Consider the following 57,671-nt stretch of genomic DNA (forward strand, 5'->3'; position numbering starts at 1 on the left):
GATGCGGGTCAAGCCGTGCTTCCACCAACCCTGCTTGTCGGGTTTCGGAAGCGACCGCCCTTTCGGCAGCCACACGAGCACGTGGTAATGCGGGCGACCGCGCTTCGTCAGCTCAAGCACCCAGGTGTAACGAGCGGTGAAGCCTTTGCGCGATGCGTACTGCCGAATGCACTTCAACAGCTCGGTGACCTGCTTAGCGACCCAGCGTTCGTCATCGCGGTACGTGAGCGTGAGCATCGCCCAGCGGCCGCGAAAGCCGCCGCGCTGGCCTTCTTCAACGAGCAAACGCGCAGAGGTGATCACGTTCTGTTTCATCTTCCGCAAGCGCTTCTCGCGCTGCTCCGCTGCGGTGATGATTTTTTTACGAGCGAACAAGCGCGTGGCACTTGTTCCAGTATTGACAAGCCCAGCGGCTGCGCCGCTTGCAAAGCCGCTGCCGTCAGCCACGGCGAGTGCCTTTGCCCATGTAGTACAGGCCAGCAAAGACGTTGGTTGTTCCCGCCACGGCCATGAGTGCGCGCTCACGCTCAGGCAGGTAGGCATGAAGAAGTGCAGCGGCGACGACGAAAGCGAAGCCTGCTGAAGCGAGGATCGCGCCGAATAGCGCGTCGCTAAGGTTATGCATTGGTGCTGCCCTCCTTGGCATCGACCACGAAGGCAGCGTTGCGCAAGGAGGTCTCGGAGAGCGCGACACGCTCGCACGCGAGATACGTTTCGAACCAGAACGCGCGGGCGTCCCGTTCTTCGATCACTTCGACTAAGTCGAGCTGCTGGCCGGTGATGTACCGCGCGGCGTGCGCGCTGGCCTGCTCGTATCGCTCCCACGCCTGATCGGCGAGTGCGCTGCTGATGTGGTCCATGCCCTACCCCCGTAGTTGGCGGGGGCGGCCGCCCTGGTCCTAGGGGGGTGGCCGGGGCACCGCCCCCGCCGGTCGCCCTGTAGCTCAAGCGTCTTGAGCTTCGGACGTGATTCAATACCCTTGATCTCCGAAAATCAAGAGGCTTGAGTCGTGAACGCTACGAATAAATTGCTTGACAAATGGATCGAGTGGCGCTCTCTCAAGCAGGGCGCGGATTTGCGGCAGTCAGCGATCGCGCGCGATCTCGGGATTCGGGCGACCTCGATCTCGAACTACAGGGCCGGAACGTCCCAGGCTGCGCCCCACGTCATCAGCAAGATGGCTCGTGACCTTGGCGAGAACGAAGCGGCTTGGCTTGCGCTAGTGGAATCAGAGCGCTCGAAGGACGCTGAAGATCGGAAGACGTGGGCGCGATTGGCGCGCCAACTCGGGGCGGCGGCGGCGGTCTTTTTGATGCTGTCGAACGTCGCCCTGCCGTCGTTTGCGAGTGTGCAAAACACGGGTGTGGAGCCTTCGAACGTAGGCATTATGCGAACTTCTGGTATATCTAAGGGTGTTGCGTAAAGAAGGCTTCCAGCCCTCAAGAACCACAACAGCAACATGATGAATGGTAAGAAGTCATGTTGCGCCCTAGGTGAGATATGGATGACTGTAGGTTGCCTCGCTACTGGGGCAACGTCTGGCTATTGATGTCGGGCGCTGAGCTCGCTTCATCGAGCCAGATCAAGAGGCTTCGTTACGTTGAGAGCCTCTATGCCCACGCAGACCGCTTGTTCGGCCGACGAATCACGCTGGAGAACCGGGTTCTCGTTTGTAAGTTCAATCATCACCTGGCTGTCCAAGACAACACTACCGACAGACCGACTCAAGAAAATTGAAGCTCGGTTGCATCGGCTTTCCAATCTCTATGGCCAACTGCACGTCCGAAGGCCTATGACAACGAGCCAGATTCGCTCGTTGCCGAGTGTTGTAGTTGAGGCACTGTATGAAGTTCTGGATCCATCGTCAGCGAACAATCCGTTTCCGCGGGTGCACGCCAGGTGGCTAGCCTTCATGGCTTTCCTGTTGATGCTCCACCAAGGACTTAGGCGAAGTGAAATGCTGCTGCTTACGGCTGATGTCGTGAAAAGTGGTTTCGATAAAAAACAGCAACGCTCGCGCAATTGGCTAAACGTGCAAAAAAGCAACTATTCGGATGAAGAAGATGACCCGAGGTGCTCGCGACCTAGCATCAAGACCGCAAGCTCCGTGCGCCAACTCCCTGTAAGTGATGTGATGGCCGGACTAATCCAAGCGTATGTCGAGAATTACCGAGGGAAACCAAACCACGCGTTTCTTCTGAACACTCAGCAGGATAGCCCATTGTCGACGGAGTCCCTGACGAAGATGTTCACCAAGATATCGCGAGCGCTCCCTCCTCTTGTTCTTAAGGAGCTAAAGGATCGCACCGGAAAAAGTTCAGTTACGCCGCATGACCTTCGCCACACATGCGCAGTCGTTCGTTTGAATCAGCTGCTTCAGCAAGGCGATCACATGGATGAGGCTCTGCAGAAGATCCGGGGATTCTTTGGATGGTCCAAAGATTCGCAGATGCCGACCCGATATGCCCGCGCGGTGTTTGACGACCGGCTTTCGTCGATCTGGAATAACGACCTGGATGAACGCGTCGCAATTCTAAGCGCGCTACCGTCATAACGGCCCGGAGCCTTCGATGCCTTTACTGCGCGAGCAAGATCAATTGCCAAGCGAAGCGATCCTTCGCGACTTCGCCTCTCAACTCCCGCCGTTGCCGCCCGCAATCCGGTACTACGACGACTACGAAGGCAAGCTCCGTACGATACGTTACCCGCAAAATTTGGAACGATTCGATATCCATGCTGATGGTCGAATCCTCCCGATTTCATTCGATCTGCGTTCTGATGCCCTTGTCGCCCTGCTCAAACATGTGTTTCTGCATCTGCTCGGCGCAGACCTGGCTGCGCGAACTGCTGCAAATTACGTGCTAGCTGGAAAGCGTCTGAGTGTGAGTGATGTTGCCAAGTTTTTCGAGACTGGACCAGCGAATGTTCAATCATGCTGGGCGGTACTGACTGCAAAACAGCTGCAGCGAGATGTGTATCTTTGCATGAAGACCTTGCTCAGGGTGATTTCTAGGTATCGAATTGGAGGTTGGGCGGAGTCCTACAACGATGTCATTTCTGCCCTACCCCTGCCCTACATGGACAAATATGCATCCGTTCGTTCAGGCGATGCTTTCCTGTCTGTCAATGGCGAAGCCGCGGTCGTCAGGTATTTGAACGATGCTGCATTGAAGTCAGGCGAATCCATGGGTGATGACGAGCTTCGAGAAGCCGCCATGCTGCTTTGCTGCTATCAATTTGGAATGCGCCCCATTCAAATCTCAATGCTGACGTTGCGAGACATGCGGGTACGTCATGAGCCACAAGAAGCATTTTCGACGGTGCATCTGACATTTCGCATGGTCAAGCAGCGGAACTCCACAGCCACGAAGCCGCTGCCACGGCGGGTGAAGCAAGAGTGGACTCCAATATTCGCAGAGATCGATCGACGATCGCGGGAAAGCGGCCAGGACTCAGCTGAAAAAATATTTGGGATGAAATCGACGCTGGAAGCGAGTCAGCGCATCATTGGCGATATTTTAAGAAACTTCATTGCGCCTCCCCCGATAGCTCGTCGTTCAGCTATTACAGTCCGAACTCCCGTTTGAAGCTCGACAGAACGTCATTGGTGTAGAAGTAATCCGGCTCGTGCTTTGCGGCGCGCACCATTACCTGGAACTCTGGATTCTCCGGATCATCCGCATTGAATTTGACTAAGCCAATACCGACAACACCCGCAAGTGCGTCGAGGCGCTTCAAATCATTCGGGTTGGAGTTTCGCGGCACGGCGATATATACGCGATGTGCGAAGAGCTTGTACGCGCAAGCCTGGCCAAAAGCGACGATAAGGCTCTGTGCATCGATCTTGATTTCGACGGCCACGACTTCGGTGGTGAACTTAATCGGATCGGAAGGTCTGGCTTCATAGAGGCCTATCACGTCTGGAGTCCCCCACTTTCCGCCTGCCCCGTTGCCGCCGATGGGCTCGGCACGCGTGGCCTCTTCAAGGTCGCCTACAAGGAAATCAGCAAAAGGCTGATAGAAATCTGCCTCCCGGTGCTTGGACGCGGCAGGCGTTGCCGTAGGCGCCGGTTCTTTGGTGACTCCGCCACCGATGGCGTAGACGCCTCGATCCGGACGCGAGACGCCCTCCGGCAAGTGGACGCGGAAATGATGGAGTGAGCCGTTGACCGTGTTCGGGTTCTCGTCAGGGAGCGCGGCACGCACGGCGCGGTGCAGATCCGCCCAGCGAATTCCGTCCGGGTTCGCCCTAATGACTCTGAGTGCGGCTTCAGCCACACGCTTGCGTGCCGTGGTCATTTCATTCCCCTTTTTATATACGTAAATGCAACGCGCGTCGGCTCGCGCGTCGGACCCATCAGGCGCTGAGAAGCTCCAACATTGCATCGATGTACTGATACTCGCCCTCGGGAAACCAGATAGCCGAGATGTGTGCATCGGCGAGGCGTTGTTCGAGACTAACTCTCTTGGCCGCGTCGCCAGGGCTGGCGAGGATGGCGTAATGGTGCGGGAGCGAGTCCGCACCCAAGTCCTGGGCTATCTTAGCGAAAGTCTGGATGGTGCGATCGTAGCTCAGACTGCAGCCAAGAAAGAGGAAACTGAAACTGGTGTAAAGGCGTTTCAGGAGCTTAGGTAGAGGAAAATCAAAGTGGATGTTGCCATCGTTGCCATAGGCGGAGTCGTATTCCCCACGATTTAGCACGCGCTCGGCGGCGTTATTGAGATTGCCGTGAAGTTTGAGCAGGTGCCGGTCACCGGCGGGGATGGCCCGATAGAAGGCGTTGATGGAGCCAGTCGGAGCGCGGCCAGTGGTCTTTTCCACAAAGCCTTTCCCGCACTTCTCGTAGGCCATCTCCAGCACGCGGTCGAAATTTGTGGTGATGACGCAGTTGTCGAAGAGGTCGGGTAGCCTTAGAACGGCGCAAGCGAGGTCACCCGGGGGCGTGAAATCTCGCTCGAAATCGAGATTGAACCGCGCCTCTCCCAGTTTCGTCACGAGGTCGTGCATGACGCCCTCGTAGTCTCCGTGGTCTTCCAGGCGCTGACGCATCGTCGCTTCATCGAATCCCGACTCGGGACAGAGATTGAGCAGGTATTCCTTCCACTCCGGGCATCCCGCGCTCTTAGACATACCCGCGCCAACGAAGGGAATAACGAAACCGCGCTGGCAGGCGCGCTTCAGTTCGTCGAAACGCTTTTCATTGCGAGGAAACAGGTCGGAGTTGAGTACCCGTTGCTTTTCTCCAAGGTCATAGCGGGAGGCCTCCTCCTTGTAGAGGATTCGGTCGCCGAAATAGAAGGCGCGAGCGGGATTGGCCAAAGGAATTTCGGTGCCGTCGGCTCGCTTGCAGACGACCTGGATGGCCTCGTCACCCTTGTCGTCCACCACGGCGTCGAAGGCAGCGTGGCGACCGATGCCGGCGATTTCCTCGACGGTAGCTTCTGGATCAAACTTCAACGTCGGCATCGGCTTCCTTCCCGTACGTGAGCTCGGCGACGGCGGCAGCGAGGAGGTTCGCGGCGGCGGCACGGGCGGTGGCAAGCTGAGCTTCGAGCGAGTCCACCAGAGTCATGAGTTCGTCCATCTTCGCCACGATCCGGCGTTGTTCGGCGACGGGGGGGATTGGAACTGGAATTCGCTCCCATTTCCCTTTGTTGATGATCGGAGTCGCAGAACCCGAAGCGCTTTCGCGAACTTGATCCTGAAAGTAATCCGCCGTAACCGCGATATAGATGAACTCTGGCACGTCGCGCTTCAGCCGCAGCGAATTAATCTGCTGATTGAATCCAATTGATTCTCGGCAGATTGCCGCCTTACCAATAGAGCCACCAATACACACCATGAGAATGTCGCAGGAACTTGCCTCCGTGCTGTTCGCCAACCCCTTGGCTGTAATGCTCTTTTCGGCCGCAGTGAAACGGCCGCTCACAGTGATCTGCCCGGGACCTATGAAAGGGAATCCTTCACCATAATTCTCAGGGTCGCTTGTTGGCGGAGTCTTTCCGGTTCTGCAAAGTCCCAAGGTTCCGAGCGGTTGCCATCGCCAGCTTGGCGGAAGGTCAAACAGTGAATCGCATTCTGCAGAATCTTCCAACGGTTCATCGTCTGAGTCTTGGGCGACGAGTTTGCCTTGGACAGCGAGAGTAAGGATCAACTTACGTAAGTCTGACGGAGAAATGCTGAAAGAAGAATGGAAGAGCGAATTGAGGTTGGCCGGGGTGGGCGCTCCGGCGAAGCGGGCCAGCGATGCCCGCACCAGGGCATCGCGCCGCGCCGCCCTTTCCTGCTGCTGGTCCTCCAACAGATCACACAAAGCCATCAGCTCATCCACCTTTGCCACGATCCGCTTCTGCTCGGCGAGGGGCGCAAGGGGCACCGGAATCTGAGACACGATCTTCCCAGACACTTCGCGGAAGGTAGTTCCCGAAGCTTCACGGTCGATGCGAGCGGCCGCGCTTTTCAGGTAGTAATAAAGAAACTCGTTCGTTTCAGTGATGAACGGGACGCAGGACTTGAATCCTTGATTGGTTGCCAGGTTGGTTCCGGAAATCGCAACGTAGCCAATCGGCGCTCGGCTGGAGAAGAGAACAGAACCGATGGGTAGGAGTCGCGCTGAGCTCTCTTCAAGACCTTTCTTTGTTATGCAACGACGTCCGCGAAGAATTCTTTTCTCCTTGAAGCCGTTAAGGTCCGCTGGAGTAAGCCAAGGAATTCCGTCGTCGGCGAAGTAGTCTGAGTTGTCGGAACGAGGGGTGCCGCCTCCGACGATGTCTCCGATAGCTCGGAGTGGAACCCACCGCCACGAAGCCGGCACCTGATGCCAGCCCTCCACAGCAAATGAATCCTCCGATTCGATCTCTTTGCTCGCTTTGGCGTGACCATTCTTGCGAGCAACTGCAATCGCTTCGAGTAGAGCGCTGACATCGCCTTCGGCCGGCTTTTGCTCGACAAGCTTTCCTTGCATCGCGAGCTGAAGCACCAGTTCGCGCATCTTCGCCACCGCGTCGGGCGCCTCTGTGAACTGCTCAAACTTCTCGAAAAACGTCTCTAGCTTCATCCGACCGTTCCGGCGGTAGCTGCGAGGGCCTGACGCAGCTCCTGTTTCAGTTTCGCGCGGGTCTCGGCGATCTGGGCGAGGAGCTTTTCGTATTCCGGTAGCAGGTGGTCCACGTCGCCGGGGCTGGCGTCGGGGTTGTGCGGGTTCTTGAGGTCGAGGTTGAAGTTACCGGCCTTGATCTGGGCGAGTGAGACGCGCCAGGCGTATTCGCTTTCCACCCGGGCCGCAAAGCCATCGGCTTCATCGCCCCACCACGCTTTCTCGGGCTCGAACTCCTCGATGCGAATGGGCTTGCCCTTGTTGTAGCTCTTGGCACCGGGCGGATACGGATGCTCGTAGTACCAGACGTCACTCGTCGGCGCTCCCTTGGTGAAGAAGAGCAGGTTGGTGCGGATTCCGGTGTAGGGATTGAAGACCCCATTGGGCAGGCGGACGATGGTGTGGAGGTTGCACTCGGTAAGGAGAGCCTCCTTGATGCGCGTCTTCACGCCTTCGCCGAAGAGAGTGCCGTCGGGAAGCACGACCCCGGCGCGACCACCGGGCTTGAGGAGCTTCATGAGTAGCACGAGGAAGAGGTCCGCGGTCTCGCGGGTGCGGAACTCGGCGGGATAGTTGGCCTCGATACCGTCCTCCTCCATGCCGCCGAAGGGCGGATTGGTGACGATGACATCCACGCGCTCCTTCGGGCCCCAGTCACGCAGCGGACGGGCAAGCGTGTTGTCGTGCCGGACGTTGGCGGGCACGTCAATTCCATGTAGCAGGAGATTCGTCATGCATAGGACGTGCGGAAGGTGCTTCTTCTCGATGCCGGCGAAGCACTCCTGGATGATGCGCTCGTCAGCATCGGTCTTCGCTTGTTTGCGCAGATGCTCAATGGCGCAGACCAGAAAGCCGCCGGTACCGCAGGCGGGATCGAGTAGGGTCTCGCCGAGGCGCGGATTGACTTGTTCCACAATGAACTGAGTGACGGCGCGCGGGGTGTAGAACTCACCTGCGTTGCCTGCGGACTGAAGGTCCTTGAGCAGCTTTTCGTAGATGTCGCCGAACATGTGGCGGTCATCGGAAGCATTGAAGTCGATGCCATTGATCTTGTTGATGACCTGCCTCATCAACGTGCCGTTCTTCATGTAGTTGTTGGCGTCTTCGAACGCGGCGCGGATGAGGCCGGACACGCGGTCACCGCCGACCGTCAGGTTCTTCAGTTTTGGTAGGAGGGCATTGTTGACAAAGTCGAGGAGCTTGTCGCCAGTCATGCCCTCCTCGTCCAAAGCCCAGTCCGACCAGCCCAGGTGCTGCGGGAGAGGAGACTTGTAATCGTCGCGCAGGAGTTCGAGTTCCTTTTCGCGATCGTCGAAGATCTTGAGGAAAAACATCCAGCCCAGTTGTTCGAGGCGCTGCGCGTCGCCGTAGGTGCCGGCGTCTTTGCGCATGATGTCCTGGATGGTTTTGACGAGGTTCGAGACGTTGGGCATGGATCAGGCAGCTTCTTGGTAAAGGGCGGTTTCGAGTTCGCGGATCGCGGCGAGATAGGCTCGCTTCCCGCCAAAGAGATTGACGATTTCCGTAGGGGTGCCGAGGGACGGCAGCGGAGTGACTTTGAGAATGTCCATTGATTCCACGCTAGCTATGCCGCTGTCGGCATATTTCTGGAGCAAGGCATCAATGACAGCACGGGCTTTATCGCCATATTTGCCAAAAATGTCGCGCTTCTTCACCTTCTCGGCGCGCTCCTTGCGAGTCAGCGGTGGCGCATCGAATGCCACATGGCAGACGAGGTCAAAAGCGTCGTAATCGCGCCCGACCTGCTCGGCGAGTTCATCGAGGAAAACGCCCTTGGTGGCGAGCTCCTCAAGTACGGCCTGCTTCTTCTCGGCATCGTTCCAGACGGTCAAGAATGCATCGAGGGTAGCGTAGGTATTACGGACGGTCTTGCAGGTGTAATCGGTCAACGACTCAGTAATGAGGCGAGCGTCTTCGTCTAGATACTGAACGCGCTCCACGGCGACAGAAACAGGGACGTTATTGACTACATAGCGCCGGGGCGGCTCCGACCCATCGCCGCCGGGACCGAGGCCGGGATCGGGAGGAATGGGGGCATCAGGGGGTTCGCTGCTAGGCGATGGCTCCACGGGCGGTACGGGAGGATCGTCCGGGCCAGGCTCGTAGATCTGCACGGGGTCGCCGTCGAAGGTCGGATCGGCGAACAGTGCGGTTGCCCCGCGAAAATCCATGATGGTGAAGAAGAGCTTGCCATAGTCCTCGTTTATGCGCGTGCCACGCCCAATGATTTGCTTGAACTCCGTCATCGAAGCGATGCGTTTGTCGAGGACGATGAGCTGGCAGGTCTGAGCATCCACGCCGGTGCTCATAAGTCGCGAGGTGCAGGCTACGACGGGATAGGTGGCCTCCGGGTCGATGAAGTTGTCGAGCTGGGCCTTGCCCTCGTCGTCATCGCCGGTGATGCGCATGACGTATTTGCTGTTGGCTGCAGCGAGATCTGGATTGGCGTTTACCATAGCCTGCCGCATGCGATCAGCGTGGTCAGTGGTCTCGCAGAAAATGATGGTCTTTGCAAAACGGTTTGTGGCGCGAAGAAACTCTGTGACCTTCGCGGCGACTAGTTCTGTGCGCTTTTCGAGAATGAGATTCCGATCATAGTCGCTCAGGTTGTATTCGCGGTCCTCGATGAGATTGCCGTATTTGTCCACCTGCCCCTGCTCTGGTCGCCAGCCGAGAACGTCCTTGTCGAGGCCGATGCGTACGACCTTGTAGGGCGCTAGAAACCCGTCGGCGATGCCTTGGCGCAACGAATAGGTGTAGATCGGCTCGCCGAAGTATTCGATGTTGGAAACGTCCTTGGTCTCCTTGGGCGTGGCCGTCAGGCCAATCTGCGTGGCGGAGGAGAAGTATTCCAGCACCTGCCGCCAAGCTGCATCGTCGTCGGCGCTGCCGCGATGACACTCATCGACGACCACAAGATCGAAGAAATCGGGCGAGAACTGCTTATAGATGTTTTTGTCCTCCTCCGTGCCGGTAACGGCTTGGTAGAGGCATAGATAGATTTCAAACGCCTTGTCTACCGTGCGATTGACGATCTTTGTCATCGCAGTACCAAAGGGCTTGAAGTCGTTGGTCTTGGTCTGATCGGCTAGGATGTTGCGATCCACCAGAAATAGGATGCGTTTCTTGGATCCTGACTTCCAAAGCCGCCAGATGATCTGGAAGGCAGTGTAGGTCTTGCCCGTACCGGTGGCCATGACGAGTAGAATGCGATTTCCCCCGCGAGCGATGGCTTCGACGGTGCGGTTGATCGCGATGAGCTGGTAGTAGCGCGGTGATTTTCGGGATCCATCGTCGTAGTAATCTTGGGTGCTGACGGCAATCTGTGGCTGGGTCAATCCTTTGGCAGCGCAGAGACGTGTCCACAACTCCTCGGGCGATGGAAACTTATCCAGTGGAATCTCGCGGGTCACGGTCCCGTTGGTGGCCGTACGATCGTGCTCCAGGAATGCGTCGCCGTTGCAACTGTAGGCAAAGGGCACATCCAAGATCTCCGCGTATTCCAGCGCCTGCTGCATGCCGTCGCCGATGGTGTGATTGTTGTCCTTGGCCTCGATTACTGCGATCGGCAGGTTGGGTTTGTAGTAGAGAAGGTAGTCGGCCTTCTTGGCCGCGCCCCGATGAACGGTCTTCCCGCGCACGACGACTCGCCCCTTCGTGAAGTAAGCCTCCTCCTTGAGCTGGGTCATCAAATCCCACCCCGCGCCGTTTGGGCCGCAAAGCGCCGGCGTAATGAATTTCGAACGGATGTCCGTCTCTGAAAGGAGTTTCTTGTTCATTTGCTTGGCGTGTCCGGCTCGCAATAGCTACGTGGGGTTACTTTACTAGCTGCAACATGGGCTTCGCCCGCGGGGGCACGTCAAGCTCCGGGCTGGCGGGCAAAATCTGAGCGAGTAGCGCAGGATTTACGTCCAATTGCCTGGCCACCGCATCCCGACCGAGCTTGTGATGAACGCGAAGAACGTCCAGCGCCTTGGTTACGATCTCTGCCTCTTCCTTCTGGCAAAACGCGTCCTCAGCCTCCTGAATCGCCTCGCCTCGGTTCTTCAAGGTGATCACAGCACCACGGTATTGGTCATCGTCGAGCAACTCTAGGGACTTTGCTCGGTACAAAATCGCGGCCTTACTGACTTGGAATTCCAGCTTCAAAGCTCGGATGCCCGCCCAATCGATGCGGCTCCCACGTTTGGGGAAAACCTTCATGAAGGTCGAGCGAGGCATGAGGAACGCCGAAGCGAACCTATTAGCCTCCGTTTCGGTCTTGCGATCTCCGGTGACATGACCTTCGTGCAGGACCAGATGTCCGAGTTCGTGGGCAATGTCGAAACGCATGCGAAATGGGCTCGTTTTTGCATCGTTCCGGACAATCACGGGGCGGCGCGACGTGATCGACAGCGCATCGACCTCGGTTGAGGCATCCTTAAAAAATGCGACGACGGCACCGGCGCGCTCCACCACGCGAACCATGTGAGCAATCGGCCCTACGCCAAGTGACCAGTGGCGGCGAACACGCTCCGCCGCAAGCTCGATTTCCTCAGCGGTGTGAGCGCCGGAAACATCCGGGAAATCGACTTCTGGCAACTTCACCTTCGTGTCGATGAACTCAACAACCTGATCGAAAATCGTGCCCATCGCCAGTACCCGCTGCCGAGTACTAGTCTTCGTGGAGGCCAACTTTCGGAAATGCGCCTGATCTTCAGACAATAAAGTACTGGCAGACTTGTAAAAGAACGCCGGCATGACCTGGAGGGAATCCGCCAAAGCAAGGACTATCGGGTCGTCTGATCGAGGTTTGGCTTTGCCGGTCTCTAGCTGAGATATGTATTGACGGGTTTTGTCGATGTCGATCGACACGTCATTGAGTGTCTTTCCCCAAAAATGACGCGCGAGCCGAAGCTGCCCCCCGTTAAACGTCTCGGTCACCAATGGTGTTGTTGGAAGGGTTGGCTTCATAGGAATCACCAGATGTTGCTTCGTCGTCGTAGATAGGTGCCAGATCAATCGGCGGGAGTTCGGCTGCAGCCGGGATGTAGTCATCCACGGCGAAGAAGGTGCGAGCCGAATCGGTGTATTGCCACTGAGCAACAACCTCTTTCATCCGGTTGTACCCTACGAAAAAGACGCGATGTTCATCATCCTCGGTGAGCGCTCGTTCCACGATGAAGCGCCACAGATCCACCGACTTGTCGCCGCTTTCGGGCAGCAACTCCAACTGGTGCATTTCACTATCGGTCGGATTCAGCACGCGAATCTTGCGCGGATTAAGGTGGTCATCCAGAAAGAAGCGCACCGGATGCGGCCCGAGTCCGATCAACAGGTCGTTACCGGCGTGCTTGATGGTGAGCCATGGATAACGCCGTGAAGCGACGAGCTGCCTCAGCGCATTGCGGATGCGCCCCCAAGGGAGAGTGCCTTGGGTATAGGCGCAGTCGTGTTCAGTGCTGGCGTCGAGGAGAGCCTTATGAAGAACCTCGAGCATCAGCTGCGCGATGATGCTCAGGCGTTCCGGGGCCAACTCTTCGGAGATTTCTACGGGACTTGCCAGTTTTTCCACTTTACTGTTCCCAAATGGAGTTCTGTCAAGTCAATAATTATGCTGTTTTCGGAGTTTGTCAACTCCATTACGCAACACCTTTGTGGGTGCCTCGTTCCGCCCAGGCTCCGACGTTGCGCCTATGGGTGAGCTAGAGTGCAACAAAGAGGGCTCGCGTCCATCTGCAACAGTCGTTGATGGGCTTTTTACAATTTTGCCCGAGAAAAATGAGATTACTTCGATGCAACATAGACAATTTATACCAAGATTACGAAGTAATAGATGGGAGTGCGGTCACCCAGCGTGCACTGGGCTCGCGACCCGCTCCCGCTAACCAGGATCCCCAGATGACTCGCCCGCCTTGCTGGCCCGATAACAGTCCTTGCCCCAATGACTGCGCCGCTGCGCTGCTGCATCGAGAGGCCTACAACCACCTCGATCTGACCGGACCCTGGGCCGGTTGGCGACTGCGAGGCCGCGACTTGATAACGCCCGACGGCGAACGCTTCAGTCCTGAGCGACTACGTGGCCTGGCTTGGCGTCAGGACTTTGAACAACGACGGGATGCAGCGAGCAGCAGGAACGCCGCAAGGAAGTCGACGCGGCAACTGGTCAAAGTCGTCGTGGTCGACCTCGGCGAGTACCGCGTAAATGGCCTGGCCGTTGGTTAGCCGATAACGAAGGCCCCGTCAGGAGCTTTTCATTTGCAGGCGTCGTAGACGCGATCGTTCCAGGCTCTGCGCCCGTCGTAGCCGGTATGCCGGCCCTGTTCCGACTCAAGATACGCATCGCGCCTGCGTTTCATGTCCTCGCAGGCGCTGCCGCCGGAAGCCGCCGTAATCCGTGTCCCTTGCGGGCGCGGCCTGGGATAGCCGTCGGTGCCGGCCATTCGCGACAGATAAGCGGACTCGGCGCGGGCGCGTTGAGCGCGAAGTCGTGCAGCTTCTTTTTGTTGGGCCGTCAGCGGCGCATCAGGCACGAAAGACCGTGTCTTGGATTCACGATGCCCTACCGGACAGGCTTCGTTCTGATAGGTGACGTCACCCCGCGAATCGACGCATTTGCGAATGATGCCGTCGCCAGGCTGCGGCGTATCGCATGGCCCGTCCATATAGATGGTTTTGCCGCCTTGGACGCACTTGTGAAACGACTGCGCCGCGGCATGCGTGGTAACCGCGAACAACAACAGCAAAGCGATCCGTGCCTTCATGGAGCCCCCTAGCCCATTCCGTGAAGTCAGAATAACAGAGGTCTCTCGCCTCGGGCCTTGCCTCGGGCGCCGCACCTGACGCAGCGCTGTCATATCCGCTGCTCATCATTCCGGGCAATTTTTCGCCCGGAGATTATGGCCATGCCCGTGTTATCCCGTGCTCTTCGTCACACTGCGGCTGCCGCCTGTGCCGCTGCCCTGTTGCTCACCAGCGCCGCTGCGCAGGCGCATAAGCAGGAAGTCCATCGCCGCATCGTCCTCGATGCGGTGGCCTTCATGAAAGCCAATCCGGGCATCACCAACTACAACCGCTTGCTGGCCGGTGTGCAGGCCGCGGGTTACACCATCGACACCTTCGCTGCGGCGATCGGTCAGGGCGCCTACGACGTCGACGATTTCTCCGATACCTACATCTGCGGCGCGATCACCGGCGATTGCGTGAAGGCGCCGTTGTGGGGCACCACCTCGTCTCTCGTCAACTACACCTCGTACTGGCACTTCCAGGACCACGCCAATAGCCGCGACGTGCACGGCAACACCTACGGCGGCTACAACTACGAGCGCAGCGTGATGAAGGGCGACATCGACAACCTGGCCGCCGACTGGTTGTGGAACGACCATCTGGACGACGGCGCTGGCGGCATGAAGGGTTGGTTCGGCGATACCAGCCGCTATAACACCTACGGCGTGACCGAGAGCAAGTACCGCATCGGCAGCAGCTCGAGCGCGTCGATGTACGCCGACTTCCAGAAGATGCCGTTCCAGCCGATCTCCAATCTCGGCCAATACTGGTTCACGCAATTTCTCTCCAGCCCGACCGCGCAGTCGCTGGGTTTCATTCTGCACACCACCGACGTCAGCGTGCCGCAGCACACCTGGTCGACCTCGGGCAACAACCATTCCGATTACGAAGGCTGGGTCGAGAACTACTACTACACCGAGAAGCTCAACGACCCGGCGCTGGTGAAGCTGGCGCTGAACGATATCCCGGCACTCTCGGCCACCGCCACCGACGTGCGTCCGCTGATCCACCAGCTCGGCGCCTATACCTACCAGAACGGCGCGCTGGCGCTGTCGTCCACGGCCTACTCCGACCGCCTCGAGGTGTCGCGCAAGACAGTGCCGCGCGCCATCGCCATGGTGGTGCGTGTGCTCGACCGCGCGGCGGAGCGTCTATCGCCGTGAGGCCGTTTTCGGCGATGGGATTCGTGGCAGGGCTGATCACCGCCCTGCTCTTCTCCGCGCCGGCACTCGCGGTGTCCGGCGTGCCGATCGACGGCACTTTGCCGGAACCGCGCAGCGCGCTGCGGGTGAACGACTGGACCTTGTCCACGGCCGCGCTGGACGCGCTGTTGCGTGTGGTGCGCGAGCACAAGCCCGGCGTCACGCCTTCGCAGGTCGTGACGGCCGCGGCCGAGGATCGCGTGCTCGGCGGCTATGCGCAACGCCGCTACGACGATGCGAAGCTGTTTGTCGGCGAGCGGGTGCGATTTTCCCCGCAGGCGTCGGTCGAAGCGTCGCTGGCGACGACCTTGCAGGCGGCCTTTCGCGAGCCCCTGGCGAAGGCGATGGGGCCGGCCGAAGGCTATATCGTGAAGCGCCATCCGCTGACCCGCGAGCGCCTCGTCGCCCTGCTGGACAGAGGAGGCAAGCTGCGCCTGGACGACCGCCTGCCGGCTGCGCGCGCGGCGAAGTTGAAGGACCTGCCTTTGATCGACGGCCGCGTCGGGACGCAGTCGTATCGCATCACCCTGTACGACGTCTGGGAACGGCAGGACGTGCAAGGGCGCGATGCCTTGTATCGATTCGATGCCGGCTTCGCGATGCAGCAGGCCAGGCAACTGGCTCGCGACCGCTTCGCGCTGGGCTGGGTCGCTCAGAACAGCGGCCTGGGCGCCGCCGGCGTGGAGCAGCTTCGGCAATTGGTGGCGGACCGTAACCGCCGCAATGCCCTGGCGCGCCTGTTGGGCAGCGGCGAGGATCCGCACTACAGCAGCCCCGAAGTCGAGCGCTTGCAGCGCAACGTCGAAGCCGCGGCCATTCGCAAGTACTACGACAGCCACAAGGCCGAATTCACGCGTACCGAAAAGGTGTCGATGCGGTCGATGCGCTTCGCCGACGAGGCCCAGGCGCGGGCCGTCGCCGCCGAGCTGAGCAAGGGCGCGCGCTTCGAGGACGTGATGCGGCGCCGCGCCGCCGGCGACGGCGTCGCGCGATGGGTCGACAGCGACAACGCCCGTCGTTCGTGGATCGCGCAGCTCGCCTTCGCGCAGCCGCCGGGACCGGCATCGCCTCCGATCCGCGAGCCCGAGGCGGGAACGGCGGCGCCGGGCTGGGTCATCGTCAAGGTGGACAAACGCGTGACCGGGTTGCACCCACCCGACAGCGAAACCGTGCGCTTCGCCGCCAGCGAGGCGATTGCGCGTCAGCGCGCCGCGTCGAACTTCGCCGGCCTGAGAGCGCGCCTTCTGGCCGAGGCGCGCATCGAGGTCAACCCGGCAGCCCTGGGCGTCCGCACCGCCCCGAAGCGGCTGGAGTCGGGGCTATGAAGTGGCCGATTGCGGTTGCCGTGTTGCTGGTCGGCGCCGCGGCGTGGTGGCTGGCTATGCCAGGCGCACCCGGCGCTCGCCCGCCTTCAGCGGAGACGTCTGCCCCCGCCGATCTGTCACGGCAGACGCCTGCAGGGGCTGGATCGGCCGCAATGGCGGAGCTCGCCCCAGGGCCCATCGTTCCGATCCCACCGCAGTCGCCACCGGCCTGGCAAACGATGGCCGAAGCGCGCGAGCACGGCGACGATCGCGCCCCACCGATCGAACGCCCGGTGGCGGAATCGCAGGCCCCCGGTGCGACCGCATGGGAACTCAGCGACCCCGTCCGTTATCGCGAATACGAGTTGCGAGGCCAGCGACGGCTACGTCAGGAGTACCTGATGGCAGCGGAACAGGAACTGCCCAAGTGGAAGGCCCTGCTGGACCGAGCGCGCGCTAGCGGCGCTCCGCCGGCCGTCATCGCCGAGGCGCAAGACAAGATCCTCCGCCTCGAAGCGCGGCAGATTGCATTGCGCAATAGCGAACCCTCGCAAACGGGCAAGGAATGACCCGGCGACGTGGTGGTCTGGCCCCTGCCGACCGAATCTCTATTTGGCCTTGACGCAGGCCCGCAGTTTGTCGCGTGCAGCGAGCCCTCCGCTCCACTCGAGGATGTAGAGCACGTTTTCGTGTTTGCGATCGAAGACTTCGAATCGATGTTGGTCGAGCATCCCATCGAGCAACGTGTCCACGTTCTCGACGGCCATTGGAGGGCGTTGTTCGGCGATCGATGCTGCAGCCCTCCCCTTCCCCGGCCATTCTGGCGGCCCCTAGGCAGTCAGCACTGGGCCCGGCCCTGGTCGCCTCGCTGGTCCCGGCGAATTTTCTGTCCGAGATCGCCCAGGCACTGCCCAAACCAAGACCCGATGAGCTTGCTCGACCGCTGCGGGACCATCGAGATTGGACCGCCCGGCTCTCGCTGCTGCGAGCACGCCCGCAATCTACGCAATTTGTGACTGTCGACACGCTTGCCGACGGTCTGGCGCGTCCTGTCGAAATGCCGCCGCACGTATCCCCTAGAGCGTCGATCAGTGGAGCGCCCCGTGCACGAGCCCGAAAACGAAACCGAGCAGGACGTCAGCGCATTGCTCGACAGTGTCAACGATATCGACGCCGACACCATCGAGTACGCCAATCTGAAACAGCTGTTCGCCGACTCTCCGCATCTGCGAAGTCAGTTGCGCAGGGCCATGGCCGAGGGTGGGCTGACCTCGATCGTCCTGTTGCCGGAGACATCGGCATTAGGCGGACTTTATACCTATACGAACGGGGTGATATCGCTAAGTCGCGAGGCCCTGTCGAAGTCTCCTGCCGAGGGCGGCACCGCAGCGGCTTGGATCGTGGGCCATGAACTCGAACATTGCCTCAGGTCCGCCGAGCTTCATGCGCGTGTCGGCCGCGATATCGAAATCGCAAACATATTTGCGACAGACAGTACTTACGACTACACCGACGTGGTCGGGTTCTATGTGCAAGCAATGCGCGAGGACGAAGCGTATTCGGAGATCGCGGGCTGGAATGCGCATTTGGACGTCCTCAAGAAGAACGGCGGCAAGGACGTGCCCGACGCCAACGACATCGTTGTGTCGGTTCCAGGTCGGAAAGACCTTTACTTCCAGTCCAGTGCCGGTAGCCTGGGTTACGATTTCAAGCCGGAGATCCAGGCGGTTCTGAACTCCGACCGGAGCATGCCGGCCAGCACCGAAGCCATCGCCAGGATATCGGAGTGCTACTTCGACGCTCCGCCGGAGCGCTCGCGCCTGGGCCCGTCGGGTAACTGCGACTATCGGCACTACTACGCGGCCATGGCGATCGCGGAAATCCATCAAACCGCCTCCTCGCAAATCCAGGTGCGGCTGTCTGCGCTCCATCTCGATACCGCGACCCTTTGGGCCAGCGGGGTAGATCTCAGCCCCACCGGCATTCCGATCTTCAGCGATGCATCCGTGCCGGCGCCGGCGACCGACCCGGTAGAAACCGCAACGCTGCCCGCTCCTGGCCAACCCGAGCCCAGGCCATTGTTTTACGACCCCTTATCGCTGGGCATGTCCGAGCAGCGTTTGGGCGACGAATATGCCACCAGCAGCGATGCTGTCGACCTCAGTGGCAGCTCACTGCTCGAGACGAGGATGTCTGCCAAGTGGATTCCGGATGGTCAAGCGCCGGTCCCGTTCAGCACGCCTCCCGGATCTCCGCCGCTGCCGCCCGTGCCGCAATCGCCCGAACTCTTGGATCTTTGGATCGCCTCGCTGCTCAGCGACGAAGTTGGGCCGAGTACCGGCAGCGCGCTCGGCAAACGCGAGTTCGACGACGAATCGCCTGGGCCAAGCCAGGGCAGTCCGAAAATTCCGCGCATCGACCGAGAATTCAACCTGACGCAGCCACCCGACCCGCCACAAACATCTTCCAGTACCCCGCAATCGCAGCATTCGCTGTACCTGCAAGCCTTGCACGCGCTGCAAACTCACTCCGACCCGGAGCTTCGCGGCCGTGCGCCGGAAACCTTGCAGCGCCTCGCCGCCGGGCTGGCATATGAGGCGCAGAAGTCCGATCTGGGACGCATCGATCATGTCGTCGCGTCCGAGCACAACGAGTATCTGTTCGCTATCCGGGGCGGCATACCGAACGATCCCGCTAATCAGTACGTGCAGGTCGATCAACGTGTCGCCAGCGCCATGCCGCTGGAACGATCGCTGGCGGAACTGGCCGCGATCACACCACCCGACGCGGCGCATGCCATGGGCGCAACATTGCAAACGCCGCACGAACGCCATCTGCCCCCGCATTGATCGTCCGATTCACACACGCTTCCGTCACGGACAGAGCGGGCTCGACACGGAAACGCCCAGCCATGGCCGAGCGTTTCCGCGCGTTGCATCGATCGAACTTCTACTTCTTGCTCTGCGCCTTATGAGCCTTGAGCGCCTCCGTCAGACCAGGCACGCCGTCGGCACCGTGCGGTACGGACAAGCCTTGCAGGTCCTGACCGATAGGCTCGACCCATGCGCCCAGGCACTTGCCGAGAAACCCTTCGGTCAACGCATCGCGAACGAGTCCGGTGCCCGTCTTTCGATCATCCGCCGGGCCGGGCCGTCATCGGGCGGTGCAAGCCTCAGGCATGCACCGCCCCTGCCCTCACCAGCGAATCCGCACGCCCAGGTTAGCCTGACGCTGCTTGACGTCGCTGCCCTCCAGGCTTTCTCCGTAGGACAGCACGCCGAACAGGCTGACCGATTCGTTCAACTCGGCTTCCACGCCGACGTCGACGGTCGCCATCAGGCCCAGTTCGTGGTTCGGGAACGCCTGCGGCTGCGTGCCGGAGCCGATCGGCACCACCAGCAAGGCATCGTCCTTCTCGCCCAAGGTGTCCTGCAGGCCGAGCGTCGCCCACGGGCGGATGCGTGCGCCGCCGGCCGTCTCGAAACGCTTCTCGGCACGCACCGCGGCGCGCACCGTGCCCAGCAGGTCGTCGTCCATCACCAGTTGCTTGCCGCTCGCATCGCGCTGGTCCTGCCACTGCATCGCACTGGCGCTGAGCTGCAACTGCGGCTCGACGGTCCAACCGTTGCTCAGTGAGAAGCGATGGCCGAACTGTGCGCTTGCGGTCACGCTGCTGCCGCCGATGTCTTGGTTGAAACCGTCGGCCACCGCGACGCGGGCCTCCGGCCGTTGCCCGACCAGGGTCATGTCCAGATACGTCCCGCCTTGCCAGCTGACGCTGCCGTACATGCCGACCATCGGCGTATCCACGCGCACATGGGCCTGGCCGATGCCCTGCAGATCGGTCGAATTGGCGCCGTCGGCCCAGTAGTTGCCGTGTTGGTAGCCCAGGAACACGCCACCGCGGAAGCTGCGCGTCTCGCGGTCCTGCAACAGCACGTCTATGCCAACGTACAGGCCGAGCGTGTCGCCGCTGAAAGCGAAGCCCGGGTTGGCGCCCATTTCCAGCTCGCTGCCGCTCGCCGCCACCCAGAAGCCATGGCAGTCGCCGCGCAACGACGTATAAGCGCGCCGTGCGCCCTCCTCCTCCGCGCCGCAACGTGGCGTGTCGCCGCGTACGCCGCTCATGCGTTCGAACAATAGCCGGTTGCTGCTCTGGATATCGGCCAGGCCGATGTCCGGCAGCACGGCGTAGCCGCCGATTTCTGGCAGGATGTCGCTGGCTTCGGTGTTCAGATACCAGCCGTCGCCCTGGCGGTCGAACGTCCACGGGAACACGCTGCCGTTCAAGCGCACCACGCCGTCGCTCGCGCCGGCCGCGGTGAAGCTGCCCGCGGTCGCCGCGTTGTCGTTCGGGGCCGAGATCACCCGGATCGACGCCGGCTGCTGCGGGGTTTCGCTACCGTCGCCGAGGAAGGTCACCGCGGTGGTGCCGGCGACGTCGCCGCCGATGTCCAGACCGCCCGAGGTCTGGTTGCCCGGCGATACCGTCAGTGCCAGCGCGCCGCCACCGGTGTAGTTGCCGCTGATGCCGAAGCGGGCGCCGCCGACCGTGATCACACCCGAATTGGCCACGCTGCCGGTCAGGTTGGCGCCGCTCATTGCAATCAATTCCGAGGTGCCGTCGATCGACAGCAAACCGCCGGCCAGGTTCAGCGGTGCGTTCAAGGTCAGGTGGGTGCCGGTGAGCAGGTCGACGCGCTCCCAGTTGGACAGCGCGCCTACGTCGCTCTGGTCCAGGGTCATGCCGTGGAAGTTCACCCGATCCTCGCCGCCGGCGCCGCCGTCGAAGCGGGTCAGCCCGCTGAGCTCGCCGCCGCGGAAATCGGCGCTGTCGTTGCCGGCGCCGAATTCGAAGTTGCCGATCACCGTGCCCGACGATGCGAAGCTGTCGTTGCCGGCGGTGCCGCTGTAGAGGCCGGCGGCCTTCAGGGTCGCGCTGGCGGCCACTGTAGTGTTCTGCGCGGACACGCTGCCGGCGGCGGTGACTTCGAGCAGGCCGCCGATCACCTCGACGTCGATGAATGCCGACGGCCCGTTGATCTGCAGCGCACCGGCGCCGGACTTGGCCAGCGATTCGAAGCCGAGCATGCTGCCGAGCGGCACGTTGAAGCCGGCGCCGATATTGGCCTCGAGCGTGTCGTTGCCCAGACCGCCTTCGACCGTGCCCTGGGCTGCGGTGGTTTCGTGGACGATGAAGCGATCGTCGCCGCTGCCGAGTGCGAAGATGCCGCTGCCGGTGTCGAGCGTGCCGGCCAGGTCGAACACATCGTCGCCGTCGCCGAGGTCGCCGGAAGCGAGCAGGCTCGCGCCAGCGGCCACTTCGACGGTGTTGACGCCGGCGCTGCCGGTCAACACGGTCTGGCCTGCGGCCATGCCTTGCACGCGGCCGTCGATCGCGAGCGTGGTGCCGTCGGCCATCGCCAAGGTCGGCGTTTGCAGAGTTCCGGCCACGCTCAGAATGCCGCCGTTGAGGGCGGTGCCGCCGCTGAAGCTCTGGGTGCCGGTCAGCGTGGCTTCGCCGGCGTTGTCCTTCTGCAGGAACTCGAAATTGGTGGTACGGCTCGCATCGAAAGCGAAAGCATTGGCGTTGTCGAGCACCACCGTGTCGCCGCTGCCGTGGCTGCCACCGCTGACGGTCGCGTTGAGCACCGCCCCGTCGCCCAAGGTCAGGGTGTCTTCGCCGCCGCACAGGTCGATGCTGCCGCTGCCCGAGACGGTGCCGGACACCGTCATGCTGTCGTTGTCGGCGCCGCAGCCGAAGCTGCCGTCGACGTTCAAGGTGGCGCCGGTCGCGACCACCGTCGTCAGCGAACTGCCTGCGGTCGCCACCACGCTGCCGGCCGGACCGATGTTCAAGACGCCGTCGAGCACGCTGACCTCCTGCAGATCGGTCGCGCCCGGGCCGGTGACGTTGAGCACGCCTGTGCCGGTCTTGGTCACGCCTTCGAAGCTGGCCAGCGAGCCCAGGTTGGCGCTCAGGTTGATGTCGTAGACGCGCGTGTCCAGGCCGGCGCCGCCGTCGATGGTGCCGAGTACGGTGGTGCCGTCGTGGACGATGAAGCTGTCGTCGCCGTCGCCCAGCGCAAAGGTGCCGCCGACCATGTCGAGCGTACCGACCACATCGAGCACGTCCTCGCCCGCGCCCAAATCGCCGTCGGCCAAAGCCGAACCGTTGATGGTCACCGTGTTGATGCCGGCGCTGCCGGTGATCGCGGCGGCAATGCCCGCCCCTGCGTCCAGACTGCCGTCGACGGTCAACGTGGTGTCGTCGTTCATCGCCACCGTCGGTGTGCTCAGCGTGCCGCCGACCGCCAGTTCGCCGCCGTTGAGCGTGGTGCCGCCGCTGAAGCTCTGCGTGCCGGTCAGGGTCGCGGTGCCGACGTTGTCCTTCTGCAGGAACTCGAAGTTGACCGTATTGCCGGCGTCGAAGCTCAGCGCGCCTGCGTTGTTGAGCAGCACCGTATCGCCGGCACCGTGACCGCCGCCGTCGATGACGTTGTTGAGCAGTGCGCCGTCGTTGAGCGTGAGCGTGTCGTCGCCTGCCGCCAGGCCGATGGTGCCGCTGCCGGCGACCGTGCCGGACACGTTCATCGTGTCGGCGCCGGCCGAGCCGGTGTAACTGCCGTCGGCGTTCAAGGTGGCGCCGCTGGCGACCGTGCTGGTGACCGCACCGTCGATGCTGCCGGCAGCGCCGATGTCCAGGGTGCCGCCGTTGACGTTGACGGTGGTGAAGGCCGATGCCGCCGGGCCGTCGATGTTCAAGGTGCCGGTGTTGGTCTTGGTCAGGGTCTCGAAGTTGATCGCACCGCCGAGGGTCGCGTTGCCGGCGAGATCGGCCACGAAGGTATCGATGCCCGCGCCGCCGTCGATCGCGTTGCTCAGGCCCGACAGGTCGGCGCCATCCTGGATGGTGAAGCTGTCGTCGCCGTCGAGCAGATCGAGGGTGCCGGCGCCGGCCACCGTACCGGCCACGGTGAAGCTGTCGTTACCGGTGGTGCCGCTATAGCTGCCGTCCATTTGCAAGGTGCTGCCGGCGGCGACCGTGGTGGTCTGCGCGGCCACGCTGCCGCCCGCGGTCACGTTCAAGGTGCCCGCCGCGACGTTGACGGTGGTGAAGTCCGAACTCGCCGGGCCGTTGATGTTGAGCGTGCCGATGCCGGTCTTGCTCAGGGTCTCGAAGCCTTGCACTGCGCCGAGGTTGGCGAGGGTCGCGATGTCGGTGTTGAAGGTGTCGTTGCCGACCCCGGCCGCGACCGTGCCGATGAGGTTGGTGCCGTCGTGGATGGTCAGGGTGTCGTCGCCGGCGCCCAGGTCGAAGACGCCACCCTGCGTGTCGAGCGTACCGCTCACATCCAGGATATCGCTGCCGTCGCCCAGATCGCCGGTGGCGAGCAAGCTCGCACCGGCGGCCACGTTGACGGTGTTGGCGCCGGCGCTGCCGGTCAGCGTTGCCGTGGTGCCGCCTGCCGCCTGCAGGCTGCCGCCGACGTTCAGCGCGGTGCCGTCGGCCAAGGCCACGGTCGGCGTTTCCAGAGCGCCGGCCACGCTCAAGGTGCCGCCGTTGAGGGTGGTACCGCCGCTGAAGCTCTGCGTGCCGGTCAGGGTCGCGGTGCCGGCGTTGTCCTTCTGCAGGAATTCGAAGTTGACCGTATTGCCGGCATCGAAGCTCAGCGCACCGGCGTTGTTGAGCACCACCGTATCGCCGGTGCCGTGACCGCCGCCGTCGATGACGTTGTTGAGCAGCGCGCCGTCGTTGAGCGTGAGCGTGTCGTCGCCCGCCGCCAGGTCGATCGTGCCGCTGCCGGCGACCGTGCCGGACACGTTCATGGTGTCGGCGCCGGCCGAGCCGGTATAGGTGCCGTCGACGTTCAAGATGGCGCCGCCGGCCACCGTGGTGGTCACTGCACCGTCGATGCTGCCGGCAGCGCCGATGTCGAGGGTGCCGCCGTTGACGTTGACGGTGGTGAAGGCCGATGCCGCCGGGCCGTCGACGTTCAAGGTGCCGGTGTTGGTCTTGGTCAGGGTCTCGAAGTTGATTGCACCGCCCAAGGTCGCGCTGCCGGCGAGATCGGCGATGAAGGTGTCGGTGCCCGCGCCGCCGTCGACCGCGTTGCTCAGGCCCGACAGGTCGGCGCCGTCCTGGATGGTGAAGCTGTCGTCGCCGTCGAGCAGATCGAGGGTGCCGGCACCGGCTACCGAGCCAGCCACGATGAAGCTGTCGCTGCCGGAGGTGCCGCTATAGCTGCCGTCCACTTGCAAGGTGGTGCCGCTGGCGATCGTGGTGTTCTGCGCGACCACGGCGCCCGTCGCGGCGACGTTCAAGGTGCCGGCCAGCACGTCGACCGTGATGAAGTCCGAACTCGCCGGGCCGTTGACGTTGAGCGTGCCCACACCGGTCTTGCTCAGGGTCTCGAAGCCTTGCACCGCTCCCAGGTCGGCGCTCAGCGCGATGTTGGCGTTGACATTGTCGATGCCGACCCCGCCCGCGACCGTGCCGACGATATCGGTGCCGTCGTGGATGGTCAGGCTGTCGTCGCCGGCGCCCAGGTCGAGAATGCCCGCACCGGTGTCCAAGGTGCCGGACACGTCGAGCAGATCGCTGCCGTCGCCCAGATCGCCGCTGGCGAGCAGGCTCGCACCGGCGGCCACGTTGACGGTGTTGACGCCGGCGCTGCCGGTCAGCGTCGCGGTGGTGCCGCCTGCCGCTTGCAGGCTGCCGCCGACATTGAGCACGGTGCCGTCGGCCAAGGCCACGGTCGGCGTTTCCAGGGCGCCGGCCACGCTCAAGGTGCCGCCGTTTAGGGTGGTACCGCCGCTGAAGCTCTGCGCCCCGGTCAGGGTCGCTTCGCCGACATTGTCCTTACGCAGGAATTCGAAGTTGACCGTATCGCCGCCATCGAAACTCAGCGCGGCGGCGTTGTTCAACACCACCGTATCGCCGGCCCCATGACCGCCGCCGTCGATGACGTTGTTCAACACCGCACCGTCGTTGAGCATGAGCGTATCGTCGCCGCCCGCCAGGCCGATCGTGCCGCTGCCGCTGACCGTACCCGACACGGTGAAGCTGTCGGCCAGTGCGCCGCCGCTGTAGCTGCCGTCCACGTTCAGCGTTGCGCCGCTGGCCACGGTGGTGGTCAAGGTGTTGCCCGGCGCCGCGATCACGCTACCGGCGGCGGTCACGTTCAAGCTGCCGGCCACCACGTTGACGGTGGTGAAGTCCGAGCTCGCCGGGCCGTTGACGTTGAGCGTGCCCACACCGGTCTTGCTCAGGGTCTCGAAGCCCTGCACCGCGCCGAGGTTGGCGCTGGTCGCGATATCGGTGTTGAAGGTGTCGTTGCCGGCCCCGGCTATGACCGTGCCGATGATGTTGGTGCCATCGTGGATGGTCAGGGTGTCGTCGCCGGCGCCGAGATCGAAACTGCCGAAGCCAGTGTCGAGGGTGCCCGCAACATCGAGCAGGTCGCTGCCGTCGCCCAGGTCGCCATTCGCCAGCAGGCTGCCGCCGGCGCTCACGGTCACCGTGTTGGTACCGGTGCTGCCGGTGATCGCCACCGCCGTGCCGACGCCCGCCTGCACGCTGCCGTCGACGTTGAGTGCGGTGCCGTCGGCCAGGCTCAAGGTCGGCGTCTCCAGGGCGCCGGCCACCCGAAGGGCGCCGCCATCGACGGTGGTGCCGCCGCTGAAGCTCTGGGTTCCGACTAGAGTCGCCTCGCCGACGTTGTTCTTCTGCAGCAACTCGAAGTTGGCCGTGTTGCCGGCATCGAAGATCATCGCATTGAGGTTGTCGAGCACCACGTTGTCGCCGGTGCCGGTGCCGCCGCTGATCGCAGCGCTGAGCAGCGAGCCGTCTTTGAGGGTCAAAGTGTCGTCGCCGCCGCACAAGTCGATGGTGCCGCTGCCCGACACCGTGCCGGAGATCGTCATGCTGTCGTTGTCGGCGCCGCAACCGTAACTGCCGTCGACGTTGAGCGTCGCGCCAGTGGCCACGGTTGTGGTCAGGGTATTGCCCGGCGCCGGGACCACGCTGCCGCTCGGCGTCACGTTCAAGGTGCCGGCCGCGACGTCGATGGTGGTGAAGTCCGAACTCGCCGGGCCGTTGATGTTGAGCGTGCCGACGCCGGTCTTGCTCAGTGTCTCGAAGCCCTGCACCGCGCCGAGATCGGCGCTGGTGGCGATGTCGGTATTGAAGGTGTCGTTGCCGATGCCGGCGGAGATCGTGCCGGTGATCGTAGTGCCGTCGTGGATGGTCAGAGTGTCGTCGCCGGCACCGAGCGCGAAGGTGCCGCCGCCGGTGTCGAGGGTGCCGGCCACGTCGACGACATCGGCGCCGTCGCCCAGGTCGCCGCTCGCCAGCAAGCTGGCGCCTGCTCCCACGAACACTGAATTGACTCCGGCGCTGCCGGTGATCGTCGCCGCAGTGCCGACGCCCGCCTGCACACTGCCGTCGACGCTCAGGGCGGTGTCGTCGGCCAAGGCGATGGTCGGCGTGGTCAGGCTGCCGTCGACGTCGAGCACGCCGCCGGCGATGGTGGTGCCGGCGCTGAAGCTCTGGCTGCCGGTCATCGTGGCGATACCGGTGTTCTGCTTGAGCAGGCTTTCGAAACCGGCGGTGGTGGCGCCGTCGAAGCTCAGGGGCGAAGCATTGTCGAGCACCAATTGGTCGTTGGCGCCGCTGCCGCCGTCGACGCCGATGCCGCCGATCGTCGCGCCGTCGTTCAAGGTCAGCGTATCGCTGCCGGCGCCCAGACTCAGCGCGGCGGCACCGGTGTTCAAGGCGCCGGCCAAGGTCAGCGTGTCGCTGCCGTCGCCAAGGTCGCCGTTGGCGCTCAGACTCGCGCCGGCATTGACCAGGATCGTGTTGACGCCGGCGCTGCCGGTGAGCGCCGTCGGCGCCGGGCCGGCGGCCTGCACGCTGCCGTCGATGTTCAAAGTAGTTCCGTCGGCCATCGACACGGCGGAGGTGTCGAGGGTGCCGTCCACATCCACGGTGCCGCCGTCGATCGCGGTGCCGGCGCTGTAGCTTTGGCTGCCGGTGAGGGTCAGCACGCCGGTGTTCTGTTTGGTCAGGCGCTCGAAACCGGCGAAGCCGGTGCCGCCGAAGCTCAACGGCAACGCATTGTTGATCGCCAGGTTATCGGCGCTACCGGCGCCGGCGTCAATGCCCGCGCCGACGATCGCCGCACCGTCGTTCAAGGTCAGGGTGTCGTCGCCGGCGCCGAGGTTCAGCACCGCTGCGCCTGTATCGAGCGTGCCGCTCACGTTGACCGCATCGCCGCCATCGCCGAGATCGCCGTTGCCGCGCAGGATTCCACCGCTGTTGACGTTGATCGTGCTGGCGCCGACATCGCCGCTGAGCAGCGTCGGTGCGGCGCCGGCGGCTTGTACGGTGCCGTCCACGTTCAGGGTGGAAGTACCGCTCATCGCGAGCGTCGAGGTGTTGAGGATGCCGTTGACGTCCAAGGTGCCGGCACTGACGGTGGTGGCGCCGATGCTGTTGTTCGCGGTCAGCGTGGTGGTGCCCGTGCCGACCTGGGCGAAGGTACCGGGGCCGCTCATGATGGCGTTGAAGACGACCGTGTCGCTGCGGTTCATCGACAGCGTGGAGGTCGGCGAGTCGACGATCACGTTGCCGGTGCCCAGATTGCCCGACGTGCCGCCGTTACCGATCATCAGGTTGCCGTTGTTGACGACGGTGTTGCCGGTGTAGGTGTTGTTGCCGGTCAGCGCCCAGGTGCCGCTGTCGTTCTTGGCCAGCGTGGTGATGCCGGTGCCGGCGTTGCCGATGATGCCGGCCAGGGTGTTGTTGCCGGTGTTGGTGCCGCCGAGCGCGATGGTGCGCGCCACGTTGGGATTCGCCAGCCCGATCGTGCCGGTGTTGGTGAAATCGACTGCGCCGGTGCCCGACGACTCGATGAAGGTCACGCCCGACGCCAGGGTAAACAGGCGGTCGGTGCTGTCGCCCGCGCCGGTGTAGCGCAAGGTGGAGCCGTTGCCGATCACCAGGTTCGACGCCGCACTCGAGGAAGCACCGATGCCGCTGGCCGCACCGCCGTTGGCCAGTTGGCTGACGCCGAGCACACCGCCGCTGATGGTGGTGACGCCGGTATAACTGCTGTTGTTGTTGGTCAGGATCCAGGTGCCGGTGCCGGTCTTGGTCAGCGAGCTGACGCCGGTGCCGTTGTTGTCCAGTTGCGCCGCCAGCGTGTTGTCGCCGGTGTTGGTGCCGGAGAGCGTGAAGGTGCGCGCTGTATTGGTGCCCGACAACGCGATGGCGCCGGTGTTGGTCAGGTTCAACGCACCCGTGCCCGAGGCATCCAGCGTGCCGCCGCCGACACCTACCGTGAACAACCGATCGCTGCTTTGGCTCGGACCGGTGTAACTCAACGCGGCGCCGCCGCCGATGACGAGATTGCCGGCGGCGGCGCTGCTGGCGCCGATCGCACTGTTGCTGCCGCCGTTGGCCAGGCAGTCGACCGACAAGACCCCGCCATTGATGGTCGTAGTGCCGGTATAGGTGCTGTTGCAGCCGGAAAGACGCTGGTACTGCGCGCCGTTCTTGACCAGGTTACCGGTGCCGCTGATGTTGCCGGCGTAGACGACGCCACTGGTGATGTTGCCGTTGCCCGTGCCGATCGTCAGTGTCTGTGCGCCCAGGTTGATGTTGCCGCCGGTGGTGCCGCCGCCGGCGATCCAGGCGAACGCAGCGTTGAAGCCATTGAGATCCAGCGTGGCGCCGGCGGTGTTGTTCATGTCGAGTTGGCCGGTGCCGAAGGCCGTGGCCGAACCGGCGCGCAGAATGCCGCCGGTGACATGGGTGCCGCCCGAATAGGTGTTGTTGCCGGACAGCACCAGCGTGCCGGGACCGTCCTTACGCACGCCTGCTCCGCCCAAGACCGTTCCGCTGAACCCCAGGGTGGTGGCCGCATTAGTCACCTCGATAGCGGCTACACCGCTCTGCGAGGTGAATCCGCGGTCGATGCTGACGCTGCCGCCGGTATATCTGAGGATGCCGGTATTGAACAGCAGATTGGACGACGCGCTGGAGGATGCGCCAATACCGCTGGCGAGGCTGCCGTTGGCCAGGCAGTCCACGGTGATGATGCCGCCGTTGATGTTGGTGACGCCGGTGTACGTATTGTTGCAACCGGACATGATCTGGCTGACGGAGAATCCACCGCCCCGAGTGAAGCCGCCGCTGCCACTGATGACCCCGCTGAACGTTCCGTTGGCGGTGGTGGATGTCAGCGTGGCCGAGCCCAGGGTCACGTTGCCGCTGCCAAGGAGCGCCCCGATCGAGGTGTTGAACCCGTTGAGATCCGCCGTGGCGCCGCTCGCCACGCTCAGATTGTTGTTGATGTGGCCGAAGGCCTGGGTCGACCCCGCCCGCAGGGTGCCGGCATTGACCGCGGTACCGCCCGTATAAGTATTGGTGCCGGACAACACCAGGGAGCCTGGACCTTCCTTACGCAAACCGTCGTCGCCCACCGCCGTGCCGCTCACGGTCAGGGTGGTCGCGGCATTACTGACGTTGATGCCGCCGCTGCCGCCGCCCGCGGCGAGGTTACCGACAGTGAAGCCGCGGTCGGTGCTGGTCGTCCCTCCGGTGTACTGGAGCGTGCCGCTGTTGAGGACGAGATTGCCCGAGGCGTTGCTGGAAGCGCCGATGCTGCTGACCAGCCCGCCGTTGGCCAACGTGGTGACCGACAAGGTGCCGCCGTCGACGCGGGTGATGCCGGTGTAATCGTTGCCGGCGTTGCTGAGGGTCAAGGTGCCGGGACCGGTCTTGGTGAAGTTGGCGCCGTCGGCGCTGGTGACTTGGCCACTGAAGCTCAGGTTGGCCGCGGCATTGGTAACTTCGATGCCGCCGCCCAGGATCGCGCCGGACTTGGCGAGAGTGAAGCCGCGGTCGCTGCTCGTCGTGCCGCCGGTATAACGCAGCGTGCTGCCTTCCAATACCAGGTTGGACGAGGCCGCGGACGAAGCGCCGATGCTGCTCGCAGCACCGCCATTAGCGATGCTGTTGACCGAGAGTATCCCCTGCGACACGCTGGTGCCGCCTGTGTAGTTGTTGCTGGCATTGCTGAGCGTGACCAGCCCGGTGCCGGCCTTGGTGAAGCCGATGCTGCCGCCGTTGTCGACGATCTGCGAGGCGATGGTGAAGTTGCCGGTGCCGTTCTGCTGGATGCCGAGCGTGCCGCCGCCGGCCATGCCGGTAAGCGAGCCGCCGGTGATCGTCTGGTTATTGGCGCCGACCGACGGCGCGACGATGATGGTTCCATCGATGCCCAGCGTCTGGCCGGCGGCTACGGTAACGGTGGTGGTCGCGTCGGGGGTGGTGAATTGCAAGCCCCCGAGCTGAGTATTGCTGCCGACCGTGCCGAAGAAGCTGTCGGCATCGGCATCGCTGTCGGAAATGAATTCGCCGGTCAACCAGGTCGATGCGTCGTCCTTGTCGGTGTAATCGGCATCGGTAAAAGCGAGGATGTTGCCGCCGACCACCTTGGCGTAGTCGGTGCCGTTGACCGTGGCCCAACCGCCCAGGAGGGTGTTGGTGGTGGTGATGTTGCCGCTGCCGGGTAAATTGAAGTTGATCAGTCCGCCGGTGCGGGTGATGGCGCCGAGGTTGACGGTCATACTGCCGCCGGCGCCGGAGGTCGCACCGATGGTGTTGTTGCCGGCGACGACGTTCAAACCGTTGAAGGTCTGGGTATTGGCCTCGCCGGCGGCGCCGACCGCATTGAGCGTGCCGCCGCCCATGGTCAGGGTCGAGGCGCTGGAGATGATGTTGCTGGCGGGCCCGCCTGCCCCGGCGAAGTCCAGCCGCAGCGTGCCGCCGTTGACCGTAGTCGTGCCGGTGTAGGTGTTGGTTCCGGTCAGAGTCTGGGTGCTGGCGCCCTCCTTGGTGAGGCCGCCGCTGCCGGTGATGTTGCCGGCATAGCTGGTGTTGGTCGCTGCAAGCGCATTGAGGATCAGCGTGCCCGACCCCAGGTCGACGATGCCGCCGGTACCTGCCAACGAGGGCAGCGTGAAGTTGAGATCGTTGAGGTCCAGCGTGCCGCCGTTGACCACGGCGCCGTTGGTAGCGCCGAAGGCCGTCGTGCTGCCTGCGCGCAAGATACCGCCGTTGACGGTGGTGTTGCCGGTGTAGGTGTTGATGCCGTTGACCACCCAGGTGGAGGCGCCGCTCTTGGCCAGGCCGCCGGCACCGGAAATGACGCCCGAGAAGAGGTTGTCGGCACCGACGAAGCTGCCGCCCAGCGTGCCGGTGTTGGTGAGCCCCAGGGTACCGCTGAGCGACAACGCACCGGTGCCGTCGCTGTTGATCGTGCCGTTGTTGAGCCCCCAAGCACGGTTGCTGCTGGCACCGGCACCGGTATAGCTCAGCACGCCATTGGTGATGCCGACAGCACCGCTCGTGCCAAGCGAACTGGCGACGCCGGTATTGGCCAGCGTGCTCGCCGAAACCGTCACATTGCTGATGTTGGTGGTGGTGGCGGTGTAGGTATTGGCCCCGCCCAGCGTGATCGTGCGGTTCGTACCTCCGCCATTCAAAGTGAAAACAGGTTGGCCGCCGCTGATGACGCCCGACAACACCAGGTCCGCGCTTTGCGCGCTGAAGAAGGTGCCGCGCGCCGAGAAGGTTCCGTTCTGGTACTGGCCGAAGATGTTGCCGGTCAGCGTGAGGGTGCCGGTGCCCGAGTTGGTGATGCCGCTACTGCCAAAAAAACGTGAGAACACCTGCCAATTACGATCGGAGCTGGAGCCGCTGCCGGTATAGACCGCGTTAATGCCGGAGTCCGAAGGATTCAGAACGATCGTGCCATTGGCCATGGTCGTCGGCGCACCCAGGGCACTGGCCCCACCTCCTACATTCGCGATGGAACTGAAGGAAAAAGTGGCATTGACGCCGACAACCGTTTGCCCGGTGTAGTCATTGGCATTATTGGTCAACGCAATACCGTTCCCCACGTTGAGCCCGCCGGCACCCGTGTAGCGCACCGCGCCGACGCCGGCGTTGCGAATGGCGATCGAGCCACTGGTGAGCGTCACCACGCGGCTGGCGCTCAGCGCGGCGACGGAGCTCAACGCCGAACCGTTGGCCATCACGATGCCGTTGCCGGCATTGCCGAGCGAGGCATCGCCGTTGACCGTCAAGGTGCCGGCGTTGACGTTGATGGTTCCGCTGAAGGTATTGACGCCGGTGAGCGACAGCCCGCCGGTACCGGCCTTGGTCAGGCCCGCGCTGCCGGCGACGACCGAGCTGATCGAGGCATTGACGCCGGCATTGGTGGTGATGGTGGGTGTGACCCCGCCCAGGGTCAGGGTATTGCCGGTGATCGTGTAACCATCGGTCTCGAAGGTTAGGTTGTGCACGCTGATCGGCACACCCAAGGTCACCGCGCCGGCGGTGCCGCCGAAGAAGGCGTCGTCCAGCGCGGCATTGTTCCAGGCGCTGTAAGGCCCGCTCACGCCATCGCCATTGGGGCTCCAGAACGGACTGGTGGTGTTCCAGATACCGGTGCCGCCGCGCCCCACCGCGGTGCCGTTGACGTCCCAGAACCGATTCGCGGCTTGCGCCGGCGCATACAGCGACAGCAACGCCGCGAACACGGCCAACTGCAAGGGCCAACTCCGTACGGGCGGCGAGCCTCCGACCTGATCGCGGTCCAGCATCAACACCTGCGCACGCCCGCGCTTGTCGAGCCCTCCCCCGCTCTTGCCACGGCTCGTGGCGAGTTCCGAAACGACCACCCACGCGTTCAGCGCCTGCGACCAGAGGATGCGGAAGATGCGGTTCATGTTGTTCTCCGAGTGACTCGCGAACGCGTGACGGACGAGGCGCCGTCGGCTACGTCGGTGACCGTCTTTCAGATACGGCTAAGTCGATGGCTGGATGAAGCAGGCACGGCTGCGTGCAGCAAGTCGGCGAAGTGCGGCCAAGTACGGCCAAGTGCGACTGGGTATGACCAGATACGTCGATGCGCTGGAGGAAGCCTTCGCGAAACGGACGAGACAGCGGCTTGAGATCGGGGTAAGCGGCACAGACAGGCACGATGCACGGCATCGTAACGGCGCGAGCCTCCCCTGCCAGGCCAAGCGCTATCGACGGATGTCAGCGAGATATCTACACCCGAAAATAGCGAAGTCGCAAGCGGATTCGGCGTGTCGCGCCGCACTTGGGACACAAGATGCGGAAAACCGCGGCGTTTCTCGGGTCGGCTTCGCACACGGCGTTGTCTGGCGGTGAGTCGGCGTTAGTTTCGGTGAGCATCGGATAGCGAAACTTCCGCGCTGGCGACTGCAGATAGTGCTGGTTCGTCCCAGACTCGCCGCAACATCGTGTATCGAACACGCGCATCACTCGCCTAACCCGATCGGGGTCGGGCTGGGATTGCGAATAGTCGGAACGTTCGCACAGATGCCCGCTATCCGTGACCGCATCCACGAAAACGAGATTCCGGTCGAGCCCGGATGCCGGCAGCCGGGCGCGAGCGCAGAGGATGGGCGGCGATCGGCGGCGATCGGGATGCGCGCCAACGACGGGCTATCGCCTACTTCCCGCCTGCCTCGTCCTCGTTGTCCAGATAAGCGGCGACGCGCATCATCACCGCGTCGAGTTCAAGCCGTGTGGCCGCGAATTCTTCGGCGATGGCACGGCCGCCAGCCTCGCCGTGGACGCCAAGCTCGATCGCGGCCAGCCCCCTGGCTGCAGCCGCCTCGCCGAGCTGCTGGCATCCGGATTTCATCTTATGCGCCAGCGATCCCACCGTGCTCCAGTCCTGGCTCGCATAGGCCGTGTCGAGGCGTTCGAGGTCCTGGCGGGTACTCGTCGCGAAGATGCCCAGCACTTGCCGAACCCGGCCGGCGTCGCCCCGGAACAGACGATTCAACGACTCGAAGTCAGAGGTTCTCACCGAAGCTTCCCCTTCACATCAACGATTCACCGCATGCAAGCCGATCGTCCCCTCGATCGCTTCGCGTCTGTTAGCCTTTTAGGACAACTCGCTACGAGTGTCCATGAGATAGTGGCCTGAGTGTCCAGTTCACCCTGCCCGCTCGGATTGAGGACGCTGGTCGTCGACGACGACCCCGTGATGCTGGCCATCATTTCGGCGCTGCTTGAAGACGCCGGTTTCGAGTCGTTCGAAACCGCGCACGACGGCTCGGCCGCTCTCGAACGACTGGCCGATCATCCTTTCGAGTTGATGATCTGCGACCTCAACATGCCGGGCATGGACGGCATCCGCCTGATGAGCCGGCTAGCCTCGCTCGCCGCCCTTCCAGCGGTGGTCTTGCTGAGCGGCGAGGACCCGCGTGTGCTGGACGTCAGCCGACAGTTCGCCGAGGCCAAGGGGCTGACCATCCTCGGCGTTCTGCCGAAACCCGTGGACCACGATGCGCTGATGGCGGTGTTGCGGCTATATCGCCCGGCGGCACCGCAGCCGGCGGCGAGCGCGTCCCCGGCCGTGCTGACCCACGATGCGATCCGCAAAGGCATCGCCGGCACCGCCCTGCAATTGGCGTATCAGCCCAAGGTGGAGCTGGCACGGGGCGCGATCGTCGGCGCCGAAGCGCTGTTGCGCTGGCAGGATCCGGACCTGGGCCGGGTCGCGGCGCCCGACGTGATACGCGCCGCCGAGAACGCGGACCTCATCGACGCGCTAACCCTCGCCGTTCTGCGGCGTGCGGTCGGCGATCGCGGCAGCCTGCTGCGGGCGGGTGTCGACATCAACCTCGCCTTCAACGTCTCGATGCACAACCTGCATAACCTTTCGATCATCGACCAGATGTCCGCAGTGGTGGCCGGCGCTGGCGATCGAGCGCAAAGCTACACGCTGGAAGTGACCGAAACGCATCTCATGGACAAGCCCGCGCACGTGCTGGAGGCGCTGATCCGCTCGCGCCTGCAAGGCTTCAAGGTCGCCATCGACGACTATGGAACCGGTGCGGCGACGATGCAATTCCTGATGCAACTGCCCAGCACTGAACTGAAGATCGACCGCAGTTTCGTCGGTGCGGCTCCGCTCAGCGAGCATGGGCGGGTCCTGTTCCAGTCCGCGATCGACCTGGGCAGGCGACTCGACCTGACGGTCACCGCCGAGGGCGTGGAAACCGAGACCGAAGCCCGCCTGGCGCTCGAACTCGGATGCCACCTGGGCCAGGGCTATTTCTATGGCCGCCCGATGAGCCTGGACGAGCTGATCCGGTCGGCATCCGCAACGAACTGACGCAATGCCTTAGCGAACGGTCCTGCCCCTACCCGATCCGGACGATCCCAGCATGCACGCGATGATCGATTGGGCCAACGATATCTACGCAGCGTTTCCGCTGCTGTTCCTGGAGACCTGGGGGCGGTTCGCCTACGTGCTGGGGCTGGTCTTGGTTTTCTGCGCCTACGGCGGATTCACCCTGCGCCCGAACGGGCGCTGGGGCCTGGGCACGGAGCGCATCGGCTGGGACACGAAGGCGCTGCTGAGTGTGGCCTTGACCATCGTGCTGGTGATGGGGGCCGGCTATCTCGGCTCGTCCATCGTACTGGTGGAAGGCGCGCAGACGCTGGAATCGCTGAAGGACGCGATGGTCTTCGTCTGCATCGTGTTGTTCGGATATCCGGCCCTGATCGGCGCGGTGGTCGCCTATGTTCTCTCGGACATGATCGAAGGCGTATCGCCGGACGTCGTCTGGCGTTGGATCGAATGCTTTCCGATGACCGAGGCCTACTGCTGGATCGGCTACCAGTTCATCGGCAAGGACCCAGACTTCCGCAAGCTGCGCACCTGGGGCTGGTATGCGTTGTTCGTCGCGATCTTCATGGCATTCATCCCTCCGCTGTGGGGGTTCGCCTGCGGACCGCTGTCGGGGGTGTTTTCTGCACAGGATTCCTACTACAAGATCACCCCTGCCCTGTTCCTCACGCTTGTCTTCACCTGGATCCTGGTACCGCCGCTGATGCTGGGCGCGCTGCCGCTGGCGCGCCGGCTCGGGCTGTACTGGGCCGATATTCCCGGACGGGTGCGCGAACGCCGGCTGGGCCGCAAGGAATGGGTGTGGGAGAGCGGCCAAGGCAACTTGAACCCGGGGACGCAATACGCTCATCAAGGGCTGCCGATCCGGATCCTTGTGGCCGTGCCCTTCATTGCCCTGGTCTTGATCATGGTGGGTCTGGTGGCCTTTCTTTCGCTGCGCAGCGGCGCGACCTCGGCGACCCAGCTAGCCGAGCGACTGCAGGCCGAAGCCGCGAACACCGTTCGCCTGCGATTGGACGACGCGCTCGCGGTTCCCGGGTTCGACGCGGCGCTGGAGCCGGCCTCGCTGGACGAATTGCTGCGCCGGACGGATATCGCGAGGTCCGGGCGCGCTTTCATCGTCGATCGCGATGGCCGGGTGGTGGCATCGTCGGAGCGGCAAGGCCCGCCGGTTGGGAAATTCGACAACTCCCCGTCGGTGGTGGCGACGGCGGTGCGGAGCCTGCGCGAGGAACCTGGCGGCATCGCGGCGAAGCAGACGCCGGCGTCGTTCCGATTCGCGATCTCCGGAATGCAGCCGTTCGGCGGCGAAGCCTGGCTCGGCCGAATCACCCCTTACCGCAGCCAGGCAGGCGACAGCCAAGCGAGCGGCCCGGCTTGGTGGCTGGTCACGGCGCTGCCCGAATCGGACTTCCTCGGCATCATCCAGGAGGGCAACAGCCGCGCCGCCATGGTGTTCACCGTGGCGCTGATCGTGACCGTGCTGATGGCCGCCTTTCTGGCCACGCTGGTCACCAAGCCTCTGCGCGACATCTCCAATTCCGCACGCGCCATGGCCCGCGGCGACTTGTCCCAACGGGTGCCCGACAGCCGCCTCGAGGAGCTTGAGACGCTCTCGGATAGTTTCAATCACATGGCGAAACGGCTGGAGGAATCTTTCGCCGAGATCCGCTCGGCCGAAGAGAGGCTGCGAAGCCTGCTGTCGATCGCGCCGCTGCCGATTTCCTGGGTCAACGATGAGGGCGTGATCGAATTCTGGAACCCGAAGGCGTTGGAACTGTTCGGCTATGCGCCCGAGGAAATCGCCACCGCGGAGCAATGGTTCGAGCGCGCCTACCCGGACCCCGAGTACCGCAAAAGCGTGATCGAACGCTGGAACGCCGCCGGCGCCAGCGGCCCCGACGGCGAGATCCATCGCGGCGAATACGACATCACCTGCAAGGACGGTCGCGTGGTTACCGCGGAGATCGCAGGGGCGCGCTATGGCAGCCTGTCGATTGCGATCTTCAACGACATCACCGAACGCAAGCGCAGCGAGGCGGAACTGCGCAAGAGCCAGGCGCAGTTCAAGCTGTTCTCGGATGTCTCGCCGCTGGCCATCGCGGTGCTCGCCGGTCCGGAGCGGGTCGCGGAATACGTCAATCCCAAATTCGTCGAATTTTTCGGTTATACCCGCGACGACATTTCGGACATGGCCGGATGGGGCGTCCGCGCCTACCCGGATCCTGTCTACCGCCAACAGATCGAGGATAGATGGAGGGGCCAGACCAGCGCTCCGGAACCCTTCGAAACCCGGGTGACCTGCAAGGACGGCTCGGTCAAGAGCATGCTCTGGGACTTCGTCGGGGTGCCCGGTAAAACCATCGTTTTCGGCCTGGACCTGACCCCGCGCAAGGAGGCCGAACGCGAGTTGCATCGGGTCTCCGAACGTTTGCAGGTGGCCACGCAGGCCGCGGGCATCGGCATCTGGGATTGGGACGTCGCGCGCAACGAGATGGTCTATGACGACGCCATGTACCGGCTTTACGGTGTCGATCGCGCAGACTTCAAGGCGGGCTACGACGCCTGGCAGCAGATGCTGCACCCGGAGGACGCGGAGCGGATGGAGCACGCCGTCCAGGCGGCGCTGCGCGGCGAAAGCGAATACAAAGGGGAATTTCGCATCGTGCGGCCGGACGGCTCGCTGCGCTTTCTGCAGGCTTATGGCCGGACCTCGCGGGACGCGGAGGGCAACCCGCTGCGCATGGTCGGCGTCAACTACGACATCACCGAGCGCAAGCTCGCCGAGGAAGAGTTGCGCCGTCACCGCGATCACCTGGAAGAACTGGTCGCAGAACGCACGGATGAGCTGGCGGTGATGACCGAACGCTTGCAGATCGCCACCCGGGCCGCGGACATCGGCATCTGGGACTGGAATCTCGCCGAGGACGAACTGACCTGGGACGACGCCATGTTCCGTCTTTACGGCATTCGCAGCGAGGACTTCAGCGGTATCGAATCCTGGCGCAAGGCCTTGCATCCGGCGGATGCGGAGCGCTTGGAACGCGCTCTGGATGCGGCATTCCGGGGCGAGCGAGAATACAGCGAAGAGTTTCGCGTGATCTGGCCGGACGGCTCGGTGCACCACCTCTATGCGACCGGCAGGACGTCGCGCGACGCCGATGGCAACCCGCTGCGCATGGTCGGCGTCAACTACGACATCAGCGAGCGCAAGACCTCCGAAGAGGCGCTGCTGCTGACCGAAGCCCGCCTGGATCAGGCGCTTTCGCTTACCCGTGCGGGCCATTGGGTCGTTACCCTCGACGGCTCCGACCATTACACCAGCTCGGAACGTACCGCGGCGCTGTTCGGCGACCTGCCGAATCCGCAATGGCGCTACAGTCTGGCTGCATGGCGCGCCTGCATCGAAGCGGTTTCCCCGGAGATCGCCGCGGCCACCGCGGAAAAATTCGCTCAGGCCTGCGCCGGGGATATCCCGGTCTACGACGCCACTTATCCGTACCGACGCCCCTGCGATGGCCGCATCGTCTGGCTGCACAACCTGGGCGTCGTCGTCCGCGACAAGCTCGATCGGCCTCCCGAGTTGTACGGCGTCTGCCAGGACGTCACCGAAGTCGTCGAGGCGAAACGCGAACTGGAGCAGGCCAAGGCGTATGCCGAAAAGGCGAGCAAGGCCAAGTCCGAGTTCCTCGCGAACATGAGCCATGAAATCCGTACGCCGATGAACGCCATCCTCGGCATGTCGCATCTGGCGCTCAAGGGCAGCGCCGACCCGCAGCAACGCGACTACCTCGGCAAGATCCAGCGCGCCGGCCAGCACTTGCTCAGCGTCATCAACGACATCCTCGACATCTCCAAGGTCGAGGCCGGCAAGCTGTCGATCGAGCATTCCCGTTTCACCCTGTCGCAACTGATCGACGACGTGGCCAACGTGGTCGGGGAAAGAGCGGCCGCCAAGGGGCTGTCGCTCGCCTTCGATGTCGCTCCGGACACGCCTCACGACCTGGTCGGCGACAAGTTGCGTCTTGGACAGGTGCTGATCAACTACGCGAGCAATGCGATCAAGTTCACCGAGCAAGGCGGGGTTCGCGTGTCGGTAAAGGTGCTCGAACGCCGCGCCCAGGGGCTGGTGCTCCGCTTTGCCGTGCAGGACACCGGCGTCGGGCTCGGTCGCGAACAGATCGCGCGGATTTTCGAAGCCTTCCAGCAAGGCGACAGTTCCACGACACGTCGTTATGGCGGGACGGGACTGGGGCTGGCCATCTGCAAGAACCTGGCGCAGATGATGGGCGGCGAAGTCGGCGTCGACAGCGAGCCGGGCCGCGGCAGCACGTTCTGGTTCACCGCAACGGTGGGTACGAGCCAACTGCAGGCGCGTGCGGACAGCTTGAACCCGGACCTGCGCGGAAGCCGCATCCTGGTGGCGGAACCCCCCGGCCGGAAACCCGACGGCCTGTGCGTCGCGCTGACCGGACTGGGCTTCATCGTCGCCTCCGCCGATGCCGGCGACGTCGTCGACGCATTCTGGGAATCGGTCGAATCCGAGCGGCCGTTCGATGCGGTCGTGCTCGACCTGGATACGCCGGGGCTCGACGGGTTCGCCGTCGCAGAGCGAATCGGGTCGCTGGTCGGGGGGCACCGGCAGCACGTGGCGTTCGCGATCCCCCGGGAGCGGGACGATTGCATCCAACGTGCGCTTGAAGACGGGATCCATATCCTGACCAAGCCCATCGAAGCCTCGGACCTGCTGGATGCTTTGGCGGGAATGCTCGGGGCAGCTCGCACGCAGACATCGCCGCAAGCCATGGACCCGAGGGACGTCGAGGCCTTCAAGGGCGCGCGGGTGTTGGTCGCGGAGGACAACGAGTTCAACCAGGAGGTCGCACGCGGCATCCTGGGCGATGCCGGCCTGACCGTCGATGTGGCCGGCGACGGCGCAGCGGCCTTGAGGATGGTGCAGGCCTGCCGCTACGACCTCATCCTGATGGACATGCAGATGCCGGTCATGGACGGCATCACCGCCACGCGCGAGATCCGGCGGCTGATACCGAAGCCGGCGACGCCCATCGTGGCGATGACCGCCAATGCCATGCAGGAAGACCGCGAGCGCTGCTTCGAGGCCGGCATGAACGATTTCGTGACCAAGCCGATCGACCCCGACCGGCTGCTGGCGGTATTGGCCAGGTGGATACGGCCGCATTGAACCCTCGCGGTTCGATGAACCGATGCGCTCATGAGCCGGGTCGGGACGGAACACGCTAGTGCAATGCGAGACGGCCGCCGCTGGGCGATCTGCACCGATAACCTGATGCAGCAGGCTAGCGCGATGCGCCTGCTCGTCCTCGAAGATCAAGCCGATTCGCGCCGGGCCGTTGCCGGGCGCCTGCGCTCGCAGGGGCATACCGGTCGACTAGGCGCCCGATCGCGGCACGGCGAAGTCGTTCGTGCGTTCGTATGCCTACGATGCCTTCGTGCTCGACCGACTGCTGCCGGATGGCGATGGCCTGTCGCTGTTGCGGCAATGGCGCGAACGCGGCGTGTCGACGCCAGCCTTGTTTCTCACTGCCTGCGACCGGGTCGAAGACCGTCAAGCCCGCTGCATGCGCAGGGCGCTACATACGGGATATCCCTGCCCCGGTGAAAAACGGCGCGCATCCTTGCGCGCCGCTCTTCGGGTCTTCTATGGCCTTCGCTAATGCGAAGCGACGCACCGCAACGGAGAACTGCCGCTGCGACGCCTCAAAGTGCAGGAGCGACGTCCGACAGGGGTTTCCTGCGGTCCCAAGTCGCGACCGCGCTGCAACGGCCACGCGGCGTATTGCTTCCGCAGGAGCTAGATCAAACGCCTCAGAAAAAACCCGCCGGCATCGGCGGCGTCGCATCGTCGAGGAAGGGCACGGTCGCGGCTACGACGGTTTCGGCTTCGGCCATGATGCCGATATGGGAGGTGCCTGGCAGGACCAGCAGGCGGGCCGGCGGCGGCGCCGACAGGAAGCCTTGCGCCGCGAGCGCAGGGGCGCCGCCGCCGCGCATGCGGAACATCTCGACGCCGTGTTCGGGGCCCATGATGTCGTAGTCGCCCATGACGATCATGGTCTTGTGCTTCAGCGCCTTCATGCCGGTGCCCCAGTCGAACGGCGTGGCATCGAGCACTTTCAGCTTCTCGACGAGCACGGGAAAATCCTCTCGCCGGGGCGCGAGCCGGTCGTACTCCTTCCTGATCGGCGTGTTGTCGAACACCGCTGGCGTGATCTGTCCGATACCCGCCAACACTTCCTTGTAGGCCGCGTCCAGGCGAGTGCCCGCCGAGGCGGTGACCAGTTTCGCGACCTTGGCCGGATGACGGATGGCGAGTTGGATGGCGGCGCCGCCTCCCATCGAGTAACCGAAGACATCGGCCTGCCTCACGCCCGCCGCGTCGAGCACGGCCGCGGCGTCGTCGGCCAAGGCTTCATAGGTGATCGGGCCTGGGCCGTCGCCGGTGCGGCCGTGGCCGCGTTGATCCAGAACGATCACCGGACGCGTGCGGGCGAAACGGTCGACGATGGCGGCCATGCTATCGGCCGACATATAGGCGCCGTGCAGGACCAGCAGCGGGGCCTTGGCCGATTTCAGGTCGCCGACGATGTCGTAGTGAATGGCCAGGTCGTCGCGTTTGACGAGGGCGGCACGTTTGGCGGGCGCTGCCACTTGCGACGGTTCCGCCGCGAGTGCGGTGACGGTGGGCGCGACGAACAGCGCCAATCCGGTCAACACGGCCGCGGCCAGCACTCGACAACCGGAATGAGACAGGGACATAGGGGCTCCTTTACTGGTTCGGTGAACGTATTGGGTGAGTGTTTGGGTTCATCGGGTACTGGATCGTCAGCGCCGTCGCCGGCCATCCAGAACGACCGATCTATGGATTAGACGAACGAGGAATCGGCGATTCGACATGCCCTCGATGTTCCGGGTCATAGGCCAGCCGATGCCCGGCTCGTTGCGGCGGCCCGGGCCGGCCGCCGACGGTCAAGGCTTGGGTTCGGGCGTCAGCACCAGCGAGTAGATCGCAGCACCCGGCAGGAACGGCGAGCGCCGCCCCTGCACCCAATCGTCGTGCCCGCGCCCCCAGAACGGCGAGAACAGGTGGCCGCTCTGCCCGCCCGGCATGTGGGCGATGCCCGAGTCTTCGTGTCCGGGCGAGACCACCATGCGTTGGGTGGCACCGAAGCCCGGGCCCTGCACCCGCGGCATGCCGCTGTCGCCCGGCAACGGCTCGCGCGGCATGCACAGCAGGCGCTTGCCCAGCATCGGTACGGCCGAGGCCAAGGGGTGGCATATCGCCGCGGTATTCCGCTCGCCCCAGCTGCGTTGCGCAAGCGCTCCCTGGCCGGACAGCTCCTGCCGTACTTCCTGCGCCGCATCCTCGAACAGCGCCTCCCAGGACGGATAGCGCCTCGACAACAGATGCTTCGGTTGAGCCGTGGCCAGGGGCCAGGCCACGCCTTCGAACTGCGGCAACTGCGGCATGACGAAACGCTGCTTCATCGCCGCCTGGGCCGGCGCGGTCAGGCCCTCGAGGATGCGCGCATGCACCGCCAGCCGCCATGCGCGTACCAAGCGGTAACTCACCGAGTCGGTGCTCGCGCGTCCCTCCCAGCGAGCGGCCGCCTGGGCCATTGCAGCCAACGCGGAATCGCTGCGGCCGCGACGCGCCTGGGCCTGCATCAGTTCCCACCAGGGCGCGAGCAACAGCGCGCGGTCGTCGAGCTGGACCGCCAGGAGATCGGACTCGGCGAAGGTTTGCTGCTGGCGCAATGCATCGCGTATCTGTGTTGCGCGTGCGCCGTGCGAATAGCCGCCATCGCCTATCCGGTTCAGCGACGCCGCATCCAGGGTGCGGTTGTTCGCGGTCCACAGGCGATGGTCCGGCGGATCGATGATGAAGGGCGGGATGAAGGGCGGGATGGAGGGCGGCGCAGCGGGTTCGGCCGAGGCGTTCGCGCAGCTTCTCAGCATCGAACTCTCCGGGTCCGTTTGCGTCGTCGTTCGCTCGATCGGCGCTCGCCCGCCCCAAGGCCATCGACAATCGCTGGACTCATGCGCGGGTATGGTCGGGCCGATCAAGGTCCAGGCAATCCGGCCGTGGCGATCGGCCAGCATCAGATTGGCCGTGGGCAGGCCCACCGTGCGGGCCTGGGACAATGCCTCGTGCACGTCGCGGGCATGGTGAAGCGTCGCCAGATCGAGGTTGAGGCCTTCGGGGCGATAGGCCGTCCAATGCAGTTGCATCGGTGGCTGGCCGACCGCATCGACGATCAAGGGGCCGCGTTCGTCATCGAGCACCTGAAGCACAACCGGGTCGTGCCCCTTGACCCGGATGATTTCCACCGCGGGTTTGCGTTGCAGCAACGCGGTGCAGCCGCTCGCATCCTTGCCCCCGCAATGCGGATCCCAATCGAGCGTGTCCGCATAGCCGTTGGTGAACCCCCAGGCGAGCTTGCCGTTGCTGCCTGCGACGACCACCGGCAAGCCCGGCAGGGTGAACCCGGAAACGTCCACCCGCCCGGTTTCGTGACCGTAACGCAGCCGCGCCCGGAACCACACGTTGGGAACGCTCAGCCTGGAGTGCATGTCGTCGGCCAGGATCGCGCGCCCATCGCCGGTCAGCGCTCCGGCGACGGCGAAGTTGTTGCTGCCGGGCGTGCCGCTGCTGTCGATTGGGGCCGGGCGCGGCCGAACCGGGCCCGGCAGTTTGCGCAGATCCACGGCGTCCGCATCCGGCAACACGGCGTCGCCGCGGGCCTGTCCCTGCATCGGTGCGTCCCAGCGGGTTCCGTCGCGCATCAGCAGATCGAACACGGCCGCAGGCAGGTGCGGCCGCGCGGAACGCAACGCGGCCTCGCGCCCGTTGGAGGCATCCTGCAGATTGACGTACATCGCATACCCCGCCAGTGCCGAGTCCTCCGCTCGCCATGGCTGGGGCGCCTGGCCCAGCAGCAGATAAGGCCAAGGCCGCACTCTCAAATGCGCCAGGCCGGCGTTGACGCCCTCGGTGTAGGCACGCAAGGCCTCCGCGTGCGTACCGGCGAAGGCATCGGCCTGGACCCGGGCACGATGACGGAAACGATGGATCCGGCGCTTGCGGTCGGCATCGAGCATGGAGGGGCCCAGCAACTCGGCCAATTCGCCGGCGGCGGTGCGGCGCATCAGATCCATTTCGAAGTAACGCTCCTGCGCATGGACATAGCCCAAGGCACGCGCGGCGTCCCGCTCGTCGGCGGCTTGGATGGTGACGACGCCGTTGCGGTCCCGCGCCACTTCGACTGCGGCGGAAAGCCCGGCCAATTCCAGCCGCCCGTCCAAGGTCGGCAGGCTGCCGCGCAGCAGCCACCAGGCCGCGAACGCCAGCAAGGCGAGCAGCGTTGCCAGCATCCATAAGATCGACCGCAACCGCTTCGCCATTTCGCCCCGCCGATGAAGGTGTCGATCCGCCGCCGTGGCGGAGAGGAATGATTCTGCCCTTGCGCTGCAGCGCAGGGCCATACCCGAGTTATCGCCGCCCTGCTCCCTCAAGGATCGTTGCGCCGGCCCTGCTCTGGCCCGGGCTCCGGTTCCCAGCCTGCCTGCGGCCATTGCCTGCAAAGCATCGCCGTTTGCAGCGACTGCGCTGTCGCCTGGTCGGCCGGCAGGAAGGTCTCGATGGCCAGTTCGCACAGCGTCACATCCACGGGGGTCTTGAACATCGTCGTGGTGCTGATGAAGGACAGCACGCCGCACGACGTGCGCAGTCGCATGGGAACGGCGAAGCCGTGCACGGACGACGCGAGCGCATCCTCCGCCGGGCCGGGGTAGCCGCTCAATTCTTCATGCAAGGCTTGAAGCACGGGGTCGGCAGTGGCGCCGACTTGCCGGCGCAGACGATGAAGCAGATGCGCACGCCATTGCCCCAGGTTGACGATCCGCGGCGCCAAGCCCTGCGGGTGCAGGCTCAGGCGCAGCACGTTCAGCGGTGGCTGCAGCAGGAACGGGGCGATGCCGCCGTCGTGCAAGGGGCCCAGTGCGCGATTACGCGCCAACAAGTTCCAGTGACGGTCGACGGCGATCGCCGGGTACGGTTCGTGGCCGCGCAGCACCAGCTCCACGGCCTCGCGCGCCAGTGCGAGAGCCGGGCCGTCCTGGATGCGGTGCTCGGGATAGATCGCCGACCACCCGGCCGCCCTCATCAGCACGTTGCGTTCGCGCGGCGGCACCTCGAGGCGATCGGCCAAACGCATCAGCATCGTCCGGCTCGGCTGCGAACGGCCGGTCTCGATGAAACTCATGTGGCGCGCAGAGGTATCCGCGAGCTCGGCCAGGTTCGACTGGCTGAGCCCGCGGCGCTGGCGCCAATCGCGAATGAGTTCGCCTACGGGTCGGATCGCGTTCATGCCGCAACGATAGCCAGGGCGCAGGAGTTGGCCATTACCTGCGGGGTAAGCGACATGGCCGACCCATTGGCTGCGCTGCCGCTGTCGATGCGCCTCACCGAGGCGACCATCGCGTCGCTCCGTGTCCGCTGTGCGCTCGCCGATCCGTGCCGCCGGAGCCGAGTGGTTCGGGCGGCCGCCTCGGTGCCGTGCCGCGCTATCGGTGTGCGCTGCGTCGGGTCGTGTGCAGCGCATGCGATCGCGCTTGCGCCCGGGCCCAACGATGAGGGAAACACGCCAAACGCCCTGCCCGACCGCCCCTGCGGTAGTCGGTAAAGAAGTCGCCCGGACGCACCGGGCGACTCCTGTTCTCGCAGGCGCCGCCGGCTTTCCTGCGAGCGTTTACATCACGCAGCCGGCATACACCTTCGACTTGTTGGTGACCACGCCCCAGCCCGGATCGCCGCAGGCGGCGGGCTGGCGTATGCCGACGACGGTGCCGGCGGCGTCGTAGTACACGACCGAGCAGAAACAACCGGCGGAACTGCTGGCTGCGCCGGCGCCGGCGGACATGGCCAACAGGGTTCCCAATACGATCAACTTGAAGCGATGCATCGCACTCCTCCCTTGGCATTCTTGCGACAGGGTGCCGCGCTGGGAAGATACAACGAGGCAGACACGCGGCGACCGCCGATGTAGAGAAGGCCCGATAACGCGATTGCCGACGCAGTCGGGTTGTGAGCGCGATCATGAAGCCGCGCGATGCGGTGCAACAACCGCGCCGACCATAGGGGCGGTATGTGGCAACCGGGCGATTCGGCGAATCCGCGCGGCCCTGCACTTCTCTCTAGAACAGTGCTCAGGCCGCCCTAGCGACGGACGTGGAAGCCGCCGCCGGCGATCAAGTCGTTCACGTCCTGGGCGCTGACCAGGTTGAAGTCGCCGGGCACGGAATGCTTCAGGCTGGCCGCGGCCAAGGCGAAGCTCAGGCCGTCTTCGTCGCTCATCCCGTCCAACAAGCCATGCAGGAAGCCGGCGGCGAAGGCATCGCCGGCACCGATCCGATCGACGATGCCGCGCAGCTCCCGGGACGCGGTATGCAGGACGCTGCCGTCGCGATGGAACAGCGACGCCGACAGCAGGTGATGATCGACGTCGCGTTGCTCGCGCCGGGTGCAGGCCAGCCGTTGCAGGTTCGGGAAGGCCTCGAACGCGAGCCGCGCGGCGGCGGCCGTGTCGTCGCCGCTGGAATGTCCGCTGGCCTTGGCTCCGAGCACGACCGCGATGTCGCGGTGATCGGCGAACGCCAGGTCGGCCAAGCTGATCAAGGTATGCAGGATCGGAGCCGGGTTGCACTTGGATTCCTGCCATAACGAGCTGCGGAAATTGCCGTCGAAGCAGACCCGGACGCCGGCATCGCGGGCGGCACGCGCGGCGACGATGGCGGCTTCCGCGCCGCGTTCGCCGAGTGCGGGCGTGACGCCGGACAAATGCAGCCAGCAGGCGCCGGCGAGCAAGGCAGGCCAGTCGTAGGGCGCGGTCCCCGCGATCGCGAACGCCGAGCCGGCGCGGTCGTAAAGCACCCGGCTGGGCCGTTGTATCGCCCCGGTTTCGAGGAAATACAGGCCCATCCGCCCGGCTCCGGTCAGTACCGCCCGGGTGTCGACGCCCTGTCGCCGCAGTTCGCCGCGTGCGGCGTCGCCGAGCGGGTTGTCCGGCACCAGGCTGACCATCGCCGCTTCGTGCCCGAACCGGGCCAGGGATACGGCGACATTGGCCTCGGCGCCGCCGACATGCACCTCGAGTTGCGGCGACTGCAACAGCCGCTGACGTCCGGGCGCGCCGAGCCTGAGCAACAGCTCGCCGAAACATACGACTCGTCCGCTCATACCACCCCCATCAGAATGATCCGCCGGCCGATCGCGACCGGCCTCCCATAAGCGTTTGCGCACCGCAGCATGCTGTTCGGTCAAGCTTTTGTTAGGGTTTTGACCAGCGGTGTCATTTTTGTTCAGGGGACACCATATCAGGCGCAGCAAGCCCGTCAAGACCGGTTCCCGAGCGGTCTGGCACCTTCGAAGGGGAGAGGAATGCAAGTGCAACTAGAGACCAGAAAGACACCGGTTACCGTGCTCGCCGCCGCGATCGCGCTGGGGCTGTCGATGTCGCCATCGACAGGGTATGCGCAACAATCGGCGCAACCGGCCCAGGCCGGTGCCGAGGCGGCTCCGGCAGAGGCGGCTCAATCAAAATCGGCGCCGCTCGAAGACGCCAAGAATCTCGATGCGGTCGTCGTCACCGGCTTTCGCGCCAGCCTGCAGCAGGCGCTGGATATCAAGCGCGAAGAAGTCGGGGTGGTCGACGCCATCGTCGCCGAGGACATCGCCGACTTTCCCGATCTCAACCTGGCCGAGTCGCTGCAGCGCATTCCCGGCGTCTCGATCGCGCGCGATGCCGGCGAAGGCCGGCAGATCTCGGTGCGCGGCCTGGGCCCGGATTTCACTCGCGTGCGCATCAACGGCATGGAGGCGCTGACCACCGCCGGCGGCACCGACAGTTCCGGCGGCGCCAATCGCGGCCGCGGTTTCGACTTCAACGTCTTCGCCTCGGAGCTGTTCAACAGCCTGAAGGTGCGCAAGACCGCCTCGGCCGACGTCGAGGAAGGCTCGCTCGGCGCCACCGTGGACCTGCAGACCGCCCGCCCCTTCGACTACGACGGCCTGACCTTCGTCGCCGGCGCTCAACTGGGCTTCAACGATCTGTCCAAGGACATCGACCCCCGCGCCACCGCGCTGATCAGCAACACCTGGGCCGATGGCCGCTTCGGCGCCCTGCTCTCGGTGGCCTACACCGACCGGCGCCTGGTCGAGGAAGGCCACAGCACCGTGCGTTGGGACAACGGCCCGAGCAGCGGCGGTTTCGCCGCGAGTTCGCCGTTCGCCGCTGCCCGCCTTCCAGGCACGTTCCATCCGCGTATCCCGCGTTACGGGGTGATGGAGCACGACCAACAACGCTTGGGCATCACCAGCGCCCTGCAATTCAAGCTCAGCGACAAGACCGAGCTCGGCCTGGACCTGCTGTACGCCAAGTTCGACGCGACCCGCACCGAGAATTTCCTCAACGGCATTTCTTTCAGCCGCACCGGCACCGGCAAGCCGCAGACCGTGGTCCTCGACGGCGAAGTCGACGAACGCGGCAACCTGGTCTACGGCCGCTTCAACAACGTCGACGTGCGCTCGGAAGCGCGCTACGACGAGCTCAGCACCAAGTTCAGCCAGGCCAATTTCTACGGCGAACACAAGTTCAGCGACGACTTCGCAATGAGCGGCCAGATCGGCCGGGCCAAGTCCGAATTCGACAACCCGATCCAGACCACGATCACCCTCGACCGCAGTAACGCGCAGGGCTATGTCTACGATTATCGCGACAGCAGTCGCCTGCCGATCATCGACAACGGCTTCGACGTCAACGACCCCAATGCCTGGAGCTTCGCCAACGGCGTGTCCGAGATCCGCCTGCGCCCCCAGGCCTCGGAAAACACCTTCGATAACCGGCAACTGGATTTCCGCTGGACCCTCGCCCCGGGCTTCAAGCTCAAGGGCGGCATCCAGTCGAAGAAATACCAGTTCGACAGCAGCGAGATGCGTCGTGTTTCCGAGCTGGCCGTGCCCTCGTTGCCGGCCGGCACCAATCTGGCCGACCTGACCCGCTCGGTCGCCTTGCAGGGCACCAGCGTCGGCGGCGCCAACGATTCGCGCTGGCTGATCCCGGACATCGGCGCCTTCGACCGGCTGTTCGACATCTACAGCAACTCCGGCACCTTCGCGCTTTCGCCCGACGTGGCCAGCGCCCGCGGCAACAACCGCAGCGTCGAGGAAAAGGACCTGGGCTATTACCTGCAGACCGATTTCTCGACCAACCTGGGCGAGATCCCGATCAGCGGCAACTTCGGCGTACGCCACGTCAAGACCAAGCAGTCTTCGACCGGCTTCGCCCTGGCCGGCACCACGCCGGTATTGACCACGGTCGAGCGCGAGTACAACGACACCCTGCCCTCGTTGAACCTGGTCGCCGACATCACCCCGGACTTCCTGATCCGCTTCGGCGCCGCCAAGGTGATGTCGCGGCCGGGCCTGGCCAATCTGACCCCGGGCGTGACGGTGAGCGTGAGCGGCGGCAACCGCGTCGTCGCCGGCGGCAACCCCCTGCTCGACCCGTTTCGCGCCAAGACCTACGACCTCGGCCTGGAATGGTATTTCGCCGAAGAGGCCCTGCTCGGCCTCGGGTTCTTCTACAAGAACATCGACAGCTTCGTGCAGACTTCGCGCGAGATCCGCCCCTACAACACCTCCGGCCTGCCCAATGAATTGTTGGCCGGGACCGGCGCGCTGCCGACCGACGAATTCCAGTTCAACATCCCGGTCAACACGCCGGGCGGCAAGCTGCGCGGCGTCGAGTTGAGCTATCAACAACCCTTCAGCTTCCTGCCGGGCTTCTGGAACGATTTCGGCGTGCAGTTCAACTACACCTACGTCGATTCGAAGATCCAGTACGTCACCGCCGCCGGCGCATCGGCGCTCAAGACCGACCTGGTCGGGCTGTCGAAGAACGCCTACAACGCGACCCTGTACTACGAAGGCGAACGTTTCAGCGCCCGGGTCTCGGCGGCCTATCGCGACGACTACCTGACCACGGTGCCGGGCCGTAACAACGCCGACGTCGAAGGCACCAAGGGCACGACCACCATCGACATGTCGGCCTCGTGGAAGATCAACGACAAGCTGGAGCTGACCCTCGAAGGCCTCAACCTGACCGACGAATACAACGATCAATGGGTCGATTCCCTAGCCGATCGCGTCTCGGTCTATCACCACACCGGGCGCCAGTACTTCCTCGGCCTGCGCTTCAAATTGTAAGGCGTCGCCTCGCGACGCGAACCGGTGCGGCTCGCTCGAACGAGTCGCACCGGCTGCGACGGCCGCGTAGAACTCCGCAACTCATCCCTGCCCTTAACCTGCTCATCGGTGCGTCGATGCGTGCATTGCTGTTGATTGCTTGCCTGGCCGTGTGGCCGCTGGCTGCCTGCGCCGATCCGGTACCGACCGTGTTCCTGGCCGGCGATTCGACGATGGCGATCAAGCGCGCCGAGAAACGCCCCGAGACCGGTTGGGGCGAGGCGTTCGAGGCGCAATTCCAGCCCGGCCGGATCAGGCTCGACAATCGCGCCATGAACGGTCGCAGCACGCGCAGTTTCATCGAGGAAGGACGCTGGCAGGATCTGCTCGACGAGGTCGGCGCGGGCGATTACGTGTTCATCCAGTTCGGCCACAACGACCAATCCAGGCACAAGGCCGACCGCTACACCCCGCCGGCCGACTACAGGCGCAACCTCGAAGGTTTCGTCGATCAGGTCCGCGAGCGCGGCGCCACCGCGGTCCTGCTGACGCCGGTGGCGCGGCGCCGCTTCGACCGGGCCGGCGCAGTGCTCGACAGCCATGGCGACTATCCGGGCCTGGTCAGGCAAGTCGCGGCCGAACGCGCGGTGGCGTTGATCGACATGGAGCGGCGCAGCCAGGCCGTGCTCGGCGCATGGGGCGATGCGGGTTCCAAGGCCTTGTTCCTGTGGCTGCAGGCGGGCGAACACGGCAACTACCCCGAAGGCCTGCGCGACGACACCCATTTCTCGCCGCAGGGCGCGCGATGCATGGCCGCGGAAGTCGCCGATGGCCTGCGTCTGCTCGGCCTGCCCTTGAGCGCATCGCTCAAGCCGTCGGCACGATGCGTGCGGCCGGTTCCGGCCGGGGCCGCAACGGCTCGACCGGGCACGGCTTTGCGAGGCTAGAACGTCCCGCGCTGCACGAACGGCACACGCTCATACAGCCTGCGCTCGCCGGCGCGCGGATCCTCGACCAGGCGCGGCTGCGCATCGAACAACAGGGTTTCGCGCCGCTGCAACGAGTACCGCGCCCAGGCCGGCAAGCCGACGTGGTTCGGGTCGCCGTGCCGCGCCAAGGCGATCAAGGCATCGCTCATGCGCGCCGCCAGTGCCCGTGCTTGCGCGTCGTCGCCGGTGCGCGAGCCGGCTTGGCCGGTGTTGTCGAACACCAGGGCGATGTCGAGCGTATGCATGGCGCCCCATCGCCCGCCATCGAGCGGCGAACCCCAATCCAGTTGATAGACCCAGGTCGGTGCGCCCTGGCGCGCCCGGGCTTCGGCCTCGATGATCGCCGCGCGCCAGGAGCGGCCGGCGGTGGTCGCGGCGAAGAAGATCTGCGACGGCGTGTAGCCGGGATACAGGCGGCGGTACTCGGCGATCACCGTGTCCGGGTCCAGGTCGACGTACTGGTGCTCGCGCAGTTTGCCCGGCAGTTGGTCCCAGCCCAGGGCGAGGTTGGCCGCATCGCCGGCGAGGAAAGCGCGGGTTTCGTCGCGGGTGTTGCCGATCACCATCGGGATCGCGGCCGATTGTGCGGGCGCGTCGGGATAGAACGGATGCCGGTGCAGAGATTTCGCATCCAGCACCGGCCCGAAATACAGGGCAGTGTCCTCGATACGCGAAAGATCGCGCAGCGACGTCGCCTCCACCAGGGCCTGCATCGGCAGTGAGCGCAGCCGCGAGAGACCCTCTGGCGCGATCTTCAGCGCATCGAGCAGGCATAGCGCACGCTGCGTCGCGGCACGCGGCCCGGCCGCGGTGACCTGTTGCCCGCTCATGGTCAGGGCGCGGTGAAACAGCCCCTGCGCCGCAGGCATCGCCATCAGGGTGGCGATCTTGGCGCCGCCGCCGGACTGGCCGAACAAGGTCACGTTGCCGGCATCGCCGCCGAACTCGGCCGCGTGATCGCGCACCCAGTGCAGGGCCTGGATCAGGTCGAGTTGGCCGACGTTGCCGGACCAGGCGTAGTCGTCGCCGCCGAGCTGCGCCAGGTACAGATAACCGAAGGCGTTCAAACGGTGATTGAGGGTGATCACCACGACATCGCCGCGCCGGCACAGACGCACGCCGTCGTAGAGCGGGCTGCTGCCGGAGCCGCTGTCGTAGCCGCCGCCGTGCAGATACACCAGCACCGGCCGCGCGACGCCATCGCGCAATGCCGGGGTGAACACGTTCGCGTACAGGCAGTCTTCGCTGATGCGGGCGTCGGGTTTGCGTTGCGGCGCCGAAGCGCCGTGTGCGAGCGCATCGCGAACGCCCTGCCACGGCCGCTCGCGCAGCGCCGGCATGAAGCGGCGCGTGGAGGTGTCGGCGCCGTAGGGAACACCCTTGAACACCAGTACTCCGCGGTCGCGGTAACCGCGCACGCGGCCGCTGCGGGTGGTCGCGACCGGGGTCTCGGGGCTCGGATGCGCAAAGCTGGCCGCCCCGGCCGCCGATGACGCGCTTTTAGCGGCCACCGCCGCCACGGACGGCAAGCAGATGCCAGCCAGCGCGCCTGCAAGCGCCTTCAAGGTGTCGCGACGCCCTGGATCCCACATCGCCGCCTCAGCGCAAGGGCGCGCGACGCGGCAGCGGTTTCAACGGCTCCATCGTCGCGAGGTCCCAATCCGCGGCGACGAAGGCTTGCCGAGTCGGCTCGACCTTCGGATAGCCGCCGACTTCGTTCTCGCTGTCGATGATCTTGCCGCGGCCTTCGACGGTGTCGGCCAGGATGCGGCGATCGATGTCGTCGCGGTCCCAGGGCCGCGCACCGGCATCGGCGATGACCGCGTCCTGCACCTTCGATGCCGGCAGCAGGCGCACGCCGAACGGCAGCGCCGGCGCCTGTTTCATTTCCCTCACTGCGAGCGGCGTCGTGGTGTAGCGACCGGTCTGCGGCAAAGGCCGGCCGAGCCGGTCGACCGCGATATTGTCCTCGGCGAAGTACGACAGCGCGCCCGAGCCGCCGACCATGAGCAAGGCGACGTCCTCGGTCGATGGCCCGGCGCGCATCACGTTGCCGCGTAGCACCATTTCGCCGCTGGAATAGGCGTGGCCCAGCCACTCCTCGGCGATCAGGTTGTAGTGCGCCGCTCGCTGCCCCGGGTCGTAGATCAGGTTGTTGAGGACCTGGCCGCGCGCTCCGCCCTTGAACAGCGGATTGCGCTCGTAGTTGTGCGCGTACAGGTTGCCGACGATCAGGACGTCGTTGACGTGGTCGTGGATCAGCGTGCCTTTGGAATGCTCGCCCTTGCCGTGGGTGGCGTTGGCCAGGCCCTCGGCGATCAGGTTGTTGCTGAAGGTGATGCGCCTGGAGGCCGCCTGCATCCACTCGGCCTCGGTTTCGCCGGCGAAGCGCGTGCTCGAGGCCGACAGGTTTTCGTCGGTGGCCCAGGTCAGCGAGCAATGATCGACGATCACGTCGTGGGCGCCGCGCACGGTATTGATGGCGTCGAAATCCACGCCTGCGCGTTTTTCCAGCCCGGCCTCGCCGGGCCGTATCCGGATGTGGCGCACGACCACATCGTGGGTGGCGATGGTCAGGCCGCCACGGATGAAGGTGACGCCCGGTTGCGGCGCGGTCTGGCCGGCGATGGTCAGATAAGGCTCGCTGATGCGCAGTTCCTTGCGGGCCAGATCGATCACGCCGGCGACCTCGAACACGACGATGCGCGGGCCCGGCGTCGCCACCGCTTCGGCGAACGAACCGGGGCCCTCGCCGGCCAGGGTCGTGACCCTCAGGATCTTGCCGCCGCGCCCTGCCGGCGTATGCGCCGCCCACCCCATGGCGCCGGGGAAGGCCAGGGCCCGCGCCGCGCCATCGGCGGCGAAATCGGCAGCGGAATTCGTCGATGTCTGCGCCGTCGCGATGCCGGCGATCGCGGCGAACATCGCGAGCAGAACACTGCGCGCCGCCCTGCTCCGATCGTTTTGCCGATTGCCGCGCCGGCCGCCGTCGCGATGGCGGGTTCGATCAGTCCCTGCGGCCTTGCCGTCGATGCCTTGCCCCACCTCGCCACTCCCCATCGCGCCCTCCCAGGTCTGATCCGAGCATACGCCGGATTGTCAATGACACCGGTTTCCTATACAACACCCGGACGCACAATCGAGCCCCGGGGGGACCGTTCAGGCATGCCAACACACCCGTTCGATGACCAGCGCGACGAGCTGGCGATCGCGATCCGCCTGGTGCGGGCCCGCTGGCAGGCGAAGGCGCTTGCGGCCTATCCAGGCCTGCAACCGCAGACTCTGGACGCCGGCTACCGGGTCCAGGACCAGGCCATCGCGCTATGGCGGCAAGCCGTCGCGGGCTGGAAGGTTGGGCGCATTCCGGACGCCTGGCAGGCCACGCTCGGCGAAGACCGCCTGGTCGGCCCGATCTTCGCTGGTGCGGTGCAGAATGTCCCGGGGGGACAAACGGGCCGTTTCCCGGTGATCGAACACGGCTTCGCCGCGATCGAGGCCGAATACGTATTCACTCTCGGCAGCGATGCTCCTGTTGGCAAGACCGAGTACAGCGAAGACGAAGCCGCGGAACTGGTCGCTTCTCTTTCGATCGGCATCGAACTGGCCGGCAGCCCCCTGGCGTCGATCAACCGCCTCGGCCCGGCGGTGGTGGTGTCGGATTTCGGCAACAACGCCGGGCTGATCGTCGGCCCGGCGATCGCCGACTGGCGCCGGCTCGAAGATCGCGAACTGACCTGCGAAAGCTTCATCGACCAGCGCTCGGTCGGAACCGGCGGCGCCGCTTCCATACCCGGCGGGCCGTTGGCGGCCTTGGCCTTCGCCCTGGGGCGTTGCGCGCGGCGCGGTTATCCGCTCAGCGCCGGCATGCACGTCACCACTGGCGCGGCCACCGGCATCCACGACATCCTCGCCGGTCAGTCCGCCTGCGTGGATTTCGGTCGCTGGGGCCGCCTGGCCTGCGAGACCGCCACCGCCACCGCGACGACGGAGAGCCTGCCATGACCACGCGACGCAAGTTCCTGCTCGGCCTCGGCGCCGCCGGCCTGTCGGCGAGCGCGGTTTCCACCTCATGGGGCAGCGGCGGCGACGGACGCGTGCTCACCGCGACCGACGTCCACGTCAAGGACTATCCCACCGTCACCGCGGTCGACTGGATCGGCCGCCAACTCGAGGAGGCGACCGGCGGACGTCTGCGCCTGCGCATGTACCACTCCGGCCAGCTCGGCCGCGAGTCCGAGGCGATCAACATGGCGCGCTTCGGCGCGATCGACATCACCCGCGTCTACAGCGGCGCGCTCAACAACGCCTTTCCGCTGACCCAGGTCTTGTCGCTGCCCTATGTGTTCGACTCGGTCGCGCACCTGCGCCGGGTGCTCGACGGCGCGGTAGGCGCGCAGGTGCTGCGCGGCTTCGCTGCGCGCGAACTGGTCGGCCTGGCGATGTACGACTGCGGAGCGCGTTGCTTCTACAACGTGCGCCAGCCGATCCGCACGCCGGCCGACATGCGCGGGCTCAAGTTCCGGGTGCCGTCGTCGGACATCTTCATGCGCATGATCCGCCTGCTCGGCGGCAACCCCACGCCCCTGGCCTACGGCGAAGTGTTCTCGGCCCTGCAGACGCATTTGATCGACGGCGCCGAGAACAACCTGCGCAGCTTTCATTCGAGCCGGCAGTTCGAGGCCGCCCGGCATTGGTCGCAGAGCGAGCATTCCTATGCGCCGGACGTGCTGCTGATGTCGAAACGCAGTCACGACGCATTGGCTCCGCGCGACCGCGGCTTGCTGCTGGAGATCGCCCGGGCCTCGGTGGCAGTGATGCGACGCCTGTGGGACGAATCCGAGGCGGTCGCGCGGCGCTCGCTGGTCGAGGCCGGCGTGCGCATGAACGACTGCGACCTGCCCGCCTTCCGCAAGGCGGTGGCGCCGCTGTTGGACGACTACCACCGCGTGCCCGCGCTCGAAGCGCTGTACCGCGACGTACGCTCACTGGCTTGAGGCCCTACCCGTGAATGAAGCACGCGATGTCGATCCGCAGGTCCTGCCCTCCACGTCCAGCGGCATGCTGGACCGTATCGCCGCGCTTGCCGTGGCCGTCGCCAGCGCCGCCCTGGTCGGCATGGTGGCGGTGCAGGCGATACAGGTGTTCGCCCGTTACGTCCTCAACGATTCACCCGGCTGGACCGAGCCGGTCGCACTGATCCTGCTCAACACGGCGATGAGTTTCGGCGCCGCGGCCGGCGTGCATCGTGGCTCGCATTTCGGCTTCTTCATCCTGCTGCATGTCGTGCCGCCACCGTTGCGGCGGTTCCTCACCGCCCTGTCGCAAACGGTGATCGCGATCATCGGCGCCGCATTGGCGTTCTGGGGCGGCGAACTGCTGCTCGATGGGCTGGACATACCGATGGCCGGCGCCCCCTTGCCGCAAAGCGCCGCGTTCGCGCCGATGGCGATCGGCGGGGCATTGATGACCGTGTTCGCGCTGCAACGCATCGTGCAGGTGTATGCGCCGTCGCCCCGTATCGAAGGGAGCCACTGATGGAAGTCACGATCCTGTTCGGCGTGTTCGCCGTGCTGTTGCTGATCGGCGTGCCGGTCGCCTATTCGCTGTCGTCGGCGGCGCTGGCGACGCTGATGTACATCGGCCTGCCGCCGATCGTGGTGGTCCAGCAGACCGCCGCGGGCGCCGGATCCGCCTCGCTGATCGCGATCCCGCTCTTCATCTTCGCCGGCGAGATCATGCTGCGCGGCGGCATCTCCGAA

38 protein-coding genes (2 of these 38 cut by a window edge) are annotated in these 57,671 nt (G+C 64.6%); 17 read left to right on the forward strand and 21 right to left on the reverse strand.

The window, feature by feature from the left end:
* The 3 genes in view from ACKN61_RS12510 to ACKN61_RS12520 are tightly spaced (each overlapping or abutting the next) and all read right to left on the reverse strand, a layout consistent with a single transcriptional unit that may run on beyond the window.
* A protein-coding gene (locus tag ACKN61_RS12510) for a replication initiation protein (RefSeq protein WP_408953712.1) crosses the window boundary here: on the reverse strand, positions 1-447 show its 5' portion. 309 nt of this gene lie to the left of the window's left edge; 447 of the gene's 756 nt are visible here — the first part of the coding sequence; it begins with the start codon at positions 445-447; the stop codon falls past the left edge of the window.
* Entirely contained in the window at positions 440-625 is a 186-nt protein-coding gene (locus ACKN61_RS12515) for a hypothetical protein (protein ID WP_408953713.1), read from the reverse strand. The genes ACKN61_RS12510 and ACKN61_RS12515 overlap by 8 nt, the downstream gene beginning before the upstream one ends.
* Positions 618-860, reverse strand: coding sequence for a hypothetical protein (locus tag ACKN61_RS12520; RefSeq protein ID WP_408953714.1), 243 nt, complete (start codon positions 858-860; stop codon positions 618-620). Before ACKN61_RS12520 ends, ACKN61_RS12515 begins: the two co-directional genes overlap by 8 nt.
* A gap of 150 nt (positions 861-1,010) precedes the next feature.
* Here ACKN61_RS12520 and ACKN61_RS12525 point away from each other — a divergent pair, with 150 nt between their 5' ends.
* From ACKN61_RS12525 to ACKN61_RS12535, 3 genes are all read left to right on the forward strand, one after another.
* Entirely contained in the window at positions 1,011-1,424 is a 414-nt protein-coding gene (locus ACKN61_RS12525; protein WP_408953715.1) for a DUF3693 domain-containing protein, read from the forward strand.
* A 489-nt stretch (positions 1,425-1,913) separates the two neighbouring features.
* Entirely contained in the window at positions 1,914-2,555 is a 642-nt protein-coding gene (locus ACKN61_RS12530) for a tyrosine-type recombinase/integrase (protein WP_408953716.1), read from the forward strand.
* Between the two features lie 16 nt (positions 2,556-2,571).
* A complete protein-coding gene (locus ACKN61_RS12535; protein WP_408953717.1) occupies positions 2,572-3,588 on the forward strand; it encodes a hypothetical protein in 1,017 nt (338 codons plus the stop codon).
* Here the strand turns inward: ACKN61_RS12535 and ACKN61_RS12540 are convergent.
* From ACKN61_RS12540 to ACKN61_RS12570, 7 genes are read right to left on the reverse strand one after another with little or no spacing between them, the layout of a single operon-like run.
* Positions 3,566-4,300: a hypothetical protein gene (locus ACKN61_RS12540; protein ID WP_408953718.1), complete on the reverse strand. Its 735-nt coding sequence runs from the start codon at positions 4,298-4,300 to the stop codon at positions 3,566-3,568. The two genes, ACKN61_RS12535 and ACKN61_RS12540, sit on opposite strands and share 23 nt — an antisense overlap.
* A 58-nt stretch (positions 4,301-4,358) precedes the next feature.
* Positions 4,359-5,468, reverse strand: coding sequence for an SIR2 family protein (locus ACKN61_RS12545; protein WP_408953719.1), 1,110 nt, complete (start codon positions 5,466-5,468; stop codon positions 4,359-4,361).
* Positions 5,449-7,059 (reverse strand): restriction endonuclease subunit S, encoded by a 1,611-nt coding sequence (locus ACKN61_RS12550; RefSeq protein WP_408953720.1) that lies wholly within the window; start codon positions 7,057-7,059, stop codon positions 5,449-5,451. The genes ACKN61_RS12545 and ACKN61_RS12550 overlap by 20 nt, the downstream gene beginning before the upstream one ends.
* A complete protein-coding gene (locus ACKN61_RS12555; protein WP_408953721.1) occupies positions 7,056-8,531 on the reverse strand; it encodes an N-6 DNA methylase in 1,476 nt (491 codons plus the stop codon). The genes ACKN61_RS12550 and ACKN61_RS12555 overlap by 4 nt, the downstream gene beginning before the upstream one ends.
* Before the next feature lie 3 nt (positions 8,532-8,534).
* Positions 8,535-10,898, reverse strand: a complete 2,364-nt coding sequence (gene hsdR, locus ACKN61_RS12560) for an EcoAI/FtnUII family type I restriction enzme subunit R (protein WP_408953722.1) — start codon at positions 10,896-10,898, stop codon at positions 8,535-8,537.
* A 37-nt stretch (positions 10,899-10,935) separates the two neighbouring features.
* Positions 10,936-12,072, reverse strand: coding sequence for a helix-turn-helix domain-containing protein (locus tag ACKN61_RS12565; protein WP_408953723.1), 1,137 nt, complete (start codon positions 12,070-12,072; stop codon positions 10,936-10,938).
* Positions 12,026-12,673 carry a hypothetical protein gene (locus ACKN61_RS12570; protein WP_408953724.1) on the reverse strand — a complete coding sequence of 216 codons (648 nt, stop codon included), beginning with the start codon at positions 12,671-12,673 and terminating at the stop codon, positions 12,026-12,028. The genes ACKN61_RS12565 and ACKN61_RS12570 overlap by 47 nt, the downstream gene beginning before the upstream one ends.
* 326 nt (positions 12,674-12,999) lie before the next feature.
* On the opposite strand from ACKN61_RS12570, the gene ACKN61_RS12575 reads away from it, so the two are divergent.
* The gene (locus ACKN61_RS12575; protein WP_408953725.1) at positions 13,000-13,323 is read left to right on the forward strand and encodes a DUF3653 domain-containing protein; all 324 of its coding nucleotides are present in this window, start codon (positions 13,000-13,002) and stop codon (positions 13,321-13,323) included.
* Positions 13,324-13,352: 29 nt separating this feature from the next.
* Here the strand turns inward: ACKN61_RS12575 and ACKN61_RS12580 are convergent, their stop codons facing one another.
* Complete coding sequence (locus tag ACKN61_RS12580; RefSeq protein ID WP_408953726.1) at positions 13,353-13,862, reverse strand: hypothetical protein; 510 nt, start codon at positions 13,860-13,862, stop codon at positions 13,353-13,355.
* A gap of 141 nt (positions 13,863-14,003) precedes the next feature.
* Between ACKN61_RS12580 and ACKN61_RS12585 the strand changes: the two genes are divergently transcribed.
* The 3 genes from ACKN61_RS12585 (at position 14,004) to ACKN61_RS12595 (ending at position 16,959) form a co-directional block, all read left to right on the forward strand.
* Positions 14,004-15,047: a hypothetical protein gene (locus ACKN61_RS12585; protein WP_408953727.1), complete on the forward strand. Its 1,044-nt coding sequence runs from the start codon at positions 14,004-14,006 to the stop codon at positions 15,045-15,047.
* Between the two features lie 239 nt (positions 15,048-15,286).
* Complete coding sequence (locus tag ACKN61_RS12590) at positions 15,287-16,411, forward strand: peptidyl-prolyl cis-trans isomerase (protein ID WP_408953728.1); 1,125 nt, start codon at positions 15,287-15,289, stop codon at positions 16,409-16,411.
* A gap of 152 nt (positions 16,412-16,563) precedes the next feature.
* Positions 16,564-16,959: a hypothetical protein gene (locus ACKN61_RS12595; protein ID WP_408953729.1), complete on the forward strand. Its 396-nt coding sequence runs from the start codon at positions 16,564-16,566 to the stop codon at positions 16,957-16,959.
* A 39-nt stretch (positions 16,960-16,998) separates the two neighbouring features.
* On the opposite strand, the gene ACKN61_RS12600 is transcribed toward ACKN61_RS12595, so the two are convergent.
* On the reverse strand, positions 16,999-17,157 hold the full coding sequence (locus ACKN61_RS12600) for a hypothetical protein (protein WP_408953730.1): 159 nt from the start codon (positions 17,155-17,157) through the stop codon (positions 16,999-17,001).
* 336 nt (positions 17,158-17,493) lie between these two features.
* On the opposite strand from ACKN61_RS12600, the gene ACKN61_RS12605 reads away from it, so the two are divergent.
* Entirely contained in the window at positions 17,494-19,239 is a 1,746-nt protein-coding gene (locus ACKN61_RS12605) for an XVIPCD domain-containing protein (RefSeq protein ID WP_408953731.1), read from the forward strand.
* A gap of 346 nt (positions 19,240-19,585) precedes the next feature.
* Here ACKN61_RS12605 and ACKN61_RS12610 read toward each other — a convergent pair whose 3' ends face one another.
* Together ACKN61_RS12610 and ACKN61_RS12615 are read right to left on the reverse strand one after the other, a co-directional pair.
* Entirely contained in the window at positions 19,586-33,193 is a 13,608-nt protein-coding gene (locus ACKN61_RS12610; RefSeq protein ID WP_408953732.1) for an autotransporter-associated beta strand repeat-containing protein, read from the reverse strand.
* 752 nt (positions 33,194-33,945) lie between these two features.
* The gene (locus ACKN61_RS12615; protein WP_408949831.1) at positions 33,946-34,284 is read right to left on the reverse strand and encodes an Hpt domain-containing protein; all 339 of its coding nucleotides are present in this window, start codon (positions 34,282-34,284) and stop codon (positions 33,946-33,948) included.
* A gap of 144 nt (positions 34,285-34,428) precedes the next feature.
* Here ACKN61_RS12615 and ACKN61_RS12620 point away from each other — a divergent pair, with 144 nt between their 5' ends.
* The 3 genes from ACKN61_RS12620 to ACKN61_RS12630 all read left to right on the forward strand — a co-directional run bounded on the left by ACKN61_RS12620 (position 34,429) and on the right by ACKN61_RS12630 (position 41,336).
* Positions 34,429-35,622, forward strand: coding sequence for an EAL domain-containing protein (locus ACKN61_RS12620; protein WP_408949832.1), 1,194 nt, complete (start codon positions 34,429-34,431; stop codon positions 35,620-35,622).
* 52 nt (positions 35,623-35,674) lie between these two features.
* Entirely contained in the window at positions 35,675-40,843 is a 5,169-nt protein-coding gene (locus tag ACKN61_RS12625; protein WP_408949833.1) for a PAS domain-containing protein, read from the forward strand.
* Between the two features lie 241 nt (positions 40,844-41,084).
* Complete coding sequence (locus ACKN61_RS12630) at positions 41,085-41,336, forward strand: hypothetical protein (RefSeq protein ID WP_408949834.1); 252 nt, start codon at positions 41,085-41,087, stop codon at positions 41,334-41,336.
* A gap of 151 nt (positions 41,337-41,487) precedes the next feature.
* On the opposite strand, the gene ACKN61_RS12635 is transcribed toward ACKN61_RS12630, so the two are convergent.
* The 5 genes from ACKN61_RS12635 to ACKN61_RS12655 form a co-directional block, all read right to left on the reverse strand.
* Complete coding sequence (locus tag ACKN61_RS12635; RefSeq protein ID WP_408949835.1) at positions 41,488-42,411, reverse strand: alpha/beta fold hydrolase; 924 nt, start codon at positions 42,409-42,411, stop codon at positions 41,488-41,490.
* A 237-nt stretch (positions 42,412-42,648) separates the two neighbouring features.
* Entirely contained in the window at positions 42,649-45,084 is a 2,436-nt protein-coding gene (locus tag ACKN61_RS12640) for a penicillin acylase family protein (RefSeq protein WP_408953817.1), read from the reverse strand.
* Positions 45,085-45,191: 107 nt separating this feature from the next.
* The gene (locus ACKN61_RS12645) at positions 45,192-46,049 is read right to left on the reverse strand and encodes a helix-turn-helix domain-containing protein (RefSeq protein WP_408953818.1); all 858 of its coding nucleotides are present in this window, start codon (positions 46,047-46,049) and stop codon (positions 45,192-45,194) included.
* Positions 46,050-46,430: 381 nt separating this feature from the next.
* Positions 46,431-46,643, reverse strand: coding sequence for a DUF6289 family protein (locus tag ACKN61_RS12650; protein WP_408949836.1), 213 nt, complete (start codon positions 46,641-46,643; stop codon positions 46,431-46,433).
* 254 nt (positions 46,644-46,897) lie between these two features.
* Entirely contained in the window at positions 46,898-47,917 is a 1,020-nt protein-coding gene (locus ACKN61_RS12655; protein WP_408949837.1) for a sugar kinase, read from the reverse strand.
* Positions 47,918-48,118: 201 nt separating this feature from the next.
* On the opposite strand from ACKN61_RS12655, the gene ACKN61_RS12660 reads away from it, so the two are divergent.
* Together ACKN61_RS12660 and ACKN61_RS12665 are read left to right on the forward strand one after the other, a co-directional pair.
* Positions 48,119-50,944 carry a TonB-dependent receptor gene (locus tag ACKN61_RS12660; RefSeq protein ID WP_408949838.1) on the forward strand — a complete coding sequence of 942 codons (2,826 nt, stop codon included), beginning with the start codon at positions 48,119-48,121 and terminating at the stop codon, positions 50,942-50,944.
* A 116-nt stretch (positions 50,945-51,060) separates the two neighbouring features.
* The gene (locus ACKN61_RS12665) at positions 51,061-51,870 is read left to right on the forward strand and encodes a rhamnogalacturonan acetylesterase (RefSeq protein WP_408949839.1); all 810 of its coding nucleotides are present in this window, start codon (positions 51,061-51,063) and stop codon (positions 51,868-51,870) included.
* Here ACKN61_RS12665 and ACKN61_RS12670 read toward each other — a convergent pair.
* Complete coding sequence (locus ACKN61_RS12670) at positions 51,867-53,504, reverse strand: carboxylesterase/lipase family protein (protein ID WP_408949840.1); 1,638 nt, start codon at positions 53,502-53,504, stop codon at positions 51,867-51,869. The genes ACKN61_RS12665 and ACKN61_RS12670 overlap by 4 nt on opposite strands.
* A 7-nt stretch (positions 53,505-53,511) precedes the next feature.
* Positions 53,512-54,837 carry a polysaccharide lyase family 1 protein gene (locus ACKN61_RS12675; RefSeq protein WP_408949841.1) on the reverse strand — a complete coding sequence of 442 codons (1,326 nt, stop codon included), beginning with the start codon at positions 54,835-54,837 and terminating at the stop codon, positions 53,512-53,514.
* 240 nt (positions 54,838-55,077) lie between these two features.
* On the opposite strand from ACKN61_RS12675, the gene ACKN61_RS12680 reads away from it, so the two are divergent.
* The 4 genes in view from ACKN61_RS12680 to ACKN61_RS12695 are tightly spaced (at most 10 nt apart) and all read left to right on the forward strand, a layout consistent with a single transcriptional unit that may run on beyond the window.
* Complete coding sequence (locus ACKN61_RS12680; protein WP_408949842.1) at positions 55,078-55,914, forward strand: 2-keto-4-pentenoate hydratase; 837 nt, start codon at positions 55,078-55,080, stop codon at positions 55,912-55,914.
* Positions 55,911-56,906 (forward strand): TRAP transporter substrate-binding protein, encoded by a 996-nt coding sequence (locus ACKN61_RS12685; RefSeq protein WP_408949843.1) that lies wholly within the window; start codon positions 55,911-55,913, stop codon positions 56,904-56,906. The genes ACKN61_RS12680 and ACKN61_RS12685 overlap by 4 nt, the downstream gene beginning before the upstream one ends.
* Positions 56,907-56,916: 10 nt before the next feature.
* On the forward strand, positions 56,917-57,447 hold the full coding sequence (locus ACKN61_RS12690) for a TRAP transporter small permease (protein WP_408949844.1): 531 nt from the start codon (positions 56,917-56,919) through the stop codon (positions 57,445-57,447).
* Positions 57,447-57,671: the beginning of a TRAP transporter large permease gene (locus ACKN61_RS12695; RefSeq protein ID WP_408949845.1), read on the forward strand. 1,059 nt of this gene lie beyond the right edge of the window; the window shows 225 of its 1,284 coding nt (coding positions 1-225); the start codon lies at positions 57,447-57,449; its stop codon lies beyond the right edge, outside the window. Before ACKN61_RS12690 ends, ACKN61_RS12695 begins: the two co-directional genes overlap by 1 nt.

The organism is Lysobacter sp. Hz25, from assembly GCF_046097045.1.
In the GTDB taxonomy this organism is placed as follows: domain Bacteria; phylum Pseudomonadota; class Gammaproteobacteria; order Xanthomonadales; family Xanthomonadaceae; genus Lysobacter; species Lysobacter antibioticus_B.

Excerpts from the sequence above, each read along its gene's own strand:
- ACKN61_RS12515 (WP_408953713.1), bottom strand. The coding sequence starts at position 625 with ATGCATAACCTTAGCGACGCGCTATTCGGCGCGATCCTCGCTTCAGCA.
- ACKN61_RS12520 (WP_408953714.1), bottom strand. The coding sequence starts at position 860 with ATGGACCACATCAGCAGCGCACTCGCCGATCAGGCGTGGGAGCGATAC.
- ACKN61_RS12530 (WP_408953716.1), top strand. The coding sequence starts at position 1,914 with ATGGCTTTCCTGTTGATGCTCCACCAAGGACTTAGGCGAAGTGAAATG.
- ACKN61_RS12535 (WP_408953717.1), top strand. The coding sequence starts at position 2,572 with ATGCCTTTACTGCGCGAGCAAGATCAATTGCCAAGCGAAGCGATCCTT.
- ACKN61_RS12540 (WP_408953718.1), bottom strand. The coding sequence starts at position 4,300 with ATGACCACGGCACGCAAGCGTGTGGCTGAAGCCGCACTCAGAGTCATT.
- ACKN61_RS12545 (WP_408953719.1), bottom strand. The coding sequence starts at position 5,468 with ATGCCGACGTTGAAGTTTGATCCAGAAGCTACCGTCGAGGAAATCGCC.
- ACKN61_RS12550 (WP_408953720.1), bottom strand. The coding sequence starts at position 7,059 with ATGAAGCTAGAGACGTTTTTCGAGAAGTTTGAGCAGTTCACAGAGGCG.
- ACKN61_RS12555 (WP_408953721.1), bottom strand. The coding sequence starts at position 8,531 with ATGCCCAACGTCTCGAACCTCGTCAAAACCATCCAGGACATCATGCGC.
- hsdR (WP_408953722.1), bottom strand. The coding sequence starts at position 10,898 with ATGAACAAGAAACTCCTTTCAGAGACGGACATCCGTTCGAAATTCATT.
- ACKN61_RS12565 (WP_408953723.1), bottom strand. The coding sequence starts at position 12,072 with ATGAAGCCAACCCTTCCAACAACACCATTGGTGACCGAGACGTTTAAC.
- ACKN61_RS12575 (WP_408953725.1), top strand. The coding sequence starts at position 13,000 with ATGACTCGCCCGCCTTGCTGGCCCGATAACAGTCCTTGCCCCAATGAC.
- ACKN61_RS12580 (WP_408953726.1), bottom strand. The coding sequence starts at position 13,862 with ATGAAGGCACGGATCGCTTTGCTGTTGTTGTTCGCGGTTACCACGCAT.
- ACKN61_RS12585 (WP_408953727.1), top strand. The coding sequence starts at position 14,004 with ATGCCCGTGTTATCCCGTGCTCTTCGTCACACTGCGGCTGCCGCCTGT.
- ACKN61_RS12595 (WP_408953729.1), top strand. The coding sequence starts at position 16,564 with ATGGCGGAGCTCGCCCCAGGGCCCATCGTTCCGATCCCACCGCAGTCG.
- ACKN61_RS12600 (WP_408953730.1), bottom strand. The coding sequence starts at position 17,157 with ATGGCCGTCGAGAACGTGGACACGTTGCTCGATGGGATGCTCGACCAA.
- ACKN61_RS12610 (WP_408953732.1), bottom strand. The coding sequence starts at position 33,193 with ATGAACCGCATCTTCCGCATCCTCTGGTCGCAGGCGCTGAACGCGTGG.
- ACKN61_RS12625 (WP_408949833.1), top strand. The coding sequence starts at position 35,675 with ATGCACGCGATGATCGATTGGGCCAACGATATCTACGCAGCGTTTCCG.
- ACKN61_RS12640 (WP_408953817.1), bottom strand. The coding sequence starts at position 45,084 with ATGGCGAAGCGGTTGCGGTCGATCTTATGGATGCTGGCAACGCTGCTC.
- ACKN61_RS12645 (WP_408953818.1), bottom strand. The coding sequence starts at position 46,049 with ATGAACGCGATCCGACCCGTAGGCGAACTCATTCGCGATTGGCGCCAG.
- ACKN61_RS12650 (WP_408949836.1), bottom strand. The coding sequence starts at position 46,643 with ATGCATCGCTTCAAGTTGATCGTATTGGGAACCCTGTTGGCCATGTCC.
- ACKN61_RS12655 (WP_408949837.1), bottom strand. The coding sequence starts at position 47,917 with ATGAGCGGACGAGTCGTATGTTTCGGCGAGCTGTTGCTCAGGCTCGGC.
- ACKN61_RS12660 (WP_408949838.1), top strand. The coding sequence starts at position 48,119 with ATGCAAGTGCAACTAGAGACCAGAAAGACACCGGTTACCGTGCTCGCC.
- ACKN61_RS12665 (WP_408949839.1), top strand. The coding sequence starts at position 51,061 with ATGCGTGCATTGCTGTTGATTGCTTGCCTGGCCGTGTGGCCGCTGGCT.
- ACKN61_RS12670 (WP_408949840.1), bottom strand. The coding sequence starts at position 53,504 with ATGTGGGATCCAGGGCGTCGCGACACCTTGAAGGCGCTTGCAGGCGCG.
- ACKN61_RS12675 (WP_408949841.1), bottom strand. The coding sequence starts at position 54,837 with ATGTTCGCCGCGATCGCCGGCATCGCGACGGCGCAGACATCGACGAAT.
- ACKN61_RS12680 (WP_408949842.1), top strand. The coding sequence starts at position 55,078 with ATGCCAACACACCCGTTCGATGACCAGCGCGACGAGCTGGCGATCGCG.
- ACKN61_RS12685 (WP_408949843.1), top strand. The coding sequence starts at position 55,911 with ATGACCACGCGACGCAAGTTCCTGCTCGGCCTCGGCGCCGCCGGCCTG.